Origin of the sequence: Pseudomonas tructae (assembly GCF_004214895.1) — a bacterium.
GTDB lineage: Bacteria > Pseudomonadota > Gammaproteobacteria > Pseudomonadales > Pseudomonadaceae > Aquipseudomonas > Aquipseudomonas tructae.
Genome location: NZ_CP035952.1, coordinates 4,221,304 through 4,278,974, shown reverse-complemented (window position 1 = coordinate 4,278,974; position 57,671 = coordinate 4,221,304). Strand labels below are relative to the sequence as shown.

Sequence of the window (57,671 nt, the reverse complement as noted above, 5' to 3'; positions counted from 1 at the left end):
CGTGGCAGTGGCCGGCGCTTGTTCTGCTATATCGTGCTGCTGGGGGCGCTGGTCTCGGCGCTGTTCGCCAATGACGGCGCGGCGCTGATCCTGACCCCGATCGTGGTGGCCATGCTCCTGGCCCTGCGTTTCAGTCCGGCGGCAACCCTGGCCTTTGTCATGGCCGCAGGCTTTATTGCTGACACCGCCAGCTTGCCACTGGTGGTCTCGAACCTGGTCAACATCGTCTCTGCCGACTTCTTCGGCATTGGCTTCAACCGCTATGCGGCGGTGATGGTGCCGGTCAACATGGTTGCGGTGGCGGCTACCCTGGCGGTGCTGCGGTGGTACTTTCGCCGCGATATCCCGCGCAACTATGACCCCCTGCAACTGGATGCGCCGCGTAGCGTGGTGCAGGATCCTGCGACCTTTGTCGCCGGCTGGCTGGTGCTGTTGATCCTGCTGCTGGGGTGTTTTGCCCTGGAGCCGCTGGGCATCCCCATCAGCGCGATTTCGGCGGTGTGTGCCCTGGTGTTGCTGCTGGTGGCGGCGCGCGGGCATAAAATCTCTACCCGCAAGGTGCTCAAGGAGGCGCCCTGGCACATCGTGGTGTTCTCCCTGGGGATGTACCTGGTGGTTTACGGCCTGCGCAATGCCGGGCTGACCGACTACCTGGCCGGCTGGCTCGACGGCTTTGCCGCAGGCGGGGTATGGGGCGCGGCGTTGGGCACCGGGCTGCTGACTGCGCTGTTGTCGTCGATCATGAACAACCTGCCGACGGTGCTGATCGGCGCCTTGTCGATCGATGCCAGCGCTGCTACCGGAGTGGTCAAGGAGGCGATGATCTACGCCAACGTGATCGGCAGCGACCTGGGGCCGAAGATCACCCCGATCGGCAGCCTGGCGACTTTGCTGTGGTTGCATGTGCTGGAGCGCAAGGGGGTGAAGATTGGCTGGGGGTATTACTTCAAGGTCGGGATCGTGCTGACGCTGCCGGTGCTGTTGCTGACCCTGGTGGCGCTGGCGTTGCGTTTGACTGTGGTTTAGGGACCTCATCGCGGGGCAAGCCCGCTCCTACCGTGGGAGCGGGCTTGCCCCGCGATCGCAAACCCACACACCCTTTACCCGGGAAGATTGGGCCAGAGGTCAGACACCAGAAACAAGCGCTCCGCTTCCTCCCACTCGCCACGCTCGGTCTCGACCAGCCTCACCAGCAACTGTGCCGGTGCCAACGGGTCCAGGGCCTGCAGCCAGGTGTCGAAGCGCTGCGTCGACCAGCAGTCCTGCGCCGGATAGCAAGCCGGTGCCAGCCAGGCAAGGCGCGGCAATGGCTGCCAGCGACCGGGAGTGCTCTGTGCGCGGAACGCCGGCCAATCACGCTGATGCAACCAGAGCCCACGCAAATGCTGCGAATTGGCTCCGCGTGGCGGCTCGGCCTGCCCCGGCCAGGGGTACAGCAGGTAGCCGCCCAACCACAATTGCGCATTGAACTGTTCGATCTTAAGCGCCGCCAGCGCTTCACGGCTTTCAGCGCGGGCGGAAATCGGCAACTGGTGTTCGGCCAGGTGCGCAAGCTTGCGGTCCAGACGATCATGGCAACCCGGCCCCAGCCATTGCGCGGGGTTGTCGCCTACGCCGTTCTGCGGCCCCAGGTACAGCTTGATCGCCAGCTCCAGGTGGTGCACACCGTCACGGTCGCGCAGCAGCAGGTCGAGCTCGCCCAGGGTGTGCCCGCCGTTGCGGATCGGCAGGTTGGCGGCCAGCAGGGTGACGCCGGGGGCATGCTGCAGGGCGAACTGCCATAGACGTTCGTAGTACAAACCCAGGCGCCGGGTGCTGGCCTGGGCCAGCCAGTGCAGCAGGGCGTGGCTGTTGCGGTCTTGCTCGAGCAGCCATTGCCGCAAGCGATCCGGCTCGCTGACCCAGGCGCTGGCCGCCAGCGGATGCCGCTGCGGCCAAGGCGTGTCGCGCAGCATCGGCGGGGCGAGGATGACCCAGGCCAGGTCGCGCACCTGGGGCTGGCGCAACTGGCGGGGCAGGTCGGTCAGGCTGGGGAACGGGTTCATTCAGCGAGCATAGCCGCTTAGCCTGCGGCTCTGGCGAATTTCTCCGGTGTTTGCCGCTGCCGGGCGCTTTCGCCCATAATCGAGTTCTTTGGCGAGCATCGCCTTTTTACCCGCGCAGAGCCCTGGAGCCCCATGGAGCAATTTCGCAATATCGGTATCATCGGACGGCTGGGCAGCTCCCAGGTGCTCGATACCGTTCGCCGACTGAAAAAATTCCTGCTGGCGCGGCATCTGCACGTCATCCTCGAGGACACCATCGCCGAAGTCCTGCCCGGTCACGGCCTGCAGACCTCGACCCGCAAGCTGCTGGGCGAAGTCTGCGACCTGGTGATCGTCGTCGGTGGCGACGGCAGCCTGCTGGGCGCCGCCCGCGCCCTGGCCCGGCACAATGTGCCGGTACTGGGCATCAACCGTGGCAGCCTGGGCTTTCTGACCGACATCCGCCCCGATGAGCTGGAAGTCAAAGTCGCCGAGGTGCTCGACGGCCACTATCTGGTGGAAAACCGCTTCCTGCTGCAGGCCGAAGTCCGCCGTCACGCCGAAGCCATCGGCCAGGGCGATGCCCTCAACGATGTGGTGCTGCACCCGGGCAAGTCGACGCGGATGATCGAGTTCGAAATTTACATCGACGGCCAGTTCGTCTGCAGCCAGAAGGCCGACGGCCTGATCGTCGCCACCCCGACCGGCTCCACCGCCTACGCGCTGTCGGCGGGCGGGCCGATCATGCATCCCAAGCTCGACGCCATCGTCATCGTGCCGATGTACCCGCACACCCTGTCCGGGCGGCCGATCGTGGTCGACGGCAACAGCGAGCTGAAGATCGTCGTGTCCAAGGACCTGCAGATCTACCCGCAGATCTCTTGCGATGGCCAGAACCACTTCACCTGCGCCCCCGGTGACACCATTACGGTGAACAAGAAGCCGCAGAAGCTGCGCCTGATCCACCCGCTGGATCACAATTACTATGAGGTGTGCCGGACCAAGCTCGGCTGGGGCAGCCGCCTGGGTGGTGGAGGCGAGTGATGCTCGATCCCGCTCGCAGTTTCGACCTGATCGGTGACGTGCACGGTTGTGCCCACACCCTCGAACGCCTGCTCGACGCCCTCGGCTACAAACGCCAGGGCGGCGTCTGGCGTCATCCGTCGCGCCAGGCGCTGTTCCTCGGCGACATCATCGACCGTGGCCCGCGGATTCGCGAAGCCCTGCACATCGTCCATGACATGGTCGATGCCGGCCAGGCCTACTGCATCATGGGCAACCACGAGTACAACGCCCTGGGCTGGAACACCCCGGCCTTGCCCGAAAGCGGCAAGCATTACGTGCGCGAGCATACCCCGCGCCACGGCCGGCTGATTTACGAGACCCTGACCCAGTTCGAGCAGCATCCGGGCGACTGGCATGACTTTCTCGAGTGGTTCTACGAACTGCCGTTGTTCATCGACGCCGGGCGCTTTCGCGTTGTGCACGCCTGTTGGGATGCGCGGCTGATCGAGCCGCTGCGCCAGCAATATCCGCACGGGCGCATCGACGAGCATTTCATCCAGGCCTCGGCCGTGCCGGAGAGCTTCGCCGCCACGGTCTGCAATCGCCTGTTGCGCGGCACCGACATGCGCCTGCCGGACGGTTTGACCCTGACCGGTGGCGATGGCCTGACCCGCGCGTTCTTTCGCACCAAGTTCTGGGAAGAAGACCCGCAAACCTACGGCGATATCGTCTTCCAGCCCGATGCGCTGCCCGAGCAGGTGGCCAGCGCGCCGCTCACCCACAGCCAGAAGAATGCCTTGCTGCGTTACAGCGAGGACGAGCCGATGCTGTTCGTCGGCCATTACTGGCGCAGCGGCAAACCGGCGCCGATCCGCGCCAACCTGGCCTGCCTGGACTACAGTGCGGTGCTCTACGGCAAACTGGTCGCCTATCGCCTGGATGCTGAAACCCGCATCGACCCGCGCAAGTTCGTCTGGGTCGATGTTGACCGGCCGGAGGCCAGCCAATGAGTGCAGTGGTGGTATTACGCATGCCGTTGAGTACGGACCTGAGCGGCTTTGTCGGCCTGCTGCGACGCCTGCAGGTGCCGCACCGGGTCAGCGAGGAGGGCGGCGCCCAGGTGTTGTGGGTGGCCGAGGAGATTGCCGAGGACGTGCGCCATTTGTACCAGCGCTTCCCGGAGGGCAATGCCGAGTTCGAACTGCCGGCCGACAACGCCCTGGCCGCCCCGGCGCGGCCGAGCATTGGCGAGCAGCTGCGCGCCAGCAAGGCCACTGCGGCGATCCTCCTGCTGTGCCTGATCGTCGCCGGCCTCACGGGCCTGGGCGACAACTTCGCCACCCTGAGCTGGCTGACCTTCCTCGATTTTCGCGTGCAGGGCGACTACCTGTACTTCCCCCCGCTGGCCGCAAGCCTTGCCGATGGCCAGTGGTGGCGGCTGTTCACGCCGATGCTGGTGCATTTCGGCATCCTCCACCTGGCCATGAACGGCCTGTGGTACTGGGAGCTGGGGCGGCGCATCGAGCTGCGCCAGGGCCCGTGGAACCTGCTTGGCCTGACCCTGCTGTTCAGCCTGGTGTCCAATGCCGCCCAATACCTGTTCGGTGGCCCGAGCCTGTTCGGTGGCCTGTCGGGCGTGCTCTACGGTTTGCTTGGGCATGTCTGGCTGTACCAGTGGCTGGCGCCCAACCCGGTGTATCGCATGCCCCGTGGCGTGCTGGTAATGATGCTGGTCTGGCTGCTGCTGTGCCTGTCCGGTTTGATCAGCCTGCTCGGCTTCGGCCAGATTGCCAACGCCGCCCATGTCGGCGGGCTGTTGGTCGGTTGCCTGAGCGGGCTCTTGGGCGGGGCGTTGGCCCGGCGTAAACTGACTGCTTGATTTTTGGAGACGCTATGTCCACTTTTGCGCAAATGATTGAAAACATCACCCCGGATATCTACCAGAGCCTGAAACTGGCTGTGGAACTGGGCAAATGGGCAGACGGGCGCAAGCTCACCACCGAGCAGAAAGAGCTGTCGCTGCAGGCGGTGATCGCCTGGGAACTGCAGAACCTGCCCGAGGACCAGCGTACCGGCTACATGGGCCCGCAGGAATGCGCCTCGAAGTCGGAACCGGTGCCGAACCTGCTGTTCAAGTCGGACGCGATCCATTGATCGAACTCGGCCGCGGCTCCATCAGTAAAATGTCGGCGCGCCTCGACGCGCCGGTGGTGCAGTACGCTTTTCGTCTGGGCGAGCAGGAAGTGCCGGTCAACCCCTTGATCGGCAAGACCCTGCGCCTGGAATACCTGGGTGCCATCCACTGCAGCCACTGCGGGCGCAAGACCAAGACCAGCTTCAGCCAGGGGTATTGCTACCCGTGCATGACCAAGCTGGCGCAGTGCGACGTGTGCATCATGGCCCCGGAAAAATGCCACTACGATCAGGGCACCTGCCGCGAACCTTCATGGGGCGAGCAGTTCTGCATGACCGATCATGTGGTGTACCTGGCCAACTCTTCGGGCATCAAGGTCGGCATCACCCGCGCCAGCCAGTTGCCAACCCGTTGGCTCGACCAGGGCGCAAGCCAGGCCCTGCCGATTGTGCGGGTTGCCACCCGCCAGCAATCTGGGCTGGTCGAAGACCTGTTCCGCAGCCAGGTGGCGGATCGCACCAACTGGCGCGCCCTGCTCAAGGGCGATGCCGAGGCGGTCGACCTGCTTGCTGTGCGCGAGCAACTGTTCGACAGTTGCGCCGAGGGCTTGGGCGCCTTGCAGGCGCGCTTCGGCCTGCAGGCGATCCAGCCGCTCAACGATGCCCAGGTGCTGGAGATCCGTTACCCGGTCGAGGCTTACCCGAGCAAGATCGTCAGCTTCAACCTGGACAAGAATCCCGTGGCTGAAGGCACGCTGCTAGGCATCAAGGGCCAGTACCTGATCTTCGACACCGGCGTGATCAACATTCGTAAATACACGGCGTATCAACTCGCCGTGCATCAATAAAAAGGACTGCCACATGCGTACCGAACAGCCGCAAGTGATCTATCTCAAGGACTATCAGGCCCCCGAGTACCTGATTGACGAGACCCACCTGACCTTCGAATTGTTCGAGGACCACAGCCTGGTCCACGCGCAACTGGTCATGCGCCGCAACCCGGCCCGCGGTGCAGGCCTGCCACCGCTGGTGCTCGACGGTCAGCAACTGGAGCTGATCAGCGTGGCCCTGAACGACCAGGTCCTGGGCGCTGGCGATTACCAGCAGGACGACAGTCACCTGACCGTGCAGCCGACGGCTGCGACCTTCACCCTCGACACCAGTGTGAAGATCCACCCCGAGAGCAACACCGCGCTCGAGGGCCTGTACAAGTCCGGCAGCATGTTTTGCACCCAGTGCGAGGCCGAGGGCTTTCGCAAGATCACCTACTACCTCGACCGCCCGGATGTGATGAGCAAATTCACCACCACGGTGATCGCCGAGCAGCATCGCTATCCGGTACTTTTGTCCAACGGCAACCCGATCGGCAGCGGCCCGCAGGATGACGGCCGGCACTGGGCGACCTGGGAAGACCCGTTCATGAAGCCGGCCTACCTGTTCGCCCTGGTCGCCGGTGATCTTTGGTGCGTCGAAGATAAATTCACCCGTCAGTCGGGCCGTGACGTGACCCTGCGTATCTATGTCGAGCCGGAAAACATCGACAAGTGCCAGCACGCCATGAGCAGCCTGAAGAAGTCCATGCGCTGGGACGAGGAAGTCTATGGCCGTGAGTACGACCTGGACATCTTCATGATTGTCGCAGTCAACGACTTCAACATGGGCGCCATGGAAAACAAGGGCCTGAACATCTTCAATTCCAGCTGTGTGCTGGCCCGTGCCGAAACCGCCACCGACGCGGCCCACCAGCGGGTCGAGGCGGTGGTGGCCCACGAGTACTTCCACAACTGGTCGGGCAACCGCGTGACCTGCCGCGACTGGTTCCAGCTGTCGCTCAAGGAAGGCTTCACGGTGTTCCGTGATTCGGAATTCAGCGCCGACATGAACTCGCGCACGGTCAAGCGCATCGAGGACGTCGCCTACCTGCGCACCCACCAGTTCGCCGAAGACGCCGGGCCCATGGCCCACGCCGTACGCCCGGACAGCTTCATCGAGATCTCCAACTTCTACACCCTGACCGTGTATGAGAAGGGCTCGGAAGTGGTGCGCATGGTCCGTACCCTGCTGGGCGCCGAGGGTTTCCGCAAGGGCAGCGACCTGTACTTCGAACGCCATGATGGCCAGGCCGTGACCTGCGACGATTTCATCAAGGCCATGGAAGATGCCAACGCTGTCGACCTGACCCAGTTCAAGCGCTGGTACAGCCAGGCCGGCACCCCGCGCCTGGCGGTCAGCGAGCACTACGACAGTGCCGCCCAGACCTACAGCCTGACCTTGCGTCAAAGCTGCCCGGCCACCCCGGACAAGGTCGAGAAAAAGCCTTTCGTGATCCCGGTGGAGCTGGGCCTGCTCGATGCCCAGGGCAACGACATCGCCCTGCGCCTGCAAGGCGAAACGGCTGCGGTCGGCACCTCGCGGGTGCTGTCGGTGACCGAAGCCGAGCAGACCTTCACCTTCGTCGATGTCGCCGCCAAGCCGCTGCCCTCGCTGCTGCGCGGATTCAGCGCGCCGGTCAAGCTGAGCTTCCCCTATGACCGCGACCAGCTGATGTTCCTCATGCAGCACGACAGCGATGGCTTCAATCGCTGGGAAGCGGGCCAGCAACTGTCGGTGCAAGTGCTGCAAGAGCTGATCGGCCAGCATCAGCGTGGCGAGGCCCTGGTGCTCGACCAGCGCCTGATCACCGCCCTGGGCACCGTGCTGGGCAACGAGGCGCTGGATGCGGCCATGGTCGCCGAGATGCTCTCGTTGCCGGGAGAGGCCTACCTCACCGAAATCAGCGAAGTGGCCGATGTCGATGCCATTCACGCTGCCCGCGAGTTCGCTCGTCAGCAGATCGCCGATCAGCTGTTCGACGCGCTGCTGGCCCGTTACACGACCAACCGCGAGGCATCGCGCACCACCGCCTACGTGGCCGAAGCCGAGCACTTCGCCCGCCGCAGCCTGCAGAACATCGCCCTGTCGTACCTGATGCAGAGCGGCAAGCAGCAGGTGCTGGACGCGACCCTGGAACAGTTCGACGCCTGCGATAACATGACCGAGCGCCTCACCGCCCTGGCAGTGCTGGTCAACTCGCCGTTCGAGGCCGAGCGGGCCACGGCCCTGGAGAGCTTTGCCGAGCACTTCAAGGACAACCCGCTGGTCATGGACCAGTGGTTCAGCGTGCAGGCGGCCAGCACCCTGCCGGGCGGCCTGGCGCGGGTCAAGGCGTTGATGCAGCACCCGGCGTTCACGATGAAGAACCCGAACAAGGTACGTGCCCTGGTCGGTGCCTTCGCCGGGCAGAACCTGGTCAACTTCCACGCGGCCGATGGCTCGGGCTATCGCTTCCTGGCGGACCTGGTGATCGAGCTCAATGCGCTCAATCCGCAGATCGCCTCGCGCCAACTGGCGCCGCTGACCCGCTGGCGCAAATACGACAGCGCTCGTCAGGCGTTGATGAAGGGGGAGCTTGAGCGGATTCTGGCGTCCGGTTCGCTGTCCAGTGATGTGTATGAAGTCGTGAGCAAGAGCCTGGCTTGATGGCCCTATCGCGGGGCAAGCCCGCTCCCACAGGATTTCATGAATCCTCTGTGGGAGCGGGCTTGCCCCGCGATTGTTTCCCCGCAAACCCCCCGCTTAACAAAACATAACGTCCCGTGCGTTGTCAGCCGTTTGCAATCCCCGATAGGATGGCCTTAGCTATTGCGGGGCTCTGGAACACGGTTTTTGGCAGTACCTGCATATAGATTGACCCAAAAAACAAAATAAACGGGGGACAGATCTATGACCGAGCCTTACGTGGCAGGTAGTGGCGGCGCAGCGCGCGCGCGCCCATGGGCATTGGCCGCCAGCGGATTGCTGGTGCTGGCGATGGGGTTGTGGACCGGCACGGTCGAGGCCGCTGCAAGCGAGACTCCGGACTATTCCACCCCGTCGGACAAGGCGCAAAAAAGCCTGTTGCTGGATGTCGCCAAGGCTGGCTCGCGCCTGGTCACCGTCGGTGATCGTGGCCATATCCTGTTTTCCGATGACCAGGGCAAGACCTGGACCCAGGCCAAAGTGCCGACCCGGCAACTGCTCACGGCCGTTTACTTCGTCGATGACAAGCACGGTTGGGCCGTGGGTCACGACGCGCAGATCCTCGCAAGCATCGACGGTGGCGCCACCTGGAGCAAGCAATTCGAAGACCTTTCGCGCGAAGCGCCGTTGCTCGATGTCTGGTTCAAGGACACCCAGCATGGCCTCGCGGTGGGCGCTTATGGCGCATTGCTCGAAACCACCGACGGTGGCCAGAGCTGGAACGATGTCGGCGAGCGGCTGGACAACGAAGACCAGCTGCACCTCAACGGCATCGCCATGGTGAAAGACGCCGGCCTGTTCATTGTCGGCGAGCAGGGCAGCATGTTCCGTTCAAGCGATGACGGCCAGACCTGGGAAAAGCTCGAAGGCCCTTATGAAGGCTCGCTGTTCGGTGTCACCGGCACTGCTCAGCCACGCACCTTGCTGGCCTACGGCTTGCGCGGCAACTTGTACCGTTCCAGCGATTTTGGCGATAGCTGGCAACAGATCGAATTGAAGGCTACGCGCGGCAGCCTCGAATTTGGCCTGGCAAGCGCTACGCTTCTCGATGATGGCAGCCTGGTACTCGTGGGCAATGGCGGCAGCGTGCTGCGCAGCAGCGATGACGGCCAGACCTTCAGCGTGTACAACCGCGCTGACCGCATCGCCTTGGCGGGTGTCAGCGGTCGTAACGGCGAAGGCCTGATCCTGGTCGGCCAGGGTGGCGTGCACCTGGCCTCGGCCCAGGGCGCCGAAGGAGTGCAGCCATGACCCGTCAGGAGCAGTTCAACATGAATCAGCAGCAACACCATCAGGACAAGGCGACCTTGCTTGAACGCCTGATCTTCAACAACCGCCCGGTGGTGATTCTCATCTGCCTGCTGGTCAGTGTGTTCCTGTTCTGGCAGGCCACGCAGATACGCCCGTCCACCAGCTTCGAGAAAATGATCCCGCTCGAGCATCCCTTCATCGAGAAGATGCTCGAACACCGCAATGACCTGGCCAACCTCGGCAACACCGTGCGCATTTCGGTGGAGGCCACCGATGGCGACATCTTCAGCAAGGAGTACATGGAAACCCTGCGTCAGGTGCATGACGAGGTGTTCTACATTCCCGGCGTCGACCGTTCCGGCTTGAAGTCGCTGTGGAGCCCCAGCGTGCGCTGGACCGAAGTGACCGAGGAGGGCTTTGCCGGGGGTGAAGTGATCCCGCAGACCTACAACGGTTCTGCCGACAGCCTCGACCAGTTGCGCAACAACGTGCTCAAGTCCGGGCAGGTCGGGCGGCTGGTGGCCAACAACTTCAAGTCGAGCATCATCGACATCCCGCTGCTGGAGTCCTACCCGGACCCGCAGGACCAGGGCAAGCTGATCAAGCTCGACTACCAGCAGTTCTCCCACCAGCTGGAAGAGAAGATCCGCGACAAGTTCCAGGCCCAGAACCCCCATGTGAAGGTGCATATTGTCGGCTTCGCCAAGAAGGTCGGCGACCTGATCGATGGCCTGATGATGGTGGCGATGTTCTTCGGTATCGCCCTGGTGATCACCTGGGTGCTGCTGTACTGGTTCACCTGGTGCATCCGCAGCACCATCGCCGTGCTGATCACCACCCTGGTGGCGGTGGTCTGGCAGTTGGGGCTGATGCATGCGGTGGGCTTCGGCCTTGACCCGTACTCGATGCTGGTGCCGTTCCTGATTTTCGCCATCGGCATCTCCCACGGGGTGCAGAAGATCAACGGCATCGCCTTGCAGTCCAGTGATGCCGACAACGCCCTGACCGCTGCGCGGCGAACCTTCCGGCAATTGTTCCTGCCGGGGATGATCGCCATCCTGGCCGACGCTGTGGGCTTCATCACCCTGTTGATCATCGACATCGGCGTGATCCGCGAGCTGGCCATTGGCGCTTCGATCGGTGTGGCGGTGATCGTCTTTACCAACCTGATCCTGCTGCCGGTGGCAATTTCCTATGTCGGCATCAGCAAGAAGGCCATCGAGCGCAGCAAGAAGGATGCGACCCGCGAGCATCCGTTCTGGCGCCTGCTGTCGAACTTTGCCAGTGCCAAGGTGGCGCCGGTGTCCATTGTCCTGGCCTTGCTGGCCTTCGGTGGCGGCCTCTGGTACAGCCAGAACCTGAAGATCGGCGACCTCGACCAGGGCGCGCCGGAGCTGCGTCCGGACTCGCGCTACAACCAGGACAACGCCTTCATCATCAACAACTACTCGACCAGCTCCGACGTGCTGGTGGTCATGGTCAAGACGCCGACCGAAGGCTGCTCGGTGCACTCGACCATGGCGCCGATCGACGAACTGATGTGGAAGATGGAAAACACCCCGGGGGTGCAGTCGGCGATTTCCCTGGTGACCGTGTCCAAGCAGATGATCAAGGGCATGAACGAGGGCAACCTGAAATGGGAAAGCCTGTCGCGCAACCCGGACGTGCTCAACAGCTCGATCTCCCGTGCGGACGGCCTGTACAACGCCGACTGCTCGTTGGCGCCGGTGCTGATCTTCCTCAACGACCACAAGGCCGAGACCCTCGATCGGGCGGTCAAGGCGGTGCAGGAGTTTGCCGACACCCACAACAAGGAAGGCCTGGAGTTCCTGCTCGCGGCCGGTAACGCCGGTATCGAGGCGGCCACCAACGAAGTGATCAAGTCGGCCGAGCTGACCATCCTGATCCTGGTGTACATCTGCGTAGCGGTGATGTGCATGATCACCTTCCGTTCCTTTGCCGCGACGCTGTGCATCGTCCTGCCGCTGGTGCTGACCTCGGTGCTGGGCAACGCCCTGATGGCCTTCATGGGCATCGGCGTCAAGGTTGCGACCTTGCCGGTGGTGGCGTTGGGCGTGGGCATCGGCGTGGACTATGGCATCTACATCTACAGCCGCCTGGAGAGCTTCCTGCGCGCCGGGCTGCCGCTGCAGGAAGCCTACTACCAGACCCTCAAGTCCACCGGCAAGGCGGTGTTGTTCACCGGCCTGTGCCTGGCCATCGGCGTGTGCACCTGGATCTTCTCGGCGATCAAGTTCCAGGCCGACATGGGCCTGATGCTGACCTTCATGCTGCTGTGGAACATGTTCGGCGCGCTGTGGCTGCTGCCGGCGCTGGCGCGGTTCCTGATCAAGCCGGAGAAAATGGTCGGCAAGGAGGGTGGTTCGATTTTCGCTCATTGAGGGTGACAATCGCGGGGCAAGCCCGCTCCTACACTGTGGGAGCGGGCTTGCCCCGCGATGCTTTCAGGTATCATGGGTTTTTCCTGCCAGTGATACTCCTGCAATGACAACCCTCTCCCAAGCCCTCGAATCCTGCGACATGCTCCTGATCGACGGCCTGCACGCCTTTGACTTCACGTTCGATAACACCGGCCTGCGCATCGAGCTGATGGACGGCCGCGCCTTGAAGAAATGGTCTTTCACCCCCGAGCAGATCGGCGCCGCACGGCTGGAAGGGGCCGACTGGCTGATCGCGGCCGACACGGGCGAGCATCGGCTAGTCTGTATTGATGCCATTCGGGCCAGCGAAGAGAACGACGATGACGCGCCTGCTGAAGAACCTGCTGATCGCCAGTAGCATGAGCCTGATTCTCTCGGCCCAGGCCCACGACCTGCTGGTCGGCAGCTACACCGCAGGTAGCAGCGAAGGGATCTACCGCTATCGCTTCAACAGTGACAGCGGCCAGATCGAGCCCACGCCGCTGCAGGTACTCAAGAGCGAAAACCCTTCCTGGCTGACCCTGTCGGTGGACAGGCGCCTGCTGTTCGCGGTCAATGAGAACGGTGGCGGCAACGGCCAGGTCAGCAGCTTCGCCATCGCCAAGGATGGCAGCCTCAAGGCCCTGAACCAGGTGCCAAGCCAGGGCGATGAGCCGACCCACTCCAGCCTCAGCCATGACCAGCGCTACTTGTTTGTCGCCAACTATGGCGTGCAGCCCGCGCCGGGTGGCAGCCTGAGTGTGCTGCCGGTGGACCGGCAAGGCCGTCTGCAGGCTTCGGTGCAGCAGTACCGGCACGCGCCCAGTGGCGTCGATCCGCAGCGCCAGACCGGGCCTCACGTGCATTCGGTGGTGTCATCCGACAACGGCAAGTATGTGTTTGCCAGCGACCTGGGCGCCGACAAGGTGTTTGTCTACCGCTATGACGGCGCGAGCCCCAGCCAGCCACTGAGCGCCGTCGAACCGGTAGACCTGCCACCGGGCAGTGGGCCGCGCCATCTGCTGTTTGACCGTGACGGCAAGCATGCCTACCTGACCCTGGAAATGAGCGCGCAGGTGGTGGCTTTCGATTATCGCAATGGCAAGCTGCTGGAGCTGCAGCGCCTGCCACTGACCGAGCAGACCGATGCTTCGGCCAAAGCTGCGGGTGCCTTGCACTTGTCGGCTGACGGGCGCTTTCTGTATGTCAGCAACCGCGGTACGGCCAATGAATTGCTGGTGTTTGCCGTCGATGACAAGACCGGCAAGCTGATGCAGGTGCAGCGACGCAGTGTCGAAGGGGATCACCCTCGGGAATTCACCCTCGACCCCACCGGCAAGTTCCTGCTGGTAGCCAACCAGAAGAGCAACCAGATCGTGGTATTGCGCCGCGATCCACGCACCGGCCTGTTGGGCGATACCGTGCAGAAGTTGGCCCAGGATGCCCCGTCAGACTTGAAGTTCGTCAACTGACTATCAATGGCCTTGATGTTGGCTACTGCTGCAATGAATTTCTGTGCGCCGCATCAGCGGCGTAAGTTTGAACCACGGCCCCAAGCGGCCACTTCAAACCACAGACTTCGAGGTCAGCGCCATGAACTTCAATCTTTTTTCGGTCATCGCCGCTTCTGCCATTTCCGCTTCGGTGGTTCTGCCGGCGAGTGCTCATGTCGAGCTGAGCGAGCGTAAATCGTCGACCCAGAGCTACACCCAGAAATACCTGCAACAAAGCGCCAACTTCTATGCAGCGCTGGACCATAAGTCTGCGCACTGAGGTTGTAGATTTTTCTGGTAATAGCATATAGCCATGTGTTTGAATTTGACGCTAATTTATTGACGTCAGGGGAAGCACACATGAAATGGCGAATTCTGGCGGTACTGCTGTTCCTCTATTCTTCGCCGATTCTGGCGCTGTAACGCAGCTTATGTGGGAGCGGGCTTGCCCCGCGATGCGATATGGATGCCAGGCCTTAATCGCGGGGCAAGCCCGCTCCCACCTGCTCACTGCACCATGATCGCCTTGAACAGCGGCGACTCCAGCCAACCGTGCAGCCATGCCCGCAGGTGCGGGTAGGGCGCCTGGGCGAACCACTGTGGCTCCACCCCGGCGAACTGGCGCAGCAACGGCAGCAACGCCGCATCAGCCAGGCTTGGGTGGTCGGCGAACAGAAAGGCCTGCTGCGCCAGGCGCTCATCCAGCTCGGCCAGCCAGGTTTCAGCCTGTGCCCGGTACTCTTCCCGGGAGTGCTGCGGGTAGCGCTCAGCATATTTGTACAGATTGACCTGCGCCTTGAACTCGCGATCATTGCGCTCGATCAGCGCATCGGCAGCCTGCGCCGCCTGCGGGTCGGCCACCAGTTGCCAGTCCTGCGGGTCATGCCGGGCCAGGGCCCAGCGCATGATCTCCAGGCTTTCCTCCAGTATCAGGTCACCAGTACTCAACACCGGCACCGTGCCCTTGGGCGATAGCGCCAGCAGTTCGGCCGGCTTGGCCTTGAGGCTGACTTCGCGAATTTCCACCGGGCAGTCGGCGTAGCGCAGGGCCAGCCGCGCACGCATGGCCCAGGGGCAGCGGCGGAACGAGTAGAGGATCATCCGCTGACCTCCACCGTACTCAGGCCGTTGCCCTGGCGACGAACCTGGATCTGCACCGGAATGCGCTCGTGCATTTCCTGCACGTGAGAGATCACCGCGACCTTGCGGCCCTGGGCCTGCAGGCCGTCGAGGGCGTCCATGGCCAGTTGCAGCGATTCCGGATCGAGGCTGCCGAAGCCTTCGTCGATAAACAGCGATTCGATGCGCAGGGTGCTCGATGCCATCGACGCCAGGCCCAGGGCCAGGGCCAGGGACACCAGGAAGGTTTCACCGCCCGACAGCGAGTGCACCGAGCGCAGTTCGTCACCCATTTCGGTGTCCAGCACCAGCAGGCCGAGCAGGCTGCCACCACGCTTGAGCCGATAGCGGCGGGCCAGTTGGCGCAACTGGGCATTGGCGTGGTGCACCAGCAGGTCGAGGTTGTAGCCCTGGGCAATCTTGCGGAAGGTGTCGCCGGTGGCTGAGCCGATCAGGGCATTGAGCCGTGCCCAGCGCTGCCATTCGTTGTAGGCGCTGGCGATCTGTTCGGCCAGGGCCTGGTGCGCCAGTTGCCGGCGCTGGTCTTCGGCCTGGGCGGCGCGCAGTTCGGCGCAGGTCTGTTCGCTGGCCGCCAGTTGCAGTTGCAGGCTGTCGACAGCTTGTTCCAGCACGTCGCGGGTGAGTTCGGAATTGCCTTGGGCCTGGTGCTGGTCCAGGCGTTGCTGGCGCTCCTGGCACAGGGTGCGGGCTTGTTCGATGGCTTTTTCGCTGTCCTGCAGCCCTTGGCGCAACTGCGCCACCGCGGCGTCGTCGAAGGCCAGCAGTTGCTCCAGGCCACTGTCGTCCAGCTCCGGGTGGCCCTGGCGCCACTGTTCGATCCGGGTGCGAACCTCGCTGTGTTCCTGCTCCAGGGCGTTCAACCGTTCGTCCTTGGCCTTGAGCTCGGCGGCCAGTTCGATCAACTGTGCCTGGGTCTGCTGCAACTGTTGAAGCGTCTGTGCTTCTGCCTGGCGCGCGCGCTCCACGGCCTGTTCCAGATGCTCCTGCCAATGTTCGGCGCTGGCCTGTGCGCCGAGCAGGGCGGCAAGGCTGTCGCGGCTGAGTTGATGCTGACGCTGCAGCTCGCTGAACTGATGTTGCAGTTCTTCGTGCTTGTGCACCCGGGTCTGTTGCTGCAGCTGGGTTTTGTCCAGGGTCTGCTGGCGCTCGGCGTGCTCCTGTTGTTCGTCCTTTTGCCGTTGCAGCAGGTCCAGGCGCAGGGCCAGTTGCTGGTCCAGGCGCATAAAGGCGGCGGCCGGCTCCTGGCGCAGGTCGTTGAGGATGTCGTCTGGCAGCAGGGTGGCGAAACTGGCCAGCTCCTGTTCCAGGCGCTCTTGGTCACTGGTCAGCGCGGTGTGCTGCTGATTCAGGTGCTGGTTGGCCTGCTGGCTGGCCTCCTGGGCTGCCTGCACCTGTTGTTGCAGGCGGCTGGCGTCTTTTTGCAGGGTCAGCAGGGTATTCTGGCGCTGCTCGTCACGAGCGATGTCGTGGTTCAGGTTGCGCGCCTGCAATTCCAGCCAGTTGCTGCGCTGGTTGGCGTCCTGATCGGCCAGCGACGGGTACAGCGGGTGCGCTTCTAGACTCGGCAGCAGTGCTTGCTGCTGGCTACCCAGTTGCTCCTGCTGGTGCAGGTATTCCTTGATCTGGCCGTTGACGCCACCCAGTTGGGTGCGCAGCTCATCGAGCTGTTTCTTCAGAGCGTCGACCACCTGCTGGGCGTTGGCCTCTTCGTCCTGGTCATGGCGGCCGAGGCTTTGCAGCAGGGCTTCGGGCTGGTGGTAAGGGTGTTCCTGGCTACCGCACACCGGGCAGGGTTGGTCGTCCTGCAATTGCGCGCGCAACTCTTCGACGCTCTGGCTGCGGGCCAGGCGCTGGCGTTCGAGCAACTGGCGGGTGACATTCAGCGCTTGCTCGGCGGCGCTCAGCTGGTTCTTGCCATTGAGCCCTTCGCTGATCAGCTGTTCGCGCTGCTGCAGGGCCGCTTGCTGGCGATCGCGCAGGGCTTGCAGACGCTGTTCGAGGTCTTGCTGGTTGCTCCACAGCCGGCTTAGTTCTTCGACCTGGCGTTGCTGTTGGCGGTTTTTCTGCAGAAGCTCGCCCAGCAAGCCGATCTGTTCGGCCAGAGCCTCGGGTTCTGCCTCGGCCTCACGGTAGAGCAGGGCCAGGGTAGCGCGCTGTTCTTCAAGTTGGGCGAGGGCCTGGCTGGCACGTTGCTCAAGGCCTGGCAGCTCGGCGCGGCCCTGGTTAAGGCGGTTGCCCAGCTGCATCAGCTGTTGCAGACGGTCGCGATAGGCATTCCAGGCTTCACTTAATCCTGCCAGCGACGCGCTTTGAGCGAGCTGGTCGCTGATTTGCTGCAGACGTTGTTCGCTCAGGCCTTGTTGTTCAGTGAGGCTGAGCAACTGTTGCTGGCCTTGGGCACTGGCCTGTTCGGCCTGTTGCTTGAGTGCCTCGCTGTTGACCAACTCCTGTTGCAGACGGGCCAGAGTGTTCTGCTCGGCAAAGGCCTGACGCAGCGATGGCGCGCTGTTGCTTTGTTGTGCCAGGGCCTGGGCGAGAGCATCGCGGGCTTTGCCCAGGTCGTCCTGCAATTGCTGCTGACGGTCATGCAACTGCTCGTGCTGTTGGCGCTGGGCCTTGATGCTCTGGGCCAGCGGACTGAGCTGGGCATTGAGCGTCTGTTGGCGGGCGAACTGATGGCGTTGTGGCGCCAGCTGTTCCAGGCGCGCCAGTTTCAGCCGCTCGCCGTCGAGGCTGTCATGATGTTGCTGGGCGCTGTGCAGTTGTGCGCTGCTGGCTTGCACCTGCTCTTGCAGTTGCAACAGCTCGACCAGCCAGCTGCGCTGCTGCTCGAGCTGGCGCCGTTGCGCCTGTTCGGCCTTGAAGCGATCGAGCGCCTCGCCGTAGCGCAAGTCGAGTTCGGCACGGGCATCAACGGCCATGGGCAGCACACCGCTGGCCTGATCCTGCAGGGCTTTGTGCGCCTCTTCGGCTTCTTTGCTCTTGCTGTAGGCGCGGCGGCCCAGCTGGCTGTAGATGGCGGTGTTGGTGAGCTTTTCCAGCAGCTCGCTGCGCTCTTTGTCGTCGGCCTTGAGGAAGGCGCTGAACTCGCTCTGGGCCAGCATCACCGCGCGGGTGAACTGTTCGAAGTTCAGGCCCAGGCGCGATTCGATCAGTTGCTTGTATTCGGCCTTGCTCTGGTTGCTTAGCAATTGCTCGCTGTCCAGGTCATGCAGGCTCTGGCGGCTGCCTTGCAGCTTGCCATTGGCCTTGTCGCGGGCGCGGTTGGTTTCCCAGCGGGCGCGGTAACGGCGGCCGTCGATGCCGACGAAGTCCACCTCGGCAAAACCACTGCCCGAACCCCGGCGCAGCAGGGTGCGCGGATCGCTGGTGAGGATGTCGCTGTCGATTTCCGGCAGCTTGGTCTCGCGGCCGATGTTGTTCAACCGCGGTACGGCGCCGAACAACGCCAGGCACAGGGCGTCGAGCAGGGTGCTCTTGCCGGCGCCGGTGGGCCCGGTGATGGCGAACAGGCCGGCGCTGGCCAGCGGCTCGGCGGTGAAGTCGATTTCGATCGGGCCTTCCAGGGAGGCCAGGTTCTTCAGGCGGATGGCGAGAATCTTCATGGCTGTTCCTGCTCCTGCTGGACGTCCTGCAGCAGCAGGGCAAAGTCGGCCAGGCTCTGTTCGTCGACGGCGTTGCCGTAGGCCTGTTCCCAGGCCCGGCTGAACAGCTCATTGGGGGTGAGTTGGCCCAGCTCCAGCAGGTCGGCGCTGCTGTCGTCTTCGCTGCGACCGTTACCGGCATACTCGGCGGCGATGCGCACCAGGCGCACAGCTTTGCCCTGCAAGGCGCCTTCAAGTTGCGCGCGCAGGTCGGGCAGCGGCTCGTCCAGGCGCACGCGGATCTCCAGCCAGGGTTGGCGCTGCGGGTCGTCGAGCAGGTCGACCACCGGCAACTCGGCCAGTTGTTCGAGCACTTGGGCCAGTGGCGCCGGGCCCAGCCGTTGCAAGTGCACGGCGCGCGGTACCAGGCGCGACTCGACACTGGCGAGCTGAGCGCCATCCAGCTCGATTTCAAGGATCTGGTGCGGGTAGCCGATTTCCGAGAACGACAGCGGGATCGGCGAGCCGCTGTAGCGGATGCGCGCTTCGCGGTTGACCTTCTGCGGCTTGTGCAGGTGGCCGAGGGCGACGTAGCTGATCTCTGGGGCGAACAGGCGCGCTGGCAGGGCTTCGGCGTTGCCGATGATCAGGCTGCGCTCGGAGTCTTCCGAGATCGAACCACCGGCCATGTGCGCGTGGCTCACGGCAATCAGCGCCTGGCCGGCCTTGCGCCGTTGCAGGGCGGCGGCGATGAGTTTTTCGTGGACCTGGGCGATACCACGCAGGTAGTCGTCGCCCAGGTGCGCGCCGGTTACCTCTGCCGGGCGCAGGAAGGGCAGTGCCAGGCACCAGGCGGCGACCTTGCCCTTGGCGTTGGTCAGCGGAATCAGCAGGCGTTCGCTGTCCAGTTCACCGTCATCGAGCCATTGCACCCGGCCCAGGGCGTGGGTGCGCAGGCGGCGCATCAGCGGCGCCGGCAGTTCGATGCGTGAACCGGAGTCGTGGTTGCCGGCGATCATCACGATGTTCAGCTTGGGCTGTTGTTCGTGGGCCTGGACGATGAAGTCGTAGAGCCGTTCCTGGGCTTTGACCGGCGGGTTGACGGTGTCGAAAATGTCGCCGGCAATCAGCAGGGCGTCGGGCTGGCGCAGCTTGAGCTGGCCGAGCAGCCAGTCGAGAAAACAGGCGTGTTCGAAGTCGCGTTCCTGGCCGTGCAGGGTCTGACCCAGGTGCCAGTCGGAGGTGTGAAACAGACGCATGAAGGGTTCCGCAGTGTGCCGGCGTGGCGCCCGGGGCGTCACGCCTTGAGGTTATTTGGGGTACAGCGGCGGCAAGCTGCCGTTCTCGCTCTGTACCGGCTGGACCTGCTCGGCGGCCGGGATGGTGCCGATGGCCCGCCACAATTCTTCACCTTGCCAATACTGCCCGCTTTCGCTGTACAGCGCGCCGTTGAGGCCATCGAGGGCATCGGACAGCGGCACGAAGCGCGCGGCCATCTCGGCCAGGGTTTCCGGTTGCTGGCGCGCCCAGGCATCCAGGGCCTGGCGCGTCGCCTGCGGGTCGTTGGCCTGGCACGCACGCTTGAGGTCATCGAGCAGGGTGCGCGGGCTTGGCCCGGTTTGTGCGGCGCGCAGCACCGCCGGTTGCGAGCGCGCCCGCCACCACAGGGCAAAGCCCAGCAGGGTGGTCAGGGCCAGTACCAGGGTGCTCAGCTGCCAGGGCCAGAGCAGGTAGGATTGCACGGTAACCGGGTCGACGCTGGCCGGCTTGTCGGCGCTCAACGCCGGGTTGTCTTCGATCTGCAGGCTGCGTGCCGGCAAATTGCTGCGCTCCAGATGATCTTCACGGGTGTTCCACCAGACCACTTCCTGGCTCGGCAGTTCCAGCTTACCGGCGTGGGTGGGTACCAGCGCCTCGCGCTCTTCACGCACGCCGAGCAGGCCACGGTCGTTGACCTGGTTGCGCAGTTGCGGCTGGTCCGGGTAGCGGCGCAGGCCGGTGACCTCGGTGCCAGGCAGCGGTGGCAACTGGGCGCTGGACAAGCCTTCGGCCTGAAGGATCAGGGTGCGGGTCAACGAGTCGCCGATCTGCGTCTGCTGCTGCGCCGGGTCTGGGCTCCAGTGTTCTTCAAGGGTCAAACTGTTGGCCGGCAGCCACGCCGCATTGGCCGGGTAGTCGGCCGGAATCGGGTCGACTGTCAGCACCAGCGGCGTGGAGCTGACCTGCACCTGCTTGCCGGCGCGCGGGGTGTTGAGTTCCTGCTCGGCGTCGTTCTGCGCGGCGGTGGCGCTAAAGGTCAGGGCGGGGATTTTCAGGTCACCGCTTTGCTGGGGGTAGATCGCATAGCGCATCTCGATCACGCCATGGCGCACACCGTCGATGAGTTTCTCGAAGGTGCGGGTCTCGCCCAGCGGTTCGACCTTGGCGTTGTCCAGTTGCAGTGGGCTGAGGCTGCTGTCGTCGTACAGCGGCACCGAGTGATAGATGCTCAAGGTCAGCACCGCCTGGGCCTGCACGTAGACCTCAGGCTGATCGAGGCTGGCATCGATGAACACCGGGCCGTGGTTTTCACTGCTGACCTGGTTGGCCTCGATCTGCAGGCTGATAGGCTGGCTGCGTACCTCGCCCAGCTGCAGGGCGGGAATTTCCACGCTGCCGCTCTTGCGCGGCAACAGGGTGATGATCCAGCGGGTGTTGGCGTTGTTTTCGTCAAGGCTGTTGAGGCTGTTGACCTGGCGCGTGCCGCGTACCTCGAAGTTGGCCTCCAGCGGTGACAGGTCGGGTTTGCCGAACTGGGTCACGTCCTGGGTCTGGAGGGTCAGCTCAAGGGTTTCGCCGGCATTCAGGCGTGTACGGTCGACACTGGCAAGCAGCGCTGCCGCCTGCACCTGCAGGGCGAGAAAGAGGCTGAAGACCAGGACGCAAGCGCGACTCATTGATGGGTTTCCTGATGTTGTTGCTGTTCATACCAGAATTTACGCCGCAACAGCTCGGACGGGTTGTCCGGAATCTGTCGCAGCCATTGTTCCAGCGCCTGGCGCTGCTCGACATCGAGGCTGCCCTCGGTCGGGCGTTGGGGCGGCCGGGTGGTGTCGTCGTCAGCACCGCTGGCGCTGTTCTGCGGCTGTTCATCGCTGCTGTCCTCAGGCTTGGCCGCGTCGTGCGGATCCTGTAAAGGTTTTGCCGCGGCCTGGTCCTGGGCATTCTGCGCGCTGCTGGCGTTGTCGCTGTTGCTGTTGGGGTCGCTCTGTTGATTATCTTCTGGCGGCTGCTCGGGCACTTGTTCGGCCTGGCGTTGTTGCAGTAACTGTTCTACCAAGGCCTTGTTGGCCAGTGCCGGTTGCAGTTCCGGCTGGCGTTCCAGGGCCTGTTCATAGGCGTCCAGCGCCGCTTCCAGCTCACCGCTGCGGGCCAGCGCATTGCCGCGATTGTAATGGTCGGCGGCGCTGTTGCCCCGGGCGAACTGGCGCGCGGCACCGTTGAAGTCGCCGGCTTCGTACAGCGCCAGGCCTTTCCATTGCGGGTCTTCAAAGCGTCGCGCGGCGTCGGCCGGACGCTGCTGTTCGAGCAGGTGCTGGCCCTGCTGGTCGGGGCGCAGCCACAGGTCGTTGAACTCGAAGGCGTAGCTTGGCTGCGGCAGGGTCAGCAGCAGGGGCAGGCAGAACAGCCAGCCGCGGCGCCCGGCGCAGGCGGCCAGCAACAACAAGGGCAGCAGCAGCCAGTAACCTTGGTCAGCCCAGCTGTCGAGCTGCACGGTCTGGCCCTCGTCGCGCAGGCTGCGCGGGTTGTCGAACAGGCGCAGGCCGCGCAGGTCGAGGTCGTCGATGCGGGCGCTGCGATAGCGTCCGCCAGTGCTGTTGATAAAAGCCTTGAGACTGCTGCTGTCCAGGCGCGGCAAGAGAATCGCGCCTTGATCGTCCTTGAGGAATTCGCCGTTGGCCTGCTTGACCGGCGCACCTTCGGCGCTGCCGACCCCCAACATCAGCAAGCTTGGGCCCTGGCGGCCGAGGGCCTGGACGATGCCCTGGCGTTCCTCGGCATCGAGCGAGGAGCCGATCAGCAGCAGCCGGCCCTGGCCAAGCCCGGCCTGGGCGAGCAGGGCCAGGCCCTTGCGCACGGCAAGGTCGGCGCGCTGCCCGGCTTGCGGCATGATCCCAGGGTCCAGGGCGTCGAGCAGGTTGCGGCTGGTGGCCAGGTCATCGGACAGCGGCACCAGGGTGTGGGCGCTGCCGGCGTAGACGATGATTGCCGTCTGGCTGTCACGACGGTGTTCGAGCAGGTCGAGGATTTTGCGCCGGGCCTGTTCCAGACGGCTGGGCGCGGCGTCGTCGGCACGCATCTGCGGGGTCAGTTCGAGCAGGATCACCAGCGGGTCGGCGGGGCGTTGGCGAGTGTCTTCCAGGCGTTGCCAGCTTGGCCCAACCAGCGCCAGTACGGTCAACAGCCAGGCCAGGCCGAGGGCAATCCACGGCAGTTTACTGTCGCGGCCGTTGCCGCCACCGAGCAGCACGGCATGAAAGGCCGGTGGCAGGATCATCTGCCAGCGCCCGGCGCGTTTCTGCCGGTGCCAGAGTTTCCAGAGCAGCCAGGCCAGCAGTGGCAGGATGACCAGCCAGAGCGGCCGCAGCCATTGTGGCCACCATTCGCTCATCGCCGTCTCCTCAGGCGCAACCGTTGCAGGCGCTGGCGCCAGTGCGGGTGCGGCTGCAAAAAGCGCGGGCGGCGCCACAGCCGCTGCAGCAGGTTATCCGGCCATTGCTGGGCAATCACCAGCAGCAGGCTCAACACCAAAGCCAGGGCCAGAGGCCAGCTGTACAGCGGCTGGGCAGTGCGCGCCTGGGTCGGTTGCTGGGCCACCGGCTCCAGGCGATCGAGCGCTTCGCCAATGGCGCTCAGTTCCTGGCCGTTGTGGGCGCGGAAGTAGCTGCCACCGGTCAGTTCAGCGATTTCCTTGAGAGAGGCCTCGTCCAGGTCCAGGCTCGGGTTTATCCCCAGCAGCCCGGCCGTGCCGGTTTGCTCCGGGTCGGCGCCGATGCCGATGGTGTAGATGCGCACGTTTTCCTGGGTGGCCAGGCGAGCGGCGGTCAGCGGGTGGATCTGCCCGCCGTTGTTGGCGCCGTCGGTCACCAGGACCAGCACGCGGCTCTGCGCCGGGCGTTGACGCAGGCGCTTGAGCGCCAGGCCAATGGCGTCGCCGATGGCGGTATTCTTGCCGGCGATGCCGATCTGCGCTTCGTCGAGGAAGGTGCGTACGGTGCGCCGGTCGAAGGTCAGAGGCGCTTGCAGGTAAGCCTGGCTGCCGAACAGGATCAGGCCGACACGGTCGCCCTGGCGCTCTTCGAGAAAGTCGCCGAGCAAGGCCTTGACCAGGTTCAGGCGGCTGATGTCCTCGCCCTGCCATTGCATGTCGGGGAAGTCCATGGAGCCGGAAACGTCCACCGCCACCAGCAGGTCACGGCCACTGGCGGCCACCGGCAGCGGCTCGCCAAGCCATTGCGGGCGGGCGGCGGCGAACAGCAGCAGCAACCAGACCAGCACGAAGGGCGCCTGCTGGCGCCAGGTCGGCAGGTTCAGGCGCGCCCGGCGCCCGGCCAGGCCTTCGAGTTCATCGAGAAAACTGACCTTGAGCACCGGCTCGCCACTGTCGGCGGCGGGCAGCAGCAGGCGCGCCAGCCAGGGCAGCGGCAGCAGCACGAAGATCCACGGCCAGGCCAGTTCAAACATGTTTGCGGATCCAGGTTTCGACCGACTGATTGAGGCCATTGATGGCTTTGTCGTCGAGTTTGCATTCGGGTTTGTAGGCGCCTTCGACCAGTACCATCCAGCGGGTCAGGCCGGCGGCCGGGCAGCGGTTATCCAGAAACGCCAGCCATTGGCGACCGTTGAGGGTGTGGCTGTGGCTACCCGGATAATGGGTACGGCACAGGCGCTTGAGCAGGGCGTTGATCTGCTGCAGCCAGGCCCCGGCCGGGGCGCCATCGTAGGGTTTGGGCAGGCGCGCAAGTTCGGCCAGAGCCTCGATGCGCACCGGGTCCAGCGGCAGTTCGGCGCGCACGATGGCTTTTTTGCCCGGACGCCAATGGCGCAGGCGCCACCCACCCCAGCCGAGCAGCGGCAGCAGCAACAGCAGGGCCCACCAGCCCGGAGCCAGCGGCCACAGGCCGATGGCGGACGGGGCAATCAAGGGCTGCAACTGATCGAGCGGGTTCACGAGGTTTTCCCCGGTCGCTGGGCGTTGAGGTACTCGCGCAACTGCTCGATCATCTCGCTCTGGGTGCTCAAAGGCATCAGCACCACCCGCAGCTTTTGCGCCAGCAGCTCCCAGCGTTCGATGCGCGCTTCGCTTTGTTGGCGGTAGCTCTTGCGCAAGGTCGGGTCGAGGGTGTCGAGTTCCAGCTGGGCGCCGCGCTGGGCAAAGCGCAGCAGGCCGGCGGCGGGCAGGGCGTGGTCGAGCGGGTCGGACAGCGGTAACAGCAGCAGGTCACAATGGCGCGAGAGCAGGCTGAGTTGCTGCTCTACCGCAGGCGTCAGTGCCCGCTCGTCGCAGATGATGATTGCCAGGCTGCCCGGGCGCAGCACTTCGCGGGCGCGGCGCAGTGCAATGCCGAGGCTGTCGGCCTGGGGCGTGGCTTCGGTGTGCAGCGACTGGTTGACCCGCGCCAGGCGGTTGAGTAGCTGCAGCAAACTCTGCTTGCTGCGTCGTGGTTTGATCTCGTAGTGCTCGTTGTCGCCGAACACCAGGCCGCCAATACGATCGTTGTGGCCCAGCGCCGCCCAGCCGATCAGCGCCGCGGCCTGGGCGGCGAGCACCGACTTGAACATCAGCCCGGAGCCGAAAAACAGCCGCTGGCTTTGTTCGACCAGAATGAAGATCGGTCGCTCGCGCTCCTCATGGAACAGCTTGGTGTGCGGCTCCTGGGTACGTGCGGTCACTCGCCAGTCGATGTTGCGCACATCGTCGCCGGCCTGGTAGACCCGCACCTGGTCGAAGTCGACCCCGCGACCGCGCAATTTCGAGTGGTGTAGGCCCACCAGCGGGCTGCGTTGACCGGGCCGGGAAAACAGTTGCACTTCGCGCACGCGATGACGCATCTCGATCAGCTCGGCGAGGCTGATACGGATTCCGGGCGCGGCCAGCAGGCGATTGGGCATGGGGTCAGGCGACGGCGACGACGTCGAGGATGCGCTGGATCACCCGGTCCTGGTCAATTCCTGCCGCCTCGGCCTCGAAGGAAAGAATGATGCGGTGGCGCAGCACGTCGAACAGCACCGCCTGGATGTCTTCGGGGCTGACGAAGTCGCGCCCGGCCAACCAGGCGTGGGCCCGCGCACAGCGGTCCAGGGCAATCGAGCCGCGCGGGCTGGCGCCGTAGGCGATCCAGTCGGCCAGTTCCAGGTCGAACTTGGCCGGGGTGCGGGTGGCCATGACCAGTTGCACCAGGTATTCCTCTACCGCATCGGCCATGTACAGGCCGAGGATTTCCTTGCGCGCGGCAAAGATGGCCTGCTGGCTGACCCGGCGTTCGGGCTTGGTCTCGCCATTGAGCGCCTCGCCTCGGGCCTGCTGGAGGATACGCCGTTCGACCGTGGCATCGGGGAAGCCGATCTTGACGTGCATGAGGAAACGGTCGAGCTGGGCTTCGGGCAGCGGGTAGGTGCCTTCCTGCTCGATCGGGTTCTGCGTGGCCATCACCAGGAACAAAGGCGACAGCTCGTAGGTGCTGCGGCCGACGCTGACCTGGCGTTCAGCCATGGCTTCGAGCAGCGCCGACTGTACCTTGGCCGGGGCGCGGTTGATTTCGTCGGCCAGCACCAGGTTGTGGAAGATCGGCCCCTGCTGGAACACGAAGCTGCCGGTTTCCGGGCGATAGATTTCGGTGCCGGTGATATCGGCCGGGAGCAGGTCGGGGGTGAACTGGATGCGATGGAACTCGGCTTCGACACCTTCGGCCAGTTCCTTGATGGCCTTGGTCTTGGCCAGGCCCGGAGCGCCTTCGACCAGCATGTGGCCGTCGGCGAGGAGCACGATGAGCAAGCGCTCGACGAGTTTTTCCTGGCCCAGGATCTGGGTTGAAAGAAAGGTGCGCAGCGCGATCAGCGCCTCACGGTGTTCCATCGTTGAAGGTTCCTGGAAAAAAGCCAGGGCGTGCAGCGTAAAAGCGCCCGGGCGGGGGCTGATACTTTAATCCATCCGGGGTCGAAAAGCATCGCGGGGCAAGCCCGCTCCCACGGGTGATCTCGGTGGGAGCGGGCTTGCCCCGCGAAAAGGATCACTCAGTTCTTGAAGCTGGAATGCTTGCGCCCCTGGTCACACAGGGCAAACACCACCACAAACACCGCCGCCACCACCAGGATCAGTGCCACGCCGTCGGTGGAGTGGGTCGCGGAGCTTGCCACCAGTGCCAGGCCGCCCAGCGGCGCCAGGCCACCGGCCACGGCCGTGCCGATCTCGCGCCCGGTACCAAAACCCGAGGAACGGGTCTGGGTCGGGAACTGGCGGCTGAGGAACGAGCCCTGGGGGGCGAACATCATCGGTGCGAGGATGCCGGTACCGATGGCAATCGCCAGGTAGATCAGCATTGGCTCGCCGGTATTGAGCAGGCTCAGGAACGGGTAGGCGAACAGCACCGAGAACATCCCGCCGAGCATCAGTACGGTCTTGCTGCTCCATTTGTCGCACAGCCAGCCGAAGCACGGCACGGCGATGATCGCCACCAGGCTGGCGATGGTCACCGACAGCGAGGTGACGTGAGCTTCAACGCCCTTGTACTGGGTCAGGTAAGCCAGCGAGAAGGTCTTGAAGATGTAGCTCAGGGCGTTGTAACCGATGGCCACGAAGAATACCACGGCCAGGCCCTTGAGATCGTTCTTGAACAGCAGCTTGAGTGGTGACTCCTGGCGCTGGGCGGGGGTTTTGTCGAGCTCCTTGAAGTCCGGGGTTTCCGGGATGCTTTTACGCACCCACAGGCCAACGCCGACCAGCACGATGCTGCAGATGAACGGGATGCGCCAGCCGCCGGCGAGCAGGAACTCGTTGCCGTTCATGGTCAGCAGGTAGACGGTCAGCGACGACAGCAGCAGGCCCAGGTTCAAGCCCAGCGCCGGCCAGGCGCCCTGGCTGCCGCGCTTGCCTTCGCTGGCGTGCTCGTAGGAGGTCACTGCGGCGCCAGACAGCTCGGCACCGGCGCCCAGGCCCTGGATGATGCGTACTAGTACCAGGATGATCGGCGCCCAGATGCCAATCGAGGCGTAGCTGGGGATCAGGCCGATCAGGGCGGTGCACACGCCCATCATACAGAAGGTGATGACCAGTACCTGCTTGCGCCCGAAGCGGTCGCCCAGGTAGCCGAACAGCACGCCGCCGAAGGGGCGGGCGATAAAGCCGATGGCGAAGGTGGAAAACGCCAGCAGCGATGCCACGGCCGGGTTGCTCGGGTCGAAGAAAATCTTCGAGAAGACGATCGCCGCCATGGTGGCGTACAGGTAGAAGTCGTACCACTCCAGCATCGAGCCGAAGATGGTCGCCGCGGCGACCTTGCGCAGGCGCTTGCTCTTCTGTTCCGGGGTTTCGCTCGCGGCCGCAGCCGTCTCATGTACCGACATCAGTGAGTTCCTTTTTGTCTTTGTAGTTATGGCGTGCAGCAGGGTTTCAGCGGGCCTTGAGGATCTTTTCGGCGATCATCTGGCCGATCGGGATGGCCGAGGTGGCCGCTGGCGACGGCGCATTGCAGACGTGCACCATGCGCGGGGTCTCGGCGAACAGAAAGTCATGCACCAGGGTGCCGTCGCGCATCACCGCCTGGGCGCGGATGCCGGCTTCGTAAGGCTGCAGATCCTCGATGCTCAGTGATGGGCAGTATTTGCGGCATTGCTCCAGATAGCCGCTTTTGAACAGCGAGTTCTTCATCTCGGCGGTGCCGGAGCCGAGGTTGTTCCAGATGGTTTTCCAGAACCCCGGAAAGCGCGCGTACTCGGCGACGTCGCGCCAGTTCACCGAGAACTTCTTGTAGTTCTCCCGGCCCAGACCCAGTACGGCGTTGGGCCCGACCGTCACGCTGCCGTCGATCATCCGCGTCAGGTGCACGCCAAGAAACGGCAACTGCGGGTCGGGGATCGGGTAGATCAGGTGGTTGACGATGTCGTTCTTGCTCGCTGGCAGGCGGAAGTACTCGCCGCGAAAGGGGATGATCTGGTGGTCGATCCTGACCCCGGCCATCGTTGCCAGGCGGTCCGATTGCAGGCCGGCACAGGCCACCAGTTGGCGGGCGCTCCAGGCCTTGTCGTCGCTGCTGATGGTGACCTTGTCGGCGCTTTCGACGATGGCCCGCACGGTGGTCTGCAACTGCACTTCGCCGCCGAATCGCTGGATGACCCGGGCCATGGCGTCACAGACCTGCTTGTAGTCGACGATGCCGGTGGCATCGAGGAACAGGCCGCCGAGGCCGACGATGTTCGGCTCGCGCCGTTGCAGTTCCTGGGCATCCAGGCGCTCGACCTTCAGGCCATTCTGCTGTGAGCGCTCATACAGGGCGTGCATGCGCTCGACTTCCAGCGGTGTGGAAGCCACCAATAGCTTGCCGCAGACCTCGAACTTGATCTGGTGTTCGGTGCAGAAATCTTTGGTGGCCTGGGCGCCACGCTTGCACAGGTCGGCCTTGAGGCTGCCCGGGGCGTAGTAGATCCCGGCGTGGATGACCCCGCTGTTGTGGCCCGTCTGGTGCTTGCCCAGGCTGCTTTCCTTTTCCAGGATCAGCAGCGAGGCGCCGGGCTGGCGCTCGAGCAGGGCCATGGCGGTGGCGAGGCCGACGATGCCGCCGCCGATGATGCAGTAGTCGTAGATCATGCAGGTGTCACCTTGGTTTGTTCTTATCAGAGCGTCTGCTTATCAGGTTGTCAGACTAAGTGGTGCAAATAAAAGGGCGCTATGCCGCAGCGCCCATTAAACGGGGTTTCAGTCGATACTTGGCAAGTCCAGTTTCAGGCGTTTGGCCGAGGCCCGCAGGTGGGCTTCGGCGCAGGCTGCAGCGGCAATACGGTCGCCATCGGCGATGGCCTGGTACAGCGCCTGGTGTTCGCGGTGGGCATCGGCCGAGCCGCCCACCGAATGCGCCGCCGAGTTTTCCCAGGCGGTTTTACGCGCAGCAGCCAGCTGGCCGCGGAGAAAATCATGGAAGGCGACGAAATAATCATTCTTGCTGGCTTGGGCGATGGCGCGGTGGAACTCGACATCGGCAGCGGCGGCCACGGCAAAGTCGCTGCGTTTGTCGAGCATCTCTTGCAGGGCCTTGCTCATCCGCGCAAGGTCGGCGGCGTCGCGGCGCTGGGCCGCCACTGAGGCGGCCTGGGTCTCGATCCACAGGCGTACTTCGAACATCTGCACCAGGTCCGGGCTGCGGCCTTGCGCGGACGGGAAGCGGAACACCGTGCCGGTCGGGGTTTGCGAAATGTATGAACCCAGGCCGCGACGGGCGATCAGCACGCCATCTGCCTTGAGCTGGGCCACGGCCTCGCGCACCACCGAGCGGCTGACGTTCAGTTGTTCGGCCAGTTGCTGTTCGGTAGGCAGGCGCGATTCGGCCGCCAGGCGACCAGAATCGATTTCGGCGCGGATGGCACCGACAACCCGTTCGACCAGGGTGTCGGGGCGCTGAAGCTCAAGCATGAAGGACGCTCATTAATCAGGTTGTCAGACAATGCCTTTTGCAGCGGTTCCTTGTCAAGAAACCGCGTGGGCAATTACAGCTCGCTGACGTAGGTGCCGGTGCCCTTGAGAATGTTCTGCAGGGTTTCTTCGACCTCGGCGAGGTCGGTGTCTTTCGAGGTCAGGATGATTTCCAGATGGTCGTCACCACCGAGGGCATCGGCATCCAGCGGTGCAACTTCAATCAGCAACCTTTGGGCACTGAACGTGACCTTCAAACCTTCGACGGGTGCGTAATGCTCGTCGAGGGTAATGTCCACTCGCTCTTCGTCCGGATAACGGGTCATGACGAACATCTGGCCCTTGTCACTGTGGCAGCACAGGGTGGCCATGTTGTCTTCTTCATCATCGCAGGGGGTGGCGAAGAGCAGGGCGGTTGTCAGTTGCATGAGCGGCTCGATCAATAAGTTGAAACACGATTCTGCCAGTCTTCGGCCTGTGGATAAACGTGCGCTTGCACCTCAATGACCGAATATGTCGCAGCATCGCAAGCAGGGGCGGGCGGGCACTCGTTAAGCTTTGCTGTCGATGGACACCCGTAAAGACACAGCCCGTTCGGCAGTCGTTTTTGCAGATGCCCATCCGTGGAGCGGAAGATGTGACTCGCAGGTCACCTTGAGCGCCTGTTTCTATGGTTTTACCGTCCTCCTGCTACGGGTTGGCTATCGTTGATCCGTAAACGGCGGACGCGCGCGACGCTTCACTCAATAATAAAGCCCAAGCGGAGTACCACAGATGGCGTTTTTCACCGCAGCCAGCAAAGCCGACTTCCAGCATCAACTGCAGGCGGCCCTGGCGCAGCACATCAGCGAACAGGCACTGCCACAAGTGGCGCTGTTCGCCGAGCAGTTCTTCGGCATCATCTCTCTGGACGAACTCACCCAGCGCCGTATGTCGGACCTGGCCGGTTGCACCCTCTCTGCCTGGCGCATCATCGAGCGTTTCGATCACACCCAGCCTCAGGTTCGCGTCTACAACCCCGATTATGAACGCCATGGCTGGCAGTCGACCCACACTGCGGTCGAAGTCCTGCACCATGACCTGCCTTTCCTGGTCGACTCGGTACGTACCGAGCTCAACCGCCGCGGCTACAGCATCCATACCCTGCAGACCACCGTACTGAGCGTGCGTCGCGGGCCCAAAGGCGAGCTGCTGGAAATCCTGCCCAAAGGCACCCAGGGCGACGGCGTCCTGCAAGAATCGCTGATGTACCTGGAGATCGACCGCTGCGCCAACACCGCTGAGCTCAACCTGCTGACCCGCGAGCTTGAGCAGGTGCTGGCCGAAGTGCGCGTCGCCGTCGCCGATTTCGAACCGATGAAGGCCAAGCTGCGCGAGGTCGTGGCATTGGTCGAGCAGACCGCCTACGCCCCGGCGCAAAACGAAAAGGCCGAGGTCAAAGCCTTCCTCGAATGGTTGCTGGGCAACCATTTCACCTTCCTCGGCTACGAGGAATTCGTCGTTCATGGCGATGCCCAGGGTGGCCAGCTGCAGTATGACGAGCAGTCGTTCCTCGGCCTGACCCGCATGCTGCGCGTCGGTCTCACCGCCGAAGACCTGCGCATCGAAGACTACGCCGTCAATTACCTGCACGAGCCGCTGCTGCTGTCCTTCGCCAAGGCCGCACACCCAAGCCGCGTGCACCGTCCGGCCTACCCGGACTACGTGTCTATCCGCCAGCTGGATGCCGACGGCAAGGTCATCAAGGAATGCCGCTTCATGGGCCTGTACACCTCTTCGGTGTATGGCGAAAGCGTGCGGGCGATCCCGTATATCCGTGGCAAGGTCGCCGAAGTCGAGCGTCGTTCGCACTTCGACCCCAAAGCCCACCTGGGCAAAGAGCTGGCCCAGGTTCTGGAAGTGCTGCCCCGTGACGACCTGTTCCAGACCCCGGTCGACGAGCTGTTCAGCACTGTCATGTCGATCGTGCAGATCCAGGAACGCAACAAGATCCGCGTGTTCCTGCGCAAGGATCCGTACGGCCGCTTCTGCTACTGCCTGGCTTACGTGCCGCGCGACATTTACTCCACCGAAGTGCGGCAGAAGATCCAGCAAGTACTGATGGAGCGCCTCAAGGCCAGCGACTGCGAGTTCTGGACCTTCTTCTCCGAGTCGGTGTTGGCCCGCGTGCAACTGATTCTGCGCGTCGACCCGAAAAACCGCATCGACATCGACCCGCAGCAGCTGGAAAACGAAGTGATCCAGGCCTGCCGTTCGTGGCAGGACGACTACGCCAGCCTGACCGTCGAAAGCTTCGGCGAAGCCCAGGGCACCAACGTCCTGGCCGACTTCCCGAAAGGCTTCCCGGCCGGTTACCGCGAGCGTTTCGCCGCCCATTCGGCAGTGGTCGACATGCAGCACCTGCTGACCCTGTCCGAGCGCAAGCCGCTGGTGATGAGCTTCTACCAGCCGCTGACCCAGGCCGGCAAACAGCAACTGCACTGCAAGCTGTACCACGCCGATACGCCGCTGGCGTTGTCGGACGTCCTGCCGATCCTGGAAAACCTTGGCCTGCGGGTGCTGGGCGAGTTCCCGTACCGCCTGCGCCATGCCAATGGCCGCGAGTACTGGATTCATGACTTCGCCTTCACCGCCGCCGAAGGCCTGAACCTCGACATCCAGCAGCTCAACGACACCCTGCAGGATGCCTTCGTGCACATCGTCAATGGCGATGCCGAGAACGACGCCTTCAACCGCCTGGTGCTGACCGCCGGCCTGCCGTGGCGCGACGTGGCGCTGCTGCGTGCCTACGCCCGCTACCTCAAGCAGATCCGCCTGGGCTTCGACCTGGGCTACATTGCCAGCACCCTGAACAACCACACCGACATTGCCCGCGAGCTGACCCGGTTGTTCAAGACCCGCTTCTATCTGGCGCGCAAGCTCAGCAGCGAAGACCTCGACGACAAGCAGCAGCGTCTGGAGCAGGCCATCCTGACGGCCCTGGACGAGGTCCAGGTGCTCAACGAAGACCGTATCCTGCGTCGCTACCTGGACCTGATCAAGGCCACCCTGCGCACCAACTTCTACCAGACCGACGCTCAGGGCCAGAACAAGTCGTACTTCAGCTTCAAGTTCAACCCCAAGCTGATCCCCGAACTGCCCAAGCCGGTGCCGAAGTTCGAAATCTTCGTCTATTCGCCACGGGTCGAAGGCGTGCACCTGCGCTTTGGTAACGTTGCTCGCGGCGGCCTGCGCTGGTCGGACCGTGAAGAAGATTTCCGCACCGAAGTGTTGGGCCTGGTAAAAGCCCAGCAGGTGAAGAACTCGGTGATCGTACCGGTTGGCGCTAAAGGCGGCTTCTTGCCGCGCCGCCTGCCATTGGGCGGCAGCCGCGATGATATCCAGGCCGAAGGCATCGCCTGCTACCGGATCTTCATTTCCGGCCTGCTGGATATCACCGACAACCTCAAGGACGGTGCCCTGGTGCCGCCGGCCAACGTCGTGCGCCATGATGACGATGATCCGTACCTGGTGGTGGCTGCCGACAAAGGCACCGCGACCTTCTCCGACATCGCCAACGGCATTGCCATCGACTACGGCTTCTGGCTCGGCGACGCTTTTGCTTCCGGTGGCTCGGCCGGTTACGACCACAAGAAAATGGGCATTACCGCCCGTGGCGCCTGGGTCGGCGTGCAGCGTCACTTCCGTGAGCGCGGCATCAACGTCCAGGAAGATCCGATCACCGTGGTCGGTGTCGGCGACATGGCTGGCGACGTGTTCGGCAACGGCCTGCTGATGTCCGACAAGCTGCAACTGGTGGCGGCATTCAACCACCTGCACATCTTCATCGACCCGAACCCCGAGCCTGCCAGCAGCTTCGCCGAGCGCCAGCGCCTGTTCGATCTGCCGCGTTCGGCCTGGAGCGACTACGACACCAGCATCATGTCCGAAGGCGGCGGGATCTTCCCGCGCAGCGCGAAAAGCATCGCGATCACCGCGCAGATGAAAGAGCGCTTCGCCATCGAAGCCGACAAACTGACCCCGACCGAGCTGCTCAACGCGCTGCTCAAGGCCCCGGTCGACCTGCTGTGGAACGGCGGTATCGGCACTTACGTCAAGTCCAGTGAAGAAAGCCACGCCGACGTCGGCGACAAGGCCAACGACGCCCTGCGTGTCGACGGCAACGAGCTGCGCTGCAAGGTGGTGGGTGAAGGCGGCAACCTCGGCATGACCCAGTTGGGCCGGGTCGAGTTCGGCTTGAACGGCGGCGCCACCAACACCGACTTCATCGACAACGCCGGTGGCGTGGACTGCTCCGACCACGAGGTCAACATCAAGATCCTGCTCAACGAAGTGGTGCAGGCCGGCGACATGACCGAGAAGCAGCGCAACCAGCTGCTGGGCAGCATGACCGAGGAAGTTGGCGGTCTGGTGCTGGGCAACAACTACAAGCAGACCCAGGCACTGTCGCTGGCGGCACGCCGGGCCAAGGAGCGCATCGCCGAGTACAAGAGGCTGATGGCCGACCTTGAAGGCCGTGGCAAGCTGGACCGTGCCATCGAGTTCCTGCCCACTGAAGAGCAACTGGCCGAGCGCCTGGCGGCTGGCCAGGGCCTGACCCGTGCCGAGCTGTCGGTGCTGATCTCCTACAGCAAGATCGACCTCAAGGAACAGTTGCTCAAGTCGCTGGTGCCAGATGACGACTACCTGACCCGCGACATGGAAACCGCTTTCCCGCCGTCGCTGGTGAGCAAGTTCGCCGAGGCCATGCGCCGTCATCGCCTCAAACGCGAGATCGTCAGCACCCAGATCGCCAACGATCTGGTCAACAACATGGGCATCACCTTCGTTCAGCGCCTCAAAGAGTCCACCGGCATGAGCCCGGCGAACGTCGCCGGTGCCTATGTGATCGTGCGTGACATCTTCCACCTACCACACTGGTTCCGTCAGATCGAGGCGCTGGACTATCAGGTTCCGGCTGAAATCCAGCTGACCCTGATGGACGAGCTGATGCGCCTGGGCCGCCGGGCTACCCGCTGGTTCCTGCGCAGCCGGCGTAACGAGCAGGACGCTGGCCGTGATGTGGCGCATTTCGGGCCGAAAATCGCCGCACTGGGCCTGAAACTCGATGAACTGCTGGAAGGGCCGACCCGCGAGCGCTGGATGACCCGTTACCAGGGCTTCGTCGACGCTGGCGTGCCGGAGCTGCTGGCGCGCATGGTGGCCGGTACCACGCACCTGTACACCCTGTTGCCGATCATCGAGGCTTCCGATGTCACGGGCCAGGACCCGGCTGAAGTGGCCAAGGCCTTCTTTGCCGTTGGCAGTGCCCTGGACCTGACCTGGTACCTGCAGGAAATCAGCAACCTGCCGGTGGAAAACAACTGGCAGGCCCTGGCCCGCGAAGCCTTCCGTGATGATATCGACCTGCAGCAGCGGGCGATCACCATCTCGGTACTGCAGATGGTCGATGCGCCTGAGGACATGGACGCCCGGGTGGCCCTGTGGCTGGATCAGCACCGGGTCATGGTCGAGCGCTGGCGCGTCATGCTCGACGAACTGCGTGCCGCTACCGGCACCGACTACGCCATGTACGCGGTGGCCAACCGAGAGCTGGTGGACCTGGCCTTGAGTGGCCAGGCAACGGTGGTGCCGTCCTGAGCGTGAGCTGAAATGAAAAAGCCCCGGCAACTGCCGGGGCTTTTTTTTGTCTGTACCGGCCTCATCGCTGGCTTGCCAGCGATGAGGCCGTTGAACCTTACTTGAAGCGGCGTTCCACGCCTTTTTCTACCAAGATCTTCGCCGCAATCTCCTCCACGGAGAAATGCGTGGAATTGATGTGCGCGATGTTTTCGCGGCGGAACAGGTTTTCCACTTCACGCACCTCGAACTCGCACTGGGCAAAGCTTGCGTAGCGGCTGTTGGGCTTGCGTTCGTGGCGGATGGCGGTCAGGCGATCGGGGTCGATGGTCAGGCCGAACAGCTTGTGTTGGTGGTTCTTCAGGGCCTGGGGCAGTTGCAGGCGTTCCATGTCGTCTTCGGTCAGCGGGTAGTTGGCCGCACGGATACCGAATTGCATGGCCATGTACAGACAGGTCGGGGTCTTGCCGCAGCGTGACACACCCACCAGGATCAGGTCGGCCTTGTCGTAATAGTGGGTGCGCGCGCCGTCGTCGTTGTCGAGGGCGAAGTTGACTGCCTCGATCCGCTCCATGTAGTTGGAATTGCCACCGATCGAGTGGGATTTACCCACCGAATACGAGGAATGGGCGGTCAGTTCCTGCTCCAGCGGGGCCAGGAAGGTCGAGAAGATGTCGATCATGAAACCGTTGGAGGTGGCGAGGATCTCGCGGATATCCTGATTGACGATAGTGTCGAAGATGATCGGACGGACACCATCCTTCTCAGCGGCGCTATTGATTTGTTGTACCATCACCCGCGCTTTTTCCACGCTGTCGATGTACGGACGCGTGAATTTATTGAACGGAATGGTATCGAACTGCGCTAGAAGACTTTGTCCCAGCGTCTCGGCGGTAATGCCGGTGCCATCGGAGATAAAGAAAGCAGATCGTTTCATTTGCGCCTTGGGCCTTAAGCTGGTGACGAATCTTGGATATGATAGGTTCGGTTTACCGAACACTGCGTTCGGCATTCTCACTTATTTTCCAGGTCCAGGCCACAAGCGCCCGGCCAAGCCAGAGCTGGCAGGCGGGCGACCTGAGCTTTTCCAACACAGTTAGTGGAGAGATCACCTTGGTAGAGTACGTAGTTTCCCTCGATAAGCTCGGCGTCCATGATGTAGAGCATGTGGGGGGCAAGAACGCATCCCTCGGCGAGATGATCAGTAACCTCGCGGGCGCCGGTGTATCGGTCCCCGGCGGCTTTGCCACTACGGCTCAGGCGTATCGTGACTTTCTCGAGCAGAGCGGCCTGAACGCACAGATCCACGCGGCCCTCGACGCGCTGGACGTTGACGACGTCAACGCCCTGGCCAAGACCGGTGCGCAGATCCGCCAGTGGATCATGGACGCCGAGTTCCCCGAGCGCCTGAACGCTGAAATCCGCAGCGCCTTCGCCGTCATGTCCGAGGGTAACCCGAACATGGCCGTTGCCGTGCGCTCCTCGGCCACCGCCGAAGACCTGCCGGACGCCTCGTTCGCCGGTCAGCAGGAAACCTTCCTGAACATCCGCGGCGTCGACAACGTCATTCGCGCCGCCAAGGAAGTGTTCGCCTCGCTGTTCAACGACCGCGCCATTTCCTACCGCGTGCACCAGGGCTTCGACCACAAGCTGGTGGCGCTGTCGGCCGGCGTGCAGCGCATGGTCCGCTCCGAAACCGGCACCGCCGGGGTGATGTTCACCCTCGACACCGAGTCGGGCTTCCGTGACGTGGTATTCATCACCGGCGCCTACGGCCTGGGCGAAACCGTGGTGCAGGGTGCGGTCAACCCTGATGAATTCTACGTGCACAAGGGTACGCTGCAGGCCGGTCGTCCGGCGATCCTGCGCCGCAACCTGGGCAGCAAGGCGATCAAGATGGTCTACGGCGAAGAAGCCAAGGCCGGTCGCTCGGTCAAGACCGTCGATGTCGACAAGGCTGAGCGCACCCGTTTCTGCCTGAGCGACGCCGAAGTCAGCGAGCTGGCCAAGCAGGCGATGATCATCGAGAAGCACTACAAGTGCCCGATGGACATCGAATGGGCCAAAGATGGCGACGATGGCAAGCTGTACATCGTTCAGGCCCGCCCTGAGACCGTGAAGAGCCGCGCCCAGGCCAATGTCATGGAGCGTTACCTGCTCAAAGAGACCGGTACCGTACTGGTCGAAGGTCGTGCCATTGGCCAGCGTATTGGCGCCGGCAAGGTGCGGATCATCAAGGACGTCTCGGAGATGGACAAGGTCCAGCCGGGCGACGTGCTGGTCTCGGACATGACCGACCCGGACTGGGAACCGGTGATGAAGCGCGCCAGCGCCATCGTTACCAACCGTGGCGGGCGCACCTGCCACGCGGCGATCATCGCCCGTGAGCTGGGAATCCCGGCGGTGGTCGGTTGCGGTAATGCCACCCAACTGCTCAAGGATGGCCAGGGCGTCACCGTCTCCTGCGCCGAAGGCGATACCGGCTTCATCTTCGAAGGTGAGCTGGGCTTCGACGTGCGCAAGAACTCCGTCGACGCCATGCCGGAGCTGCCGTTCAAGATCATGATGAACGTCGGCAACCCGGACCGCGCCTTTGATTTTGCCCAGTTGCCCAACGCCGGTGTCGGCCTGGCGCGCCTGGAATTCATCATCAACCGTATGATCGGCGTGCACCCCAAGGCGCTGCTCAACTACGCCGGCCTGCCTGCCGAGCTTAAAGAAAGCGTCGACAAGCGCATCGCCGGCTACAACGATCCGGTGGGCTTCTACGTCGAGAAGCTGGTCGAAGGCATCAGCACCCTGGCTGCGGCATTCTGGCCCAAGAAGGTCATCGTGCGTCTTTCGGACTTCAAGTCCAACGAATACGCCAACCTGATCGGCGGCAAGCTCTACGAGCCGGAAGAGGAAAACCCGATGCTGGGCTTCCGCGGTGCTTCGCGTTACATCAGCGAAACCTTCCGTGACTGCTTCGAGCTCGAGTGCCGCGCCCTCAAGCGTGTGCGCAACGAGATGGGCCTGACCAACGTCGAAATCATGGTGCCGTTCGTGCGCACCCTGGGTGAAGCGAGCCAGGTTGTCGACCTGCTTGCCGAAAACGGTCTGGCCCGCGGCGACAACGGCCTGCGTGTGATCATGATGTGCGAACTGCCGTCCAACGCCATCCTCGCCGAAGAATTTCTCGAGTTTTTCGACGGCTTCTCCATCGGCTCCAACGACCTGACCCAGCTGACCCTGGGCCTGGACCGCGACTCGGGGATCATCGCCCACCTGTTCGACGAGCGAAATCCTGCGGTGAAGAAGCTGCTGGCCAATGCCATCCAGGCCTGTAACAAGGCGGGCAAGTACATCGGCATCTGCGGCCAGGGCCCATCCGATCACCCGGACCTGGCTAAATGGCTGATGGAACAGGGCATTGAAAGCGTTTCGCTGAACCCGGACTCGGTCCTGGAGACCTGGTTCTTCCTGGCCGAAGGCCAAGCCGCGAACTGATGCGCTGAACCGGAGCCTCCACCCGGCCTGCCTGGCGGTGGAGGTTCCGACCGTATTCCAGGGCGTGTTCCAGTGATGGACCTCGCCCTTTTTTGTGCAAGAACCCTATGCAAAGCAGCAGCACCCTTTTTCCCGTGGCCTTGCTCAGTGCCGAGCGCCGTGGTGACCTGAGCGAAGACGTGTACCGGATCAAAGCCGGTAACAGCCCGGATCGCACCGTGGAGTTGGCGCTTACCCGCCTGGGCATGGCCGATCAGACCGAGGTGCGGGGCACCCCGGTCGTTTTGCTGCATGGCAGCTTTTCCAACCGGCGTTTCTGGTACTCGCCCCGGGGCATTGGCCTGGGTGCGACCCTGGCGCGCGCAGGTTTCGATGTGTGGATCCCGGAAATGCGCGGCCACGGCCTGTCGCCGCGCAATAATGCCTATCGGCACAATCGCGTGGCCGATTACGCCCGTTACGACTTGCCGGTGATTGCTGCGTTCGTCTGCGAGCAGGCAGGCCAGCCGGCCCACTGGATTGGCCACTCCCTGGGCGGCACGACTCTGGCGGCAGCGCTGGGCGGTCAATACCTGGGGCCTGAGCAGGTGGCCAGCGCAGCGTTTTTCGGTACCCAGGTCAGCCGCACCTACTGGCCACTGAAATTGCCGCCGGTGGAGTGGGGCGGGCGTTTGTTGCTCAAGCGTTTTGCGCAGATCTCCGGCTCACGGCTCAAGCGCGGCCCGGAAGACGAGCCCATTGGCCTGGCGTTGGAAAGCATGCGCTGGTTCGGCCTGTTTGGCCGCTTTGGAGACAAAGACCGTGACTGGTGGGCGGGCCTCAGCGAGGTCCAGGTGCCGGTGCTGGCCGTGGCGGGCGCGGGTGACTACCAGGACCCGGTCTGGGCCTGTCGCAAGCTGTACGAGCAACTGGGCAGCGAGCACAAACAGTTTGTCCGCCTGGGGCGCGAAGAAGGCTTCGACAACTTCGGGCACGTCGACATGCTGGTCAGCAAGTCGGCCCAGGCACAGGTCTGGCCGTTGGTTGAGCGCTGGTTGCGTGACCCTTTGGCCAGTTTGCCGGGCGATGCCGCACAGCAGGTGACCGGATCGGCGCCGACGTGTAGCCTTGAACCTAAAGCCTGACCATCGGGCCTCGTTCATTGATTGATACTGCGACATCCCTTCGTCTTTGCAACTGACAGGAGTTTGCCATGCATTACATCACCCCCGATTTGTGTGACGCCTATCCGGAACTGGTGCAGGTGTTGGAACCGATGTTCAGCAATTTTGGCGGTCGCGACTCCTTCGGGGGCGAGATCGTCACCATCAAGTGCTTCGAGGACAACTCGCGGGTCAAGGAGCAGGTCGAGCTCGATGGCACCGGCAAGGTGCTGGTGGTCGACGGTGGCGGTTCGTTGCGCCATGCCTTGCTGGGCGACATGCTTGCCGAAAAAGCTGCGAAGAATCACTGGCAAGGCCTGGTGATCTACGGTTGCGTGCGTGATGTCGATGTCCTGGCGCAAACCGACGTCGGCGTGCAGGCCCTGGCCAGCCACCCAATGAAATCCGTGCGGCGCGGCGTTGGTGACCTCAACGTGCCAGTGACCTTTGCCGGTGTGACCTTCCGTCCGGGCGAATACATTTACGCCGACAACAACGGTGTGATCGTCTCGCCAAGCCCGTTGAAAATGCCTGAGTAGTGCTCTGAATCTGGTCAGTGGGGTAGGGATGTTCGAGGAAGAAAACGCGCAATGGGGGCTGGTGCACGCCCTGGTGCTGGATGGAAACGGCGGTGCGCGTTCGATCGCCCGAACTGAACTGGACGCCCTTGCACTGCAGCCCCAGGAGAGCCTGTGGCTGCACTGGGACCGCAGTCATCCGCAGACCCGCACCTGGTTGCGCCACGACAGCGGCTTGAACGAGTTCGCCTGCGACCTGCTGCTCGAAGAAAACACTCGCCCACGCCTGCTGCCACTGCCGGATGCGCAGATGCTGCTGTTCTTGCGCGGGGTCAACCTCAATCCGGGCGCCGAACCCGAAGACATGGTCTCGGTGCGCATTTTTGCCGAGGCCCAGCGGGTAATCTCGCTGCGTCTGCGGCCGTTGCGCGCCAGTGACGAGCTGTTGCAGCAACTGTCTGAGGGTCGCGGGCCGAAAACCGCCTCCGAGTTGCTGCTGAGCATGGCGCAGCTGTTGACCGAAAAGGTCCAGGCGCTGATCAGCGACCTGTCGGAAGTGGTTGACGGCGAAGAAGAGAAGCTCGAAGCCGACAAACGGTATGCTCCGGATCAGGGCAGCTTGCAGCAGATCCGCCGGCGTGCGGCCGGATTGCGACGCTTTCTCAACCCGCAGCGGGAAATCTATGCGCAACTGGCGCGCAACAAGTGGAGCTGGTTCGCCGCCGACGACGCCGACTACTGGAACGAGCTCAACAACAGCCTGACCCGCTACCTCGAAGAGCTGGAGTTGACCCGGGAGCGGGCCGCCCTGGTGCTCGAGAGCGAAGACCGGCGGCGCAGCGAGCGGATGAACCGGACCATGTACCGCTTCGGTATCATCACTTGCATCTTCTTGCCCATGAGCTTCGTCACCGGGCTGTTGGGCATCAATGTCGGCGGTATTCCTGGCGCCGACAGCCCGTACGGCTTTCTCTTCGCCAGCTTGCTGGTGCTGGCCCTGGCGATGGGGCAGTGGTGGCTGTTTCGCCGCCTGCGCTGGGTGTGATGATGAAATCTGTGAACATGCAGTCACAATCTGCCTGCTCGGTTCATGTGACCCGTGCTGGGGCGACCTCGTCTTTGACAGATATTGCGCGAGGTGCCTATGCACGATCCGTTTGAAGAATCCCTGCGAGACCTGCTCAAGGCATCGCCGTCCGGCCAGGACCGCGACGACGACGCCTGCCTGGGCCGGGTCCTGAAAACCGCCAACCGCCAGGTTGGCGCGGGTGATCTGTTCAGCCTGCTGGGCCGCTGGAGCCAGGCGCTGATGATTGCCGTGAACAATGGCTCGGCGCATGTCGCGCCGGTGCGCCGTAACGCTACCGCCCGTAAAGCTGATAAGGCCGATTGAATATGGAACTTGATCTCTGGACCCAGAGCCTGGTCACCGCGATGACCGCGTTGTGGACCAAAGTGGCGAACTTCATCCCCAACCTGTTTGGCGCCCTGGTGGTGGTGCTGCTCGGTTTCGTGGTGGCCAAGCTGCTCGATACCCTGCTGTCCAAACTGCTCGCCAAGCTGGGCCTGGATCGCCTGATGGGCGGCACCGGCCTGACCAAGATGCTCAGCCGGGTCGGTATTCAGGTGCCGATCTCGACCCTGATCGGCAAGATCGTCTACTGGTTCGTCCTGTTGATTTTCCTCGTTTCGGCCGCCGAGTCCCTCGGCCTTGAGCGTGTTTCGGCCACCCTCGACATGCTCGCCCTGTACCTGCCCAAGGTGTTTGGTGCCGCACTGGTACTGCTGGCGGGTGTGTTGCTGGCGCAACTGGTCAATGGCCTGGTGCGCGGCGCCGCCGAAGGCATTGGTCTGGAGTACGCCGCTGGCGTTGGGCGCATCGCCCAGGGCCTGGTGATCATCATCAGTATTTCAGTGGCAATCAGCCAGCTCGAGGTCAAGACCGACCTGCTCAACCACGTGATCGTCATCGGTTTGATTACCGTTGGTCTGGCCGTGGCACTGGCCATGGGCCTGGGCAGCCGGGAAATTGCCGGGCAGATTCTGGCTGGGATCTACGTGCGCGAACTGTATCAAGTGGGCCAACAGGTGCGGATTGGCGAGGTCGAAGGGCAGATCGAGGAGATCGGCACGGTCAAGACGACCCTGCTGACCGACGAGGGTGAGTTGGTCTCGCTGTCCAACCGGATTCTGCTCGAGCAGCGAGTCAATAGCCGCTAACCGGGTAAATCCTGCTAATGTATGCCGCCGCAAAAATGCCCCAGGCAGGGGTGTGCGGCGACAATGACCTGACTGTCGGCCAGATCCGTTTTGAATAAAGTTCACTCGCTGCCCATGCGTTACGATCCCCGCGAGCTCACTGATGAGGAGTTGGTGGCGCGTTCGCATGAGGAGCTGTTTCATGTTACTCGCGCGTATGAGGAGCTCATGCGCCGCTACCAAAGGACTCTTTTTAACGTCTGTGCACGTTATTTAGGGAACGATCGGGACGCTGACGATGTCTGTCAGGAGGTGATGCTCAAGGTGCTCTATGGGCTGAAGAACTTCGAGGGTAAATCGAAGTTCAAAACATGGCTCTACAGCATCACCTACAACGAATGCATCACCCAGTACCGCAAGGAGCGGCGCAAGCGTCGACTGATGGATGCCTTGAGTCTTGATCCACTCGAGGAGGCCTCGGAAGAGAAGGCGCCCAAGCCTGAAGAGAAAGGCGGGCTGGATAAATGGCTCGTGCATGTCAATCCGATTGACCGCGAAATTCTGGTGCTACGATTTGTCGCAGAACTGGAATTCCAGGAAATCGCCGATATCATGCACATGGGCCTGAGCGCAACGAAAATGCGTTACAAGCGTGCGCTTGACAAGCTACGTGAGAAATTTGCGGGCCTTGCTGAAACTTAGTGGCACGCAAATATCTCTAACGTACCGGCAAGTTCTGCTAGACTTGCCGTCGAGTTGTCCCCCGGATGTTGGTGGGACTGCTTAACTATCACCAGATGGGGATTTAACGGATGAAATTGAAAAACACCTTGGGCTTGGCCATTGGTACTCTCGTTGCCGCTACTTCGCTCGGCGCTCTGGCACAAGGCCAAGGCGCGGTCGAACTCGAAGGTGGCGTGCAGAAGCGCTACTACGATAGCGAGCGTGATTTCGATAACACTGGTACCAACCCGTACTTTCAGGGTAGCTACTTCCTGACCGACGACGTTGCCTTGGGCCTGCGCTACAACGAAGTGCACAACGCCCGTGGCGACAGCGGCAAGAACATCAGGGGCCAGAACATCGGCCTTGACGCTACCTACCACTTCAACAACCCAGGCGATCTGGTTCGTCCGTACGTTTCCGCTGGTTTCTCCAACGAGAGCATCAGCCAGAACCTGCGTAGCGGTCGTGACCACTCCACCTTCGCCAACCTGGGCGCCGGTGCCAAGGTCTACTTCACCGAAAACTTCTTCGCCCGTGCTGGCGTTGAAGCCAACTACAACATCGATAGCGGCAACACCGAGTGGGGCCCGATGCTGGGTGTCGGCCTGAACTTCGGTGGCGGCAAGAAAGCCGAGCCAGCTCCAGCGCCAGTTGCTGAAGTCTGCTCCGACAGCGACAACGATGGCGTCTGCGACAACGTCGACAAGTGCCCTGACACCCCAGCCAACGTTACCGTTGACGCTGATGGCTGCCCAGCTGTTGCTGAAGTCGTCCGTGTTGAGCTGGACGTCAAGTTCGACTTCGACAAGTCGGTCGTCAAGCCAAACAGCTACGGCGATATCAAGAACCTGGCTGACTTCATGAAGCAGTACCCACAGACCACCACCACTGTTGAAGGTCACACTGACTCCGTCGGTCCTGACGCTTACAACCAGAAACTGTCCGAGCGTCGTGCAAACGCCGTTAAACAGGTTCTGACCAACCAGTACGGTGTTGAGTCGAACCGCGTTGAGTCGGTTGGCTACGGTGAAACCCGTCCGGTTGCTGACAACGCTACCGACGCTGGTCGCGCTGTTAACCGTCGCGTAGAAGCGCAAGTAGAAGCCCAAGCCAAGTAATTGGTCAAAGCCCTACTGAAAAGCCCGGCCTAGGCCGGGCTTTTCTTTGCCTGCGATTCAAGCCGTCAGTTGCAGCCTCGCCGCACTGTTGTCCACTGCAGCCTCGCCGCACTGTTGTCCACTGCGGCCACCTCACCGATCACCAGGATCGCTGGGCTGCGCAGCTTGAAGTGGGCGGCATCCAGGCACATCCGCACCAGGCTGCTGCGTCGCTCGCGCTGCTGAGGCAGCGAGGCGTTCTCGATCATCGCCACTGGCGTGTGTGCCGCCAGGCCACCTGCCAGCAAACCCTGCTGCACTTCTTCCAGTTTGCTGACGCCCATGTACACCACCAGGGTGGTTCCACTTTGGGCCAGCGCCTGCCAGTTCAAGGGGCTGTCATCCTGAGTATGGGCGGTCACCAGGGTCACGCCGCGGCTGATGCCGCGCAAGGTCAGGGAGATGCCGCATTGGGTCGCGCCGGCCAGGCCTGCGGTAATGCCATTGACCAGTTCGGTTTCGATACCATGTGCTTGCAACCAGGCGGCCTCTTCGCCGCCGCGGCCAAAGATGCACGGATCACCGCCCTTGAGCCGGGCCACGCAGCGGCCCTGGCGGGCATGGCGCAGCATCAGGCGGGCAATGAAGGCTTGCGGGGTGGAGCGGCAACCACCGCGTTTACCTACGGCAATTACCCGCGCCTGCGGGCAGTGTTCAAGGATCTGCGGGTTGACCAGGTCGTCGATCAGCACCACCTCGGCTTCGGCCAGGGCGCGCACTGCCTTGAGGGTCAGCAGCTCCGGATCGCCGGGGCCTGCACCAATCAGCCAGACTTTCGCATGCATAGGGTATTCCTCATCGGCAAAGGGGCTGTCAGCCTTTTAGCAGGCAGATCAGCAGGATCAGGTTAAGGAACAAGGACAGCAGCGCCAGGCTGCGCCAGACTTTCAGCGGTTCGCGCTCAAGCAGTGGGCGCGCGCGCAGGCTCAACTGTTGGCGCTCGCCTTGTTCAAGCAGCAACAGCCATTGCTCGGCGGTTTCAAAGCGTTGCCGCGGATCGGTGAGCAGCGCTTGGGCAAGGTTGTGCTCGAGCCAGTCGGGTAGATCGGGGCGATAGCGTGCGGCGCTGACCGCCTGGGTGAAGCGTGGGTGCTGGAAGGCTTCGATTTCGCCATACGGATAATGCCCGGTGAGTAGGTAGAACAGCGTTACCGCAACGCTGTACAGGTCCTGTTGGGGGCTGGGTGGCTCGCCCTCGAATGCCTCCGGGGCGATGAACGATGGCGTGCCCGGCAGCTCATGGGCGCGGTCTTCGCTGAGCCCGGGGCAGAACGCCAGGCCGAAATCCAGCAGCCGCAACTGGCCGTCATCACCCAGGTGCAGGTTGTCGGGCTTGATGTCGCGGTGAAGGATATTGCGCCTGTGCAGCGTGCCGACCGCCTGCAGCAGTTGCTGGGCCAGTGACTGCCATTGCGCCAACGGCAAAGGGCCGCTGTGGGCGAACAGTTGCGCCAGGGTCTGGCCCGGGTATTCGCGCATCAGGTAGTACAGGTGCTGGCGCTGGCTGGCCGGGTGCACTTCGGGGAAGTAGCGTCCGGCCACTCGACGCAGGAACCATTCTTCGAGCAGCAAGCCCTGTTGCGCGCCCGGTTCGTCCTTGCGTTCGGCCGGCAGGGTTTTGAGCAGCCACGGCTGTTGCAGCTGATCGTGCACGCGGTACAGCAAGGACTGGCGGCTGTGGCCCAGCGTTTGCTCGACCCTCCAGCCATCAATGATCTGCCCGCTGCGCAGGGCGATCGGCAACGGCCACTGCTGCAGTTGCGCCAGGGAGTCGCCCAGGGTGCTGGCACCCAATTGCTCGATGCGCACCAGCAGTGCGCTGGCGTTGTCCTGGCTGCCGCTGAGGTGGGCCGAGCTGACCAGGGTCTGAGCGGCATCCTGCAGGTCAATCTGCTCACGCAGCACTGCCCTGATCTGCGCTTCGCTGAGGCTGGCCCAGACGCCGTCGCTGAGCAGCACGAAACACTCGCCGGCCTGCAGCTCGCCCTCCAGGTAGTCGACCTGCAGGTGCTGGTCCAGGCCCAGGGCACGTTTGAGCACGTGCTGCATGCCCGGTTGGTCCCAGACGTGATCTTCGCTGATGCGTTGCAGCTGCCCGGCGGCCCAGCGGTAGATCCGGCAGTCGCCGACATGCGCCAGGGTAAAGCGGCGCCCGCGCAGCACCAGGGCGCTGAGGGTGGTCAGCAGCGGTTGGCCACCGCCATTGGCGCGTAACCAACGGTTCTGCGCCAGCAATAGGCGGTCCAGGGCCTGGGCCACGCCCCAGGTGGCCGGGGTGGCGTAATAGTCCAGGGCCAGCGCCTGCAGGCTGGCACGCGCCGCCAGGCCGCCATCGGCGCACTGGCTGACACCGTCGGCGAGGGCGAAGAGGAAGCCTTTGCTGGCAGCCAGCTCCGGGTTGGGGGTCACCAGGCGCAGGGCGTCCTGGTTTTCCTCCCGGGGGCCGCTGGCGCTGGCCTGGGCAAAGCTCAGTTGCAAGGTCATCGGCTAACCCTCAGACCCGCGCCGCCGTCACTGCCGCCGAGCCCCAGGTGGTGCGCCAGCGCTGCTTGACGCCGTGCAGGCCGAACCAGGCAAGGATGCCCAGGCTGGCGAACAACCACAGCCCCAGCTGATAGTCGCCGCTGTGCTGCTTGATCGCCCCCAGGCCCGCAGCGAGCAGGAAGCCACCGATGCCGCCGGCCATGCCGATCAGCCCGGTCATCACGCCGATTTCCTGGCGAAAGCGCTGCGGCACCAGTTGGAACACGGCGCCGTTGCCGGCGCCCAGGCCAAGCATGGCGCTGACGAACAGGGCCAATGCAGCCACTGAACTTGGCAGGTTGAAGCCCACGGCGGCAATGCACAGGGCCGCGACGCTGTACATCGCCAGCAGCGTGCGGATACCGCCGAAACGGTCGGCCAGGGCGCCGCCCAGCGGGCGCATCAGGCTGCCGGCAAAAACGCAGGCGGCGGTGTAATAGCCGGCCGTCACCGGGTTCAGGCCGTACTGGTCGTTGAAGTAGCCGGGCAGGGCGCTGGCCAGGCCGATAAAACCGCCGAAGGTGACGCTGTAGAAGAACATGAACCACCAACTGTCGCGGTCGCCCAGGGCCTTGAGGTAGTCGGCCACGGCTTTGGGTTTGGGCCGCTGGGGAGCATTGCGCGCCAGCAGGTTGAACAGCACCAAGGTCAGCAGCAGTGGGATCACGGCAAAGCCGAAGACGTTGTTCCAGCCAAAGCCTGCGGCCAGGGCCGGGGCCAGCAGGGCGGCAAACACCGTGCCGGAGTTGCCGGCGCCGGCGATGCCCATGGCCTTGCCCTGGTGCTGCGGTGGGTACCACTGCGAGGCCAGCGGCAGCGAAACGGCAAACGAGGCCCCGGCAACGCCGAGGAACACCCCGAGCAGTAGCGCCTGTTCATAGCTGTGGATGCCCAGGCGCCAGGCGCAGAACAGCGCAACGATGACGATCACCTGGCCGATCAGCCCGGCGGTCTTGGGTGAGAGCCGGTCCACCAGCAGGCCCATGACAAAGCGCAGGATGGCCCCGGCCAGGATTGGGGTGGCCACCATCAACCCGCGCTGCTGGGTGGTCAATTGCAGGTCGGCGGCGATTTGTACCGCCAGCGGGCCGAGCAGGTACCAGACCATGAAACTCAGGTCGAAATACAAAAAGGCGGCGAACAGGGTGGGGACATGCCCGGACTTCCAGAAACTCGTATTCATCGAACACCTCGTTGAACAGGGACGGAAACGAAAAAGACGTCGCCACCCGACCCGCTGGCGCGGATGGGAGTGCGACGTCTTTGTCGTGAAGGGGCAACCGCCGTTGGCTACCGTTGAATACTGTCTAGCAAATGCTGGACCAGATTAATTAGCGCACGATCAGATTTTCATCATGATTGCTGGAGATGGGTAATGCAGGGTGACGGGTCGGCTGCATTGAGCAGCAATTCGGTACCGGTGCAGGGTGAAAAGTATGATAGTCGAACGTTCTATTATTGGTCATGCGGCAAGTAATTCAGGCACTGCAAATACGGGTTCGCTAGAGGGGCTAACGAAAGGGCAGGCGCTACTGACATTGACAGCGCCGGGGAAGGAGAACTGGACTCAGGTCATGAGTTTGTATTTGTTGGGGAGTAGCCCTGAGTGTACCGTGAGTGACTACCTCTGTGGTCAGGGTGTAGATGTTTCTACACTTGATATCAATGAGCAGAGGCAGTTCAAGGATCCCGTCAGGCGCTATTTTGAAACGGCGTTGTCGGCTGAGTACATTCGTCAAGTAACACAGGACGATGGACTGCGAACACAATTTAGTGATCTGGCTCGGACGGTCAGGGAGTACGTGAGTGGTTTGTATATTTCCAAGGAGAATCTTGAAAGTACATTGGAGGATTTGATAGCGGAACGGGATGCCCTGGGTACGGGCAGTCCGGCCTCTGAGGATAAAGTTGAATTTATCTCTGCGCGTATCAAGGCATTACAAGGCGCCGTCGAAAAAATCGATAAGATGCACAGCGATGGGGTTGTCAGCGAGCATCTGCTGTTGCAGTTGGAACAGAAGGAAAAATTAATTGAACTGGCCGCCGGGGGGGAGAACCATGAAGCATTCAATACCAGTCTGAACGAGCATGCCGCGGTTGTTCGACACCTTCAGGCCGGCGGCTACAGGGTAGCGCTGGACCAGCAGGCGACGCTGGACAATGATCAGGTTCAGTCTTTTTTGCGAGAGTTGAGTGACATTGTCTTCTGTGCTGCTCACGCAGTGGACCGTACAGCCTTTCAAGACGTTTACTTCGATTCCGCATTGTTTTCAGCTGAGTTTCGTGGCCGGCAGGAAGTCATTGAAGAGTGGTCGGAATCGCTCTATCCGGGGACGATTAAAAGGACAGCGCCCTATAATGATTTAATGTTTTCCCAGGCCCTGTCAAAGTCGACGGACCGCAGCGTGCCAAATTTGGCAGCGGGCTGGCCGAAAGCGGTTGCCGCTTCGGAGGTTCAATCCTTCGTTAATTCGACCTCCGGTGGCGCATTTTCACAGTTGCGTTTGCTACTGGAAGTGGGAAATTCAGGGATAGAGGAAAATAAGCTATTTGGTGTCTTGGGGGCGGCGCTGGTTTTTTTGGCGGGCGGTCACAATTTGGAGGAAGTGATGGCTGGGTACCGAATTGAAGAGCTGCAGAAGTTTATGCCTGCGGTTGCTGGCGTTACTATGCAATCCGTATTTGGCGATACTGCCCCGGGTAGCCCACTCTCTGTCGCCTTTGAAAAAACCTGGGAGTTGAATGAAGTCGTATGCAACAAATCCCGTGTCAATCACGAGATTGTTTGGCGGGCGCAACAACTACGTGACGCCTCGACACGCGAAGGCTGAGCCTGTCCGGCCGTGAGGCCGGGCATTGTATTCAACCAAGCAAGTCACTCATGGCAATGATCTGTTCAGCCACCTGGATCAGCTTCTGTTGCTTGCTCATGGCCTGCCGGCGCATCAGGGTGTAGGCCTGCTCTTCATTGCAGTCCTTCATTTTCATCAACAGGCCCTTGGCCAGTTCCACCCGCTTGCGCTCTGCCAGTTGCTGGTCGCGGGCCTGCAGTTGGGCCTTGAGCGCCTGGTCGCTTTCAAAACGGGCCATGGCCACGTCAAGAATCGGCTGCAAGCGCCCGGCATGAATGCCTTCGACGATGTAGGCGCTGACACCGGCGCGAATGGCCTGGCGCATCACCCCAGGGTCATGTTCGTCGGTGAACATGACGATGGGGCGAGGCCGGTCGCGGCTGACCAGCACCACTTGCTCCATGACATCGCGGCCCGGTGACTCGGTATCGATCAGCACCACATCCGGATGCACCGTTTCGACGCGCGCCGGCAGGTCAATGGTCAGGCCCGATTCTTCGATGACCTCGAAACCGGCCTGGACCAGCGCGGCTTTGAGCCGCCCGACTTTTTTCGCCGTGTCGTCGATCAACAGGATTCGCAGCATGTTTGCGTCTCCTTTCAGGGGTGCGCGAATGCGGCTGGCGTTTCGGCCAGGGCATGCAAAGGAAAACTGCGGGCATAGCCGCATGGGTCGCTACCGTCCCAGCGGCTGCCATCGATCAGCTGGCTGCTGCGCATATCCGTTGCCGCACAAGCGACGCCCACGGCTGTCGCTGCGTCGCGGTACAGGGCCAGTTGCTGGACCTGGCGGGCGACGGCGAGGTAGTCGGGGTCGTCGCGCAGCAAGCCCCAGCGCCGAAACTGGGTCATGAACCACATGCCATCGGACAGGTAGGGCAGGTTGGCACGGCCGGCATCATGCAGGCGCAAGGCGCAGGGGTCCTGCCACTGGTTGCCCAGGCCATCCTGGTACTGGCCGAGCAGGCGCGGCTCGATATTCGACAGCGGCGCATTCAGGTACGCCGCGGCGCTGAGCAATTGTGCAGTGCTGCGACGGTTTTCGGTGCTCTGTTCGATGAACCGGCTGGCGGCCAGCACGGCCATCACCAGTGCCCGCGCCGTGTTCGGATACTGCTCGGCAAAGGCCCGAGTGCAGCCCAGAACCTTCTCCGGATGATCCGGCCATATCGACTGGCTGGTGGCCAGGGTAAAGCCCTGCCTTTGCTCCAGGGCGCTCGCGGACCAGGGTTCACCGACGCAGAAACCGTCGATGCGCCCGGCCCGCAGGTGCGCGAGCATCTGTACCGGTGGCACCACCACGCTGTCGACGTCGTGCAGTGGATGAATGCCCTGGCTGGCCAGCCAGTAGTACAGCCACATGGCATGGGTGCCGCTGGGGAAGGTCTGGGCAAAGGTGAGTTTTGTCCTGCTTTGGTGCACAAAGCGCTGCAGTGCCTCGGGACTGGTCACACCCTGGTGTTGCAGCGCAGCGGACAGGTTGATGGCTTGGCCATTCTGGTTCAGCCCCATAAGCACTGCCATGTCCGTGGCGCTGCTGCCGCCGATACCCAATTGCAGCGCATAGATCAGGCCGTAGAGGCTGTGGGCGGCATCCAGTTCGCCGTTGAGCAGTTTGTCGCGCAGGCCCGCCCAGGAGCTCTGGCGCCTGAGGTTGAGGCTCAATCCGTAGGCTTGGGCAAAGCCCTGGGTGGCGGCGACCACCAGCGGTGCGCAGTCGGTGAGTGCCATGAAACCCAGCTCCAGTAGCGGTTTTTCCGGTGCGTCGCTGCCATGCACCCAGGCCAGCGGATTGGTGCTCGGCATCTGTGATGTTCTCCTGTGTCGATACAGCGCTGTGGAGCAAGGCCTGTGCCAAGCTTCATCAGCTTTCCATCAGGATTGCCGCGCAGGGCTCGGGCAAGCTGGCCCTCTTTATCGATTATTGCCTTATCGATTATTGCCCGAGGAACCCCGGTGTCCGAGCTGCTGCCAAACCTTGCACTGTCCGAACACCTGACCGAGGGGGTCTGGCATGTGGCTAACGGCAGTCGTCCGTTACGCTGGTCTGCGCAGGGCCGGCGGCAGTGTTTGCCGGCCGGTTGGCAAGGGTTGCTGGTGGTCAACGGTGGTTGGCAGTGGGAGGGGGAGCCCACCGATTTTTGTGCTATCGGTTGTCAGGCCCTGGTCAAGTTGCAGGTGTTCATCGATGAAGGGGAGGGCGTGCCGGGGCTTACCGGTACGCCAGGCGTGCCAGCCTGCCTGCCCTTGGGCACGGCCGTTGCTCGCTGTGCTCAGGCGCTTGAGCGCTGGTATGTCCAGCAGGCATTCCACGCCAGCGCCGACTATGAATGCTTTGCCCGGGCCTTGCGCAGCGGCGAGGAGTACTGGCTGGTGCGCTACCTGCTCGAACAGGGTCGCGGCCAGGACAGCCTGCAGGCCCTGGCGCAGCGCTATGGGGTGTCGGTGTCGCATTTTCGCAGGCTTTGTCGTCAGGCGCTGGGCGGTGCCACCAAGCCAGCCCTGCGCAGTTGGCGCGTGGCACGGGCCTTGTTGGAGATCATCGACGAAGGACGTTCACTCACCGAAGTGGCGCAGAACCAGGGGTACTGCTCGTCCTCGCATTTTTCCCGGGATGTTCGTGAGCTGCTGGGCGTTCCACCCAGCCGCCTCGGCGATATTGTCGGAGCCTTGCGCTGATGATCCGCTTCGATGCTCGTGGCCTGATCTGGTGCTGCACCCTGTTGTTGTGCCTGTTGCACAGTGCAACGACTCAGGCCGATAACTACCGTGCCCGGGAAGAAAGCCTGCGCAGTTTCTTCGTGGCGCTATCGGAGCCCTTGGGCAAGCCGATCATCGTCAGCAAGGCGGCCGCTGGCAAACGCATTTCCGGCGATTTTGCCATGACCTCGGCGCAGCAGGTGTTCGACCGGGTCGTGCGGCAAATGGGCCTGATCTGGTACAGCGACGGCCAGGCAATCTATCTCTACGACAGCGCTGAATTAAAGAGCGCCATGGTCTCGTTGCACAACACCAGCGTCGATACCTTGCGTGCCTTTCTGCGTCGCTCGGGCCTGCTCGATCCGCGCTACCCGCTGCGTGGCGATGGCCGGCGCACCTTCTATGTGTCCGGGCCGCCCATCTATGTCGACCTGGTCCAGCGTTCGGCGGCCATGGTCGACCAGGAGCCTTCGCAGATCCTGTTGGGGCGTCAGCAGGTTGGGGTCATTCACCTGCTCAATACCTTTGTCGGCGACCGGCGTTATGAGTTGCGCGAGCAAACGGTCAATATTGCCGGGATCGCCAGCGTTATCGAGTCGCTGTTGCAGGGCGAAAAAGCCCGTGTCGATCTACGCGACTCCCCGAGCCCGGAGCAGCCCAACCCTTCACTCATGCTCTCGGCGCTGGACGACAACCTGATCGAACAAGCGTGGGAGGGCCAACGTTTGGCGCCGGAACAAATGGCTGCGGCGAACATCCGTGTGGTGGCCTATCCGGACACCAACAGCCTGCTGGTCAAGGGGCTTCCGGAACAGGTGCGCTTCATCGAAAACCTGGTCGAGGCCCTGGATACGCCCAAGCGCCATGTCGAGTTGTCACTGTGGATCATCGACTTGCAGAAGGAGGCGCTGGAGCAGTTGGGTGTGGATTGGCAGGGCCAGGTCAACATCGGCTCGCAGTTTGCAATTTCGCTCAACGGTGGCTCGTCCACCACCCTTGACGGTGTGTCCTTTATCGCCCGGGTATCGGCCCTGGCTCGCAGCGATCTGGCCAATGTGGTGGCGCGCCCGGTGATCCTGACCCAGGAGAACGTTCCGGCGATCTTCGACAACAACCGTACCTTTTATGCTCCGCTGCTGGGGGAGCGCAGTGTCGACCTGCAGCATGTCACCTATGGCACCCTGGTCAGTGTGCTGCCACGCTTTGCCCGTGGCGACGAAATCGAGATGTCGCTGAACATCGAGGACGGCAACGAGGTGGAGTCACGCAGTGCCGAGCAGGCCACGGTGCTGCCCACGGTCGGGCGCACCCGGATCAGTACTGTGGCCCGGGTGCCGCAGGGCAAAAGCCTGCTGGTTGGCGGGTTCAGCCGCGACGAGAGCGCCGAGCAGGTCAGCCGAGTGCCGGTGCTCGGCGCGTTGCCGTGGATCGGCCGGGCGTTCAGTTATCGCCAGCAACGGTCGGCCAACACGGTACGGGTGTTCCTGATTCAGCCGCGGGAAATCGGCGATGCACTGGCCTTCGACCCCCAGAGCCTGAAGCAGGAGCTGTTCGAAGCGGATCAGCACGAGCGTCTGCGCAAGGCGTTCATGCGCGCGGTGAGCTTGTGATTCCCGTACTGACCGGCTTGAGCGGGCGCGCGGCGCAGGCACGGCTGAGCCGCGAGCAGGCGGCGCAGAGCCAGGCGCAAACCCTCGACAACCAGGACGACGTCCAGGACCCGCTCGCCGATCACCTGCAGCGCGCGGTACAGAGCAGCGATGACCTGGCGCAGGTCATGGCGCAGTTTCGCCGGCGTCAGTTCGAGCTCAAAAGCGAATCGGCCAGTGAGTTGTTCGAACGGGTGCTGGACGATGATGCACCGCCCAAGGCACGTCAGCTGCTGGCCCTGGCTGCGGATCGGCAATTGCCTTGGGCGTTGCTGCTGCAAGAGGCGAGCGGGTTATTTGCCGATGACAGTGACTTGGCATTGATCCTCAGCCTGCTGTTGCGCCAAGCCGATCTGGCCGCTGACACGCGCAAGCGGCTGCAGCAATTGGAGCAGTCACTGGCTGAACGCGGTTGCCCGCGACGGATCCAGGCCGGTATCAATGCTGCGCTCAAGGCCCGCTTGTATGGCCGACGCATGGCAGTGCGGGCGGCGGCGCTGCGGGAAAACTACCGCGACTTTCTTGAGTCCGAAGACAGCGCGGCCGACCACTACGAGCAATGGATCGGCTTGTATGGACCAGAACACCGGCACAGCGTCCTGAGCTTTCTCGAAGAAAGCCTGTTGACCGATATCCAGGGGCAGGACCCCAGTTGCAGCCTGCATGAATATGGACCGGTACTGATATTGCTCGGGCAACTCAAGCAATTGCGTTCTGCCGACCGGCTGTTCCTGGCAGCGTTGCGCGACTCTCTGCAGCTCAGCGAACTCGATGGCCTGGTCTTGCTCCTGGGTGTGTTGCGTAGCCCGCATGCACTGGATGAACTGCTGCAGGAGGTGCTTGGCCCGCTGATGTTGACGGCCGATGCACAGGCTCGCGCCCGATGGTTGCAGCGCCTGCGCCAGGCTTGCCTGGCCTTGCCCGGGCCACTGTTCAATGAAGATCACGCGTTGTTGTACCTGGCCGAGCGTTTCGAGCAACTGGCTGACAGCAGCCTGTTTGCCGAGGTCTGCCAGCTGCGCCGGCAGCATGGCCTGCACTGGGCCGTGCGAGGATGATCCTGGTGAACCTCTGGCTGGCGCGCCTGGCGGCGCGCCCGGAGCTGTTGATCCTGGCGCTGATGGTGATGATCATCGCCATGTTGATCATTCCCCTGCCGACCCTGCTGGTGGATTTTCTGATCGGCGTGAACATCGTCCTGTCGTTGCTGATCTTCATGGGCTCGTTCTACATCGAGCGGATCCTCAGCTATTCGACCTTCCCGGCCTTGCTGTTACTGACAACATTGTTTCGCCTGGCCTTGTCGATCAGCACCAGCCGCCTGATCCTGACCCAGGCCGATGCCGGCGAGATCATTGCCTCCTTCGGCGAGTTCGTCATCGGCGAAAACCTGGTGGTGGGCTTCGTGATCTTCTCGATCGTTACCATTGTCCAGTTCATCGTCATCACCAAGGGTTCCGAGCGCGTCGCCGAGGTTGCCGCGCGATTCTCCCTCGATGGCATGCCAGGCAAACAGATGAGCATCGATGGCGACCTCAAGGCCGGCGCCATCGATGCCGTTCAGGCCCGGGCCAAACGCAGCGAGCTTGAGCGCGAAAGCCAGCTGTACGGCTCCTTCGATGGCGCGATGAAGTTCATCAAGGGCGATGCCATCGCCGGCATCGTGATCATCTTCGTCAACTTCATCGGCGGCATGGCCATCGGTGTCGGGCAACTGGGCATGGACCTGTCCACTGCGCTGACGACTTACACCTTGCTGACCATCGGCGATGGCCTGGTGGCCCAGATACCGGCGCTGCTGATCGCCATTGGCGCCGGCTTCATCGTCACCCGGGTCAATGGTGATGATCAGAACCTGGGCCGCAACATGCTCAGCCAGGTCTCGGGTAATCCCTTTGTCCTGGGCGTCAGTGCCGTGCTGGCCCTGGGCGTGGGCTTGCTGCCAGGTTTCCCGTTGGCGGTGTTCGTGTTCATTGCATGCACCCTCGTTGCGCTGCTCTGGCGGCGCCACCGCCGGGCACAGGCCGGGCAGTCAACCGCCGCGGGCGAGGGCGGCGGCCTGACGCCTGGCGCAGCCCATGGCGGCGCGCAAGCGCCGTTGGATATCGACAGGCTCAATACCGAAACCCTGGCGTTGCTCTTGCTGGTGCCGCCGCCACGCTTGGAGGAATTGCAGCAGGCGCGTTTTGCCGAGCACCTGCGCAGCCAGTTTTTTCTCGATTACGGCCTGCGCATCGCCCAACCGCACCTGCGGGCAGCGCCGACCTTGCCGGAGCATCAGGTGACCATCCTCATCAATGAAGTGCGCGCCGATCAGTTCGACCTGTTTTTCGACCATCACCGCTTGCTTGATTTTGGCGAACAGTTGCAGGACTCGGGGTTCGAGATCAAGCGTGGACAGGACAGCAACAAGGTCCAGAGCCTGTGGGTTGCGCACAGCCACAGCGAAGCCGTTGCCGCGTTGGGGTACCCGCTGCGCGATGCACAGCACGAGCTGTATCACAGCCTGGCGGTAGTACTGGCGCGCAATATCCAGGAGTTTTTCGGGGTGCAGGAAACCAAAAGCCTGCTCGATGAGCTGGAGCGCCAGTACCCCGACCTGCTCAAGGAAGTCTATCGCTATGTCACCGTGCAGAAAATCAGCGAAGTGCTGCAGCGCCTGATCAGCGAGCGGATCTCGGTGCGCAACATGAAGCTGGTGATGGAAACCCTGGCGCACTGGGCTTCGCGCGAGAAGGACACGCTGGCCCTGGTCGAGCATGTGCGCGCCGCGCAGGCCCGCTACATCAGCAACAAGTTTGCCCGCCAGGATGTGCTCAATGTGCTG

Annotated in this window: 46 protein-coding genes (2 of these 46 only partly in view); 26 read left to right on the top strand and 20 right to left on the bottom strand. The window is 63.0% G+C overall.

The window, feature by feature from the left end; genetic code table 11:
• On the top strand, window positions 1-1,026 hold the 3' portion of the coding sequence (locus EXN22_RS19495; protein ID WP_130265610.1) for an arsenic transporter. Its footprint begins 261 nt before the window's first position; 1,026 of the gene's 1,287 nt are visible here — the last part of the coding sequence; its start codon lies beyond the left edge, outside the window; it ends in the stop codon at window positions 1,024-1,026.
• 74 nt (window positions 1,027-1,100) lie between these two features.
• On the opposite strand, the gene EXN22_RS19490 is transcribed toward EXN22_RS19495, so the two are convergent.
• The gene (locus EXN22_RS19490; RefSeq protein ID WP_130265609.1) at window positions 1,101-2,045 is read right to left on the bottom strand and encodes a DUF1853 family protein; all 945 of its coding nucleotides are present in this window, start codon (window positions 2,043-2,045) and stop codon (window positions 1,101-1,103) included.
• Between the two features lie 132 nt (window positions 2,046-2,177).
• On the opposite strand from EXN22_RS19490, the gene EXN22_RS19485 reads away from it, so the two are divergent.
• From EXN22_RS19485 to EXN22_RS19435, 11 genes are all read left to right on the top strand, one after another.
• Window positions 2,178-3,068 (top strand): NAD(+) kinase, encoded by an 891-nt coding sequence (locus EXN22_RS19485; RefSeq protein WP_130265608.1) that lies wholly within the window; start codon window positions 2,178-2,180, stop codon window positions 3,066-3,068.
• The gene (locus EXN22_RS19480) at window positions 3,068-4,039 is read left to right on the top strand and encodes a metallophosphoesterase (RefSeq protein WP_130265607.1); all 972 of its coding nucleotides are present in this window, start codon (window positions 3,068-3,070) and stop codon (window positions 4,037-4,039) included. The genes EXN22_RS19485 and EXN22_RS19480 overlap by 1 nt, the downstream gene beginning before the upstream one ends.
• Entirely contained in the window at window positions 4,036-4,908 is an 873-nt protein-coding gene (locus tag EXN22_RS19475; protein ID WP_130265606.1) for a rhomboid family intramembrane serine protease, read from the top strand. Before EXN22_RS19480 ends, EXN22_RS19475 begins: the two co-directional genes overlap by 4 nt.
• Before the next feature lie 14 nt (window positions 4,909-4,922).
• Complete coding sequence (locus tag EXN22_RS19470) at window positions 4,923-5,183, top strand: YeaC family protein (protein ID WP_130265605.1); 261 nt, start codon at window positions 4,923-4,925, stop codon at window positions 5,181-5,183.
• On the top strand, window positions 5,180-6,010 hold the full coding sequence (locus tag EXN22_RS19465) for a DUF2797 domain-containing protein (protein ID WP_130265604.1): 831 nt from the start codon (window positions 5,180-5,182) through the stop codon (window positions 6,008-6,010). The genes EXN22_RS19470 and EXN22_RS19465 overlap by 4 nt, the downstream gene beginning before the upstream one ends.
• Window positions 6,011-6,023: 13 nt before the next feature.
• The gene (gene pepN, locus EXN22_RS19460; protein WP_130265603.1) at window positions 6,024-8,681 is read left to right on the top strand and encodes an aminopeptidase N; all 2,658 of its coding nucleotides are present in this window, start codon (window positions 6,024-6,026) and stop codon (window positions 8,679-8,681) included.
• A 243-nt stretch (window positions 8,682-8,924) separates the two neighbouring features.
• Window positions 8,925-9,971, top strand: a complete 1,047-nt coding sequence (locus tag EXN22_RS19455; RefSeq protein WP_130265602.1) for a WD40/YVTN/BNR-like repeat-containing protein — start codon at window positions 8,925-8,927, stop codon at window positions 9,969-9,971.
• A gap of 20 nt (window positions 9,972-9,991) precedes the next feature.
• Window positions 9,992-12,373 carry an efflux RND transporter permease subunit gene (locus EXN22_RS19450; protein ID WP_130266868.1) on the top strand — a complete coding sequence of 794 codons (2,382 nt, stop codon included), beginning with the start codon at window positions 9,992-9,994 and terminating at the stop codon, window positions 12,371-12,373.
• 103 nt (window positions 12,374-12,476) lie between these two features.
• The gene (locus EXN22_RS19445; protein WP_130265601.1) at window positions 12,477-12,770 is read left to right on the top strand and encodes a DUF5629 family protein; all 294 of its coding nucleotides are present in this window, start codon (window positions 12,477-12,479) and stop codon (window positions 12,768-12,770) included.
• Window positions 12,733-13,863, top strand: coding sequence for a lactonase family protein (locus tag EXN22_RS19440; RefSeq protein ID WP_130265600.1), 1,131 nt, complete (start codon window positions 12,733-12,735; stop codon window positions 13,861-13,863). The genes EXN22_RS19445 and EXN22_RS19440 overlap by 38 nt, the downstream gene beginning before the upstream one ends.
• Window positions 13,864-13,984: 121 nt before the next feature.
• The gene (locus EXN22_RS19435; RefSeq protein ID WP_130265599.1) at window positions 13,985-14,164 is read left to right on the top strand and encodes a hypothetical protein; all 180 of its coding nucleotides are present in this window, start codon (window positions 13,985-13,987) and stop codon (window positions 14,162-14,164) included.
• Window positions 14,165-14,391: 227 nt separating this feature from the next.
• On the opposite strand, the gene EXN22_RS19430 is transcribed toward EXN22_RS19435, so the two are convergent.
• The 13 genes from EXN22_RS19430 to EXN22_RS19370 all read right to left on the bottom strand — a co-directional run bounded on the left by EXN22_RS19430 (window position 14,392) and on the right by EXN22_RS19370 (window position 30,698).
• Window positions 14,392-14,985 carry a glutathione S-transferase gene (locus tag EXN22_RS19430; RefSeq protein WP_130265598.1) on the bottom strand — a complete coding sequence of 198 codons (594 nt, stop codon included), beginning with the start codon at window positions 14,983-14,985 and terminating at the stop codon, window positions 14,392-14,394.
• Window positions 14,982-18,629, bottom strand: a complete 3,648-nt coding sequence (locus EXN22_RS19425; RefSeq protein ID WP_130265597.1) for an AAA family ATPase — start codon at window positions 18,627-18,629, stop codon at window positions 14,982-14,984. The genes EXN22_RS19430 and EXN22_RS19425 overlap by 4 nt, the downstream gene beginning before the upstream one ends.
• The gene (locus EXN22_RS19420) at window positions 18,626-19,867 is read right to left on the bottom strand and encodes an exonuclease SbcCD subunit D C-terminal domain-containing protein (RefSeq protein ID WP_130265596.1); all 1,242 of its coding nucleotides are present in this window, start codon (window positions 19,865-19,867) and stop codon (window positions 18,626-18,628) included. The genes EXN22_RS19425 and EXN22_RS19420 overlap by 4 nt, the downstream gene beginning before the upstream one ends.
• Before the next feature lie 51 nt (window positions 19,868-19,918).
• On the bottom strand, window positions 19,919-21,544 hold the full coding sequence (locus tag EXN22_RS19415) for a BatD family protein (RefSeq protein WP_130265595.1): 1,626 nt from the start codon (window positions 21,542-21,544) through the stop codon (window positions 19,919-19,921).
• Entirely contained in the window at window positions 21,541-23,259 is a 1,719-nt protein-coding gene (locus EXN22_RS19410; protein WP_130265594.1) for a VWA domain-containing protein, read from the bottom strand. Before EXN22_RS19410 ends, EXN22_RS19415 begins: the two co-directional genes overlap by 4 nt.
• Window positions 23,256-24,332, bottom strand: coding sequence for a vWA domain-containing protein (locus tag EXN22_RS19405; protein ID WP_130265593.1), 1,077 nt, complete (start codon window positions 24,330-24,332; stop codon window positions 23,256-23,258). Before EXN22_RS19405 ends, EXN22_RS19410 begins: the two co-directional genes overlap by 4 nt.
• The gene (locus EXN22_RS19400; RefSeq protein WP_130265592.1) at window positions 24,325-24,819 is read right to left on the bottom strand and encodes a DUF4381 domain-containing protein; all 495 of its coding nucleotides are present in this window, start codon (window positions 24,817-24,819) and stop codon (window positions 24,325-24,327) included. Before EXN22_RS19400 ends, EXN22_RS19405 begins: the two co-directional genes overlap by 8 nt.
• The gene (locus EXN22_RS19395) at window positions 24,816-25,760 is read right to left on the bottom strand and encodes a DUF58 domain-containing protein (protein ID WP_130265591.1); all 945 of its coding nucleotides are present in this window, start codon (window positions 25,758-25,760) and stop codon (window positions 24,816-24,818) included. The genes EXN22_RS19400 and EXN22_RS19395 overlap by 4 nt, the downstream gene beginning before the upstream one ends.
• 4 nt (window positions 25,761-25,764) lie before the next feature.
• The gene (locus EXN22_RS19390) at window positions 25,765-26,724 is read right to left on the bottom strand and encodes an AAA family ATPase (RefSeq protein WP_130265590.1); all 960 of its coding nucleotides are present in this window, start codon (window positions 26,722-26,724) and stop codon (window positions 25,765-25,767) included.
• Between the two features lie 158 nt (window positions 26,725-26,882).
• Entirely contained in the window at window positions 26,883-28,211 is a 1,329-nt protein-coding gene (locus tag EXN22_RS19385; protein WP_130265589.1) for an MFS transporter, read from the bottom strand.
• 46 nt (window positions 28,212-28,257) lie between these two features.
• Complete coding sequence (gene lhgO, locus EXN22_RS19380) at window positions 28,258-29,451, bottom strand: L-2-hydroxyglutarate oxidase (protein WP_130265588.1); 1,194 nt, start codon at window positions 29,449-29,451, stop codon at window positions 28,258-28,260.
• A gap of 108 nt (window positions 29,452-29,559) precedes the next feature.
• Entirely contained in the window at window positions 29,560-30,270 is a 711-nt protein-coding gene (locus EXN22_RS19375) for a FadR/GntR family transcriptional regulator (RefSeq protein WP_130265587.1), read from the bottom strand.
• Between the two features lie 74 nt (window positions 30,271-30,344).
• On the bottom strand, window positions 30,345-30,698 hold the full coding sequence (locus EXN22_RS19370) for a hypothetical protein (RefSeq protein WP_130265586.1): 354 nt from the start codon (window positions 30,696-30,698) through the stop codon (window positions 30,345-30,347).
• Window positions 30,699-31,044: 346 nt separating this feature from the next.
• On the opposite strand from EXN22_RS19370, the gene EXN22_RS19365 reads away from it, so the two are divergent.
• Window positions 31,045-35,910: an NAD-glutamate dehydrogenase gene (locus tag EXN22_RS19365; RefSeq protein WP_130265585.1), complete on the top strand. Its 4,866-nt coding sequence runs from the start codon at window positions 31,045-31,047 to the stop codon at window positions 35,908-35,910.
• Window positions 35,911-36,007: 97 nt separating this feature from the next.
• Here the strand turns inward: EXN22_RS19365 and ppsR are convergent, their stop codons facing one another.
• Complete coding sequence (gene ppsR, locus EXN22_RS19360; RefSeq protein WP_130265584.1) at window positions 36,008-36,826, bottom strand: posphoenolpyruvate synthetase regulatory kinase/phosphorylase PpsR; 819 nt, start codon at window positions 36,824-36,826, stop codon at window positions 36,008-36,010.
• Between the two features lie 176 nt (window positions 36,827-37,002).
• On the opposite strand from ppsR, the gene ppsA reads away from it, so the two are divergent.
• The 8 genes from ppsA (at window position 37,003) to EXN22_RS19315 (ending at window position 45,081) form a co-directional block, all read left to right on the top strand.
• A complete protein-coding gene (gene ppsA, locus EXN22_RS19350; RefSeq protein WP_130265583.1) occupies window positions 37,003-39,378 on the top strand; it encodes a phosphoenolpyruvate synthase in 2,376 nt (791 codons plus the stop codon).
• A 107-nt stretch (window positions 39,379-39,485) separates the two neighbouring features.
• On the top strand, window positions 39,486-40,502 hold the full coding sequence (locus tag EXN22_RS19345; protein ID WP_130265582.1) for an alpha/beta fold hydrolase: 1,017 nt from the start codon (window positions 39,486-39,488) through the stop codon (window positions 40,500-40,502).
• Between the two features lie 68 nt (window positions 40,503-40,570).
• The gene (rraA, locus tag EXN22_RS19340; RefSeq protein WP_130265581.1) at window positions 40,571-41,059 is read left to right on the top strand and encodes a ribonuclease E activity regulator RraA; all 489 of its coding nucleotides are present in this window, start codon (window positions 40,571-40,573) and stop codon (window positions 41,057-41,059) included.
• Between the two features lie 28 nt (window positions 41,060-41,087).
• Window positions 41,088-42,083: a zinc transporter ZntB gene (locus EXN22_RS19335; RefSeq protein WP_130265580.1), complete on the top strand. Its 996-nt coding sequence runs from the start codon at window positions 41,088-41,090 to the stop codon at window positions 42,081-42,083.
• A gap of 93 nt (window positions 42,084-42,176) precedes the next feature.
• Window positions 42,177-42,431 (top strand): CrfX protein, encoded by a 255-nt coding sequence (locus tag EXN22_RS19330; RefSeq protein ID WP_371128640.1) that lies wholly within the window; start codon window positions 42,177-42,179, stop codon window positions 42,429-42,431.
• 2 nt (window positions 42,432-42,433) lie between these two features.
• Complete coding sequence (locus EXN22_RS19325; RefSeq protein ID WP_130265579.1) at window positions 42,434-43,258, top strand: mechanosensitive ion channel family protein; 825 nt, start codon at window positions 42,434-42,436, stop codon at window positions 43,256-43,258.
• Between the two features lie 114 nt (window positions 43,259-43,372).
• Window positions 43,373-43,939, top strand: a complete 567-nt coding sequence (gene sigX / locus EXN22_RS19320; RefSeq protein ID WP_036990388.1) for an RNA polymerase sigma factor SigX — start codon at window positions 43,373-43,375, stop codon at window positions 43,937-43,939.
• Window positions 43,940-44,049: 110 nt separating this feature from the next.
• A complete protein-coding gene (locus tag EXN22_RS19315) occupies window positions 44,050-45,081 on the top strand; it encodes an OmpA family protein (RefSeq protein ID WP_130265578.1) in 1,032 nt (343 codons plus the stop codon).
• A 65-nt stretch (window positions 45,082-45,146) separates the two neighbouring features.
• On the opposite strand, the gene cobA is transcribed toward EXN22_RS19315, so the two are convergent.
• From cobA to EXN22_RS19300, 3 genes are read right to left on the bottom strand one after another with little or no spacing between them, the layout of a single operon-like run.
• Window positions 45,147-45,905 carry a uroporphyrinogen-III C-methyltransferase gene (cobA, locus tag EXN22_RS19310; RefSeq protein WP_130265577.1) on the bottom strand — a complete coding sequence of 253 codons (759 nt, stop codon included), beginning with the start codon at window positions 45,903-45,905 and terminating at the stop codon, window positions 45,147-45,149.
• A 28-nt stretch (window positions 45,906-45,933) separates the two neighbouring features.
• Window positions 45,934-47,604, bottom strand: coding sequence for a bifunctional protein-serine/threonine kinase/phosphatase (locus EXN22_RS19305; protein WP_130265576.1), 1,671 nt, complete (start codon window positions 47,602-47,604; stop codon window positions 45,934-45,936).
• A gap of 10 nt (window positions 47,605-47,614) precedes the next feature.
• Window positions 47,615-48,826, bottom strand: coding sequence for a nitrate/nitrite transporter (locus EXN22_RS19300; protein ID WP_130265575.1), 1,212 nt, complete (start codon window positions 48,824-48,826; stop codon window positions 47,615-47,617).
• A 430-nt stretch (window positions 48,827-49,256) separates the two neighbouring features.
• Between EXN22_RS19300 and EXN22_RS19295 the strand changes: the two genes are divergently transcribed.
• Window positions 49,257-50,474, top strand: coding sequence for a hypothetical protein (locus tag EXN22_RS19295; RefSeq protein ID WP_130265574.1), 1,218 nt, complete (start codon window positions 49,257-49,259; stop codon window positions 50,472-50,474).
• A gap of 31 nt (window positions 50,475-50,505) precedes the next feature.
• On the opposite strand, the gene EXN22_RS19290 is transcribed toward EXN22_RS19295, so the two are convergent.
• Both EXN22_RS19290 and EXN22_RS19285 read right to left on the bottom strand, forming a co-directional pair.
• Window positions 50,506-51,081, bottom strand: coding sequence for an ANTAR domain-containing response regulator (locus EXN22_RS19290; RefSeq protein WP_130265573.1), 576 nt, complete (start codon window positions 51,079-51,081; stop codon window positions 50,506-50,508).
• A 14-nt stretch (window positions 51,082-51,095) separates the two neighbouring features.
• Window positions 51,096-52,301: a CmpA/NrtA family ABC transporter substrate-binding protein gene (locus EXN22_RS19285; RefSeq protein WP_130265572.1), complete on the bottom strand. Its 1,206-nt coding sequence runs from the start codon at window positions 52,299-52,301 to the stop codon at window positions 51,096-51,098.
• Window positions 52,302-52,451: 150 nt separating this feature from the next.
• Between EXN22_RS19285 and EXN22_RS19280 the strand changes: the two genes are divergently transcribed.
• The 4 genes in view from EXN22_RS19280 to EXN22_RS19265 are tightly spaced (each overlapping or abutting the next) and all read left to right on the top strand, a layout consistent with a single transcriptional unit that may run on beyond the window.
• Window positions 52,452-53,174: a helix-turn-helix domain-containing protein gene (locus EXN22_RS19280; RefSeq protein ID WP_233281654.1), complete on the top strand. Its 723-nt coding sequence runs from the start codon at window positions 52,452-52,454 to the stop codon at window positions 53,172-53,174.
• Entirely contained in the window at window positions 53,174-54,805 is a 1,632-nt protein-coding gene (gene sctC, locus EXN22_RS19275) for a type III secretion system outer membrane ring subunit SctC (protein ID WP_130265571.1), read from the top strand. The genes EXN22_RS19280 and sctC overlap by 1 nt, the downstream gene beginning before the upstream one ends.
• The gene (gene sctW / locus EXN22_RS19270; RefSeq protein WP_130265570.1) at window positions 54,802-55,902 is read left to right on the top strand and encodes a type III secretion system gatekeeper subunit SctW; all 1,101 of its coding nucleotides are present in this window, start codon (window positions 54,802-54,804) and stop codon (window positions 55,900-55,902) included. Before sctC ends, sctW begins: the two co-directional genes overlap by 4 nt.
• A protein-coding gene (locus EXN22_RS19265; protein ID WP_130265569.1) for an EscV/YscV/HrcV family type III secretion system export apparatus protein crosses the window boundary here: on the top strand, window positions 55,899-57,671 show its 5' portion. Its footprint extends 285 nt past the window's final position; only the first 1,773 of its 2,058 coding nucleotides appear in the window; it begins with the start codon at window positions 55,899-55,901; the stop codon falls past the right edge of the window. Before sctW ends, EXN22_RS19265 begins: the two co-directional genes overlap by 4 nt.

Bases quoted from the DNA above. Each gene is read 5' to 3' on its own strand.
- EXN22_RS19490 (WP_130265609.1), bottom strand. From the start codon at position 2,045: ATGAACCCGTTCCCCAGCCTGACCGACCTGCCCCGCCAGTTGCGCCAG.
- EXN22_RS19485 (WP_130265608.1), top strand. From the start codon at position 2,178: ATGGAGCAATTTCGCAATATCGGTATCATCGGACGGCTGGGCAGCTCC.
- EXN22_RS19480 (WP_130265607.1), top strand. From the start codon at position 3,068: ATGCTCGATCCCGCTCGCAGTTTCGACCTGATCGGTGACGTGCACGGT.
- EXN22_RS19475 (WP_130265606.1), top strand. From the start codon at position 4,036: ATGAGTGCAGTGGTGGTATTACGCATGCCGTTGAGTACGGACCTGAGC.
- EXN22_RS19470 (WP_130265605.1), top strand. From the start codon at position 4,923: ATGTCCACTTTTGCGCAAATGATTGAAAACATCACCCCGGATATCTAC.
- pepN (WP_130265603.1), top strand. From the start codon at position 6,024: ATGCGTACCGAACAGCCGCAAGTGATCTATCTCAAGGACTATCAGGCC.
- EXN22_RS19455 (WP_130265602.1), top strand. From the start codon at position 8,925: ATGACCGAGCCTTACGTGGCAGGTAGTGGCGGCGCAGCGCGCGCGCGC.
- EXN22_RS19450 (WP_130266868.1), top strand. From the start codon at position 9,992: ATGAATCAGCAGCAACACCATCAGGACAAGGCGACCTTGCTTGAACGC.
- EXN22_RS19445 (WP_130265601.1), top strand. From the start codon at position 12,477: ATGACAACCCTCTCCCAAGCCCTCGAATCCTGCGACATGCTCCTGATC.
- EXN22_RS19440 (WP_130265600.1), top strand. From the start codon at position 12,733: ATGACGCGCCTGCTGAAGAACCTGCTGATCGCCAGTAGCATGAGCCTG.
- EXN22_RS19435 (WP_130265599.1), top strand. From the start codon at position 13,985: ATGAACTTCAATCTTTTTTCGGTCATCGCCGCTTCTGCCATTTCCGCT.
- EXN22_RS19430 (WP_130265598.1), bottom strand. From the start codon at position 14,985: ATGATCCTCTACTCGTTCCGCCGCTGCCCCTGGGCCATGCGTGCGCGG.
- EXN22_RS19425 (WP_130265597.1), bottom strand. From the start codon at position 18,629: ATGAAGATTCTCGCCATCCGCCTGAAGAACCTGGCCTCCCTGGAAGGC.
- EXN22_RS19420 (WP_130265596.1), bottom strand. From the start codon at position 19,867: ATGCGTCTGTTTCACACCTCCGACTGGCACCTGGGTCAGACCCTGCAC.
- EXN22_RS19415 (WP_130265595.1), bottom strand. From the start codon at position 21,544: ATGAGTCGCGCTTGCGTCCTGGTCTTCAGCCTCTTTCTCGCCCTGCAG.
- EXN22_RS19410 (WP_130265594.1), bottom strand. From the start codon at position 23,259: ATGAGCGAATGGTGGCCACAATGGCTGCGGCCGCTCTGGCTGGTCATC.
- EXN22_RS19405 (WP_130265593.1), bottom strand. From the start codon at position 24,332: ATGTTTGAACTGGCCTGGCCGTGGATCTTCGTGCTGCTGCCGCTGCCC.
- EXN22_RS19395 (WP_130265591.1), bottom strand. From the start codon at position 25,760: ATGCCCAATCGCCTGCTGGCCGCGCCCGGAATCCGTATCAGCCTCGCC.
- EXN22_RS19390 (WP_130265590.1), bottom strand. From the start codon at position 26,724: ATGGAACACCGTGAGGCGCTGATCGCGCTGCGCACCTTTCTTTCAACC.
- EXN22_RS19385 (WP_130265589.1), bottom strand. From the start codon at position 28,211: ATGTCGGTACATGAGACGGCTGCGGCCGCGAGCGAAACCCCGGAACAG.
- lhgO (WP_130265588.1), bottom strand. From the start codon at position 29,451: ATGATCTACGACTACTGCATCATCGGCGGCGGCATCGTCGGCCTCGCC.
- EXN22_RS19375 (WP_130265587.1), bottom strand. From the start codon at position 30,270: ATGCTTGAGCTTCAGCGCCCCGACACCCTGGTCGAACGGGTTGTCGGT.
- EXN22_RS19370 (WP_130265586.1), bottom strand. From the start codon at position 30,698: ATGCAACTGACAACCGCCCTGCTCTTCGCCACCCCCTGCGATGATGAA.
- EXN22_RS19365 (WP_130265585.1), top strand. From the start codon at position 31,045: ATGGCGTTTTTCACCGCAGCCAGCAAAGCCGACTTCCAGCATCAACTG.
- ppsR (WP_130265584.1), bottom strand. From the start codon at position 36,826: ATGAAACGATCTGCTTTCTTTATCTCCGATGGCACCGGCATTACCGCC.
- EXN22_RS19345 (WP_130265582.1), top strand. From the start codon at position 39,486: ATGCAAAGCAGCAGCACCCTTTTTCCCGTGGCCTTGCTCAGTGCCGAG.
- rraA (WP_130265581.1), top strand. From the start codon at position 40,571: ATGCATTACATCACCCCCGATTTGTGTGACGCCTATCCGGAACTGGTG.
- EXN22_RS19335 (WP_130265580.1), top strand. From the start codon at position 41,088: ATGTTCGAGGAAGAAAACGCGCAATGGGGGCTGGTGCACGCCCTGGTG.
- EXN22_RS19325 (WP_130265579.1), top strand. From the start codon at position 42,434: ATGGAACTTGATCTCTGGACCCAGAGCCTGGTCACCGCGATGACCGCG.
- sigX (WP_036990388.1), top strand. From the start codon at position 43,373: ATGCGTTACGATCCCCGCGAGCTCACTGATGAGGAGTTGGTGGCGCGT.
- EXN22_RS19315 (WP_130265578.1), top strand. From the start codon at position 44,050: ATGAAATTGAAAAACACCTTGGGCTTGGCCATTGGTACTCTCGTTGCC.
- cobA (WP_130265577.1), bottom strand. From the start codon at position 45,905: ATGCATGCGAAAGTCTGGCTGATTGGTGCAGGCCCCGGCGATCCGGAG.
- EXN22_RS19305 (WP_130265576.1), bottom strand. From the start codon at position 47,604: ATGACCTTGCAACTGAGCTTTGCCCAGGCCAGCGCCAGCGGCCCCCGG.
- EXN22_RS19300 (WP_130265575.1), bottom strand. From the start codon at position 48,826: ATGAATACGAGTTTCTGGAAGTCCGGGCATGTCCCCACCCTGTTCGCC.
- EXN22_RS19290 (WP_130265573.1), bottom strand. From the start codon at position 51,081: ATGCTGCGAATCCTGTTGATCGACGACACGGCGAAAAAAGTCGGGCGG.
- EXN22_RS19285 (WP_130265572.1), bottom strand. From the start codon at position 52,301: ATGCCGAGCACCAATCCGCTGGCCTGGGTGCATGGCAGCGACGCACCG.
- sctC (WP_130265571.1), top strand. From the start codon at position 53,174: ATGATCCGCTTCGATGCTCGTGGCCTGATCTGGTGCTGCACCCTGTTG.